Here is a 57,132-nt window from a genome sequence, read left to right as displayed (position 1 = left end):
GGCCGCAGCGCTTGGTTGCGTAGCGCCGCGACGAAGTCGACAATCGCCAGATTGCCTCGCGCCTCGAAAACGGGCACACGGAATTTGCGAACATTCTGGATCCGGCCCTCATTGTTGGTGAACGTTCCGGATTCCTCGCCGTAGCCCGACGCGGGCAAGACGACCTCGGCCATGCCCGCCGTATCCGTGAGGAACGCGTCCTGCACGATCAGGAGATCGGCGGCGCCAAGCGCCCGCGTCACGAAGTCCCGGTCGGGATAGGCGACCAGGGGGTCGGTTCCGACGATGTAGAGCGCGCCCATCCGCCCACCGACGCAGAGCTCCAGCATGGCGTCGAGATCCGCGCCGGGTTCAGACGGGATTTCGGTGCCCCAGTTTCGTGCAAAAGTTGCGCGCGCCGCGTCATCGGCGACCGCCCGCAGCCCCGGCAGACCCGCCGGCAGGACCCCCATGTCCCAGGCGCCCATCTGGTTGGCACGGTCGAAGAGAAACTGCATCGCCGGGCCCTTGCCTAGCAGGCGGAGGACGTGCAGCAGGTTGTTGAGCTGCTGCAGCGTCGCACGCGCTTCGGGTAATCTCAGGAGGTCGACGCTGACAAGCACGGTGACGCTGCGGCCTTCCCTGAGCGCGGCGGCCAGGCGCTCGGGCCCGTCACTGCCGGCGCCCGCCGCTGGTCTGCCGATTGCCGCATCGATGTCCGCAAAAGCGCCGCCCGGCAAGGCCTGACCAGCCGCCGCCACGAGACCGGCCACTACCGCCGCAAGGCTCGCCGCTTCTCCGCCCGGAGGCACACGAACCACCACCCTGGCATCGGCGTCCAGACGCGATGGCCGCGCCGATAGCATGAGCAATCCGGTCTGCCGCCGCCGCGCGCCGTCCCGCAGCAGGTATTCGGTGACCGGGTTCTCCTCGGTTATGTTGCCTCCGACGACGAGCACGCAGTCGCTGCCGATTAGGTCCTCCAGTGGCTTGCGGCTGTAGAAAGTTCCCAATAGCGGGCCGAGCGTATCGAAGGGCGCGGCCCAGCGTGACGAACAATCAATGTTGTTGGTCCGGAATACTGTTCGCATCAGCTTCTGGAACTGATAAAGCACCTCGTTGGGCAGGCGAGGCGAGGCCAGCCCGCCGGCATCCTTGCTCTCGACGGCCAACAGTCGCCGGTGCAGATAGTCCCCCGCTTCGTCCCAGGAAACCGGAACCAGGGCGCCATCGTGACGGATCATTGGCTGCTTGATCCGGTCCCGGCTTGCAACGAAATCGAGGCCGAAGCGTCCTCGCACGCAGAGAGTTTCGTGGTTGACACCTTCGTCCCACTTCGAGCGCACCCGCATGAACTCGCCCTTGCGCGTGCCCACCGTCAGCTGGCAACCGGTGCCACAATGCGGGCAGACCGTGTCGGTCTCTACGAGATCCCAGGGGCGCGCCTTGTAGCGGTAGGGGAAGCTCATCAGCGCGCCGACCGGGCAGACCTCGACGCAATTGCCGCACTGATCGCAACTCGCCAGACTGCCCTCGAAGCCGGTGACGGCGGTATCCATGCCTTTTTCGACGGTGCCCAGTGCCACCGCGCCGACGACCTCCTCACACATCCGGACGCAGCGCTGGCACTGGATGCAGCGGTTGACGTTCATGATGATGACCGGACTTAAACGAATGTCCTCGGAGTGGAACACACGTTTGTCATCGTGGAATTGGCTTTCGCGGGGGCCGTAGGCCATTACCATGTCCTGGAGCTCGCATTCGCCGCCCTTGTCGCAGATCGGGCAGTCGAGGGGGTGGTTGGCGAGCAGCATGTCGAGCATGGAAGAGCGCGTTTCCTCGATCAGAGGCGTGTTCGTCCGCACGACCATGCCATCGGTGGCCACAGTGGCGCAGGACGGCTGCAGCCGGCGCAGGCCCTCGATCTCCACCAGACACATGCGGCAGGAGGCGAGCGGCGGCAGGCGCTTCATATAGCAGAAGGTCGGGATGTCGATGCCCAAACGCAGGGCGGACTGCAACACCGTCGAGCCAGCCTCAACTTCCAGCGTTTGTCCATCGATCGTGACTTTAAGCATGGTTTCCTCACAGCCTGGTCCGGCACACTCCTTTAGTGAAACGGGCACCTCCGCTCCTCGACATGGGCGACGAATTCATCTCGGAAATGCGCGAGTGCTGCCCGCAATCCCATCGCTGCACCGTCACCCAAGGCACAAAACGTATTGCCGAAAATGCCCTTGCAGAGCATCTCCAGTTGCTCCAGATCGCCGGGTGCGCCATCCCCGCCTTCAATCCGGCGCAGGACCTTCACGACCCAGTTCAATCCTTCCCGGCAGGGCGTGCACTTGCCGCAGGACTCATGGTGGAAGAACTCGATGACCCTGGTGGCGACCTTGACCATGCAGGTGCTATCGTCGATCACGATAAGGCCGGCCGAACCGAGCATCGAGCCGGCGGCAGCCAGCGAGTCAAAATCCATCCTCACGTCCAGCCCGTGCTCAGGGATGACCGGCGCTGAGACCCCGCCCGGGATCACCGCCTTGATCTTGCGTCCCGGCAGGGCCCCGCCGGCATGTTCCTCGACCAGCTCGCGCAGGGGTATGCCCATCGGCAACTCGTAGAGGCCGGGTTTGCGCACCTGCCCACTGAGGCAGTAGAGCTTCGGGCCAGGGCTCTTGTCCGGGCCGATGCCGCGGAACCAGTCCGCGCCCCGCGCCACGATATGCGGCACGCAGGCCAGCGTCTCGACATTGTTGATCACAGTCGGGCTGGCGTAGAGCCCGGCCACGGCCGGAAACGGCGGCTTCAATCGCGGCTGCGCCCGCTTGCCCTCGAGCGACTCGAGCATGGCAGTCTCCTCGCCGCAGATATAGGCGCCTGCGCCGCAATGGATGTGGACGGCGAAATCGAAATTCGAGCCCAGAATGCCCGTTCCCAGATAACCCTTTTCCTGTGCCTCGGCGATCGCCTGCTCCAGGCGACGGATGGCCGTCACATATTCTCCGCGGATGTAGACATAGGCGGTTTTGGCCCCAATCGCATAGGCGCTTACCGCCAGCCCCTCGATGAGCTGATGCGGATCGCGCTCCATGATGATCCGGTCCTTGAAGGTACCTGGCTCCCCCTCATCGGCGTTGCAGCAAAGATATTTCGGCTTGTCGACCTGCTTCGGTACGAAACTCCATTTCATGCCCGTCGGGAATCCGGCACCGCCGCGACCGCGCAGGTTGGACTGTTTGACTAGGTTAACGACCTCGTCAGGCGTGTATTCTCTCAGCGCCTTCGCCAGTGCCTGGTAGCCGCCGCCAGCCTCGTAGGTCGACAGCAGGTGACTGTCCGGCACGGCGACATTCTTGAGGAGAACCGGCTCGAACATGGCGCTACTCTCCCTGCGGTCGCGCAGAGGGCTCGATGCTCGCGACCCGTTCCGCCGTAGCCCGCAGGTTCTCCAAAAGTGCATCTATCCGCGCGACATCAAGGGCGCCATGGTAATCGTCGCCGACCTGCATCACCGGAGCCATCTCGCAGGCACCGAGGCACTCGACGGAGGAAAGCGTGAACAGCCCGTCCGGCGTGGTGTCGCCCTTCCTGATCGCCAGCACCGTTTCCAGATGCTTCAGCAGATCCTCGGCTCCGCACAACATGCAGGAAACATTGTCACAGAGTTGCAGGTGGAACATGCCCACCGGCTCGGTATGGAAGAGCGAATAAAAGGTCGCAAGCTCGTAGACCCAGATCCGTTCGACTCCGAGCGTGTCGGCGACTTCTTCCAGCACCTGACCAGGCAGATGGCCATGCTCCCTCTGCGCGATCAGAAGCGCGGGCATGATCGCAGAGCGCTGGTCGGGATACCGCGCCGCTGCCTCTTTTATCTTTTCGCGCATGGTCATTGCATTCAAATCCCTGCTACTTGTCCACCTCCGCCATCACCGGGTCGAGACTGCCGAGCACGGCGATCATGTCCGCCAGATAGCGGGCGTTGGTCACCCCGAACAGTCCCTGAAGGTTGACGAACGAGGGTGCCCGCACCTTCATGCGGAATGGTTTTGGCGACCCGTCGCTGATGATATAGAAGCCAAGCTCGCCCTTTGGCGCCTCGATCGCCGAATAGACCTCGCCCTTCGGCACCTTGAAGCCATAGGCCGACAGGTCGAAATGCTGGATCAGTGCTTCCATCGAGCAATGCACCTTGTCCTTGTCCACCGGGAAGGCGATTGTTGGCATGTCGATCTGGAACGGCCCCTCGGGCATCTGGTCGAGGCATTGCTCGATGATCCGGACACTCTCGCGCATTTCCTCGACCCGACATTGCCAGCGCGCATAGCAGTCGCCCTCGTCGCGCGTGATGACGTTGAAGTCGAGCCGGTCATAGATCTCATAGGGCTCGTCGCGACGGATGTCCCAGTCGACGCCCGAAGCGCGCAAGTTCGGACCGCTCAGGCCAAGATCGATGGCGTCCTCGGCGGAGATCACGCCGATCCCCTGCGTGCGCTTCAGGAATACCCGGCTGTTTTCGAGCAACCGCTCATAGTCGCGGATCCGGTTTGGGAAGATGTCGCAGAACTCCCTGATCTTGGGAAGGAAACCGTCAGGCAGGTCCTCGCGCACTCCGCCGACCCTGCAGAAGGACGTGTGCATGCGCGCACCGCTGATCATTTCCAGGAGGTCCATGATCATTTCGCGCTCCCGCATGGCGTAGAGCAAGGCGGTCATGGCGCCGAGGTCCATCGGCAGCGCGCCGGTGATCAAGACATGGCCGGAGATCCGTGCCAGCTCGGCCATCATCACGCGGATATATTGTGCGCGAATCGGTGCTTCTATGCCGAGGAGTTTCTCCACCGCCAGCGCGAAGGCGAGGTTGTTCGACGGTGGACAGAGGTAGTCGAGCCGATCGGTGAGCGGAAAAATCTGGGTGTAGGTGAAGCTCTCCGCCAGTTTTTCGGTGCCGCGATGGAGGTAGCCGATATGTGGATCCACGCGCTTGACGTACTCGCCGTCCATTTCCAGGACAAGCCGAAGAACCCCATGCGTGCTCGGGTGCTGGGGGCCGAGATTGAGAAGCACCTCCTTGGTGTCGAACGCTTCGCCTTGCGGGCTGATCAGTTCGGTGACTTCGGTCATTTTAGGTTCCCGGCGTGGAGCGGCCTCCCTTATGGAATGTTCTTGGTGGCGAGGTCGGGCTGCGTCGGCGGCGTGCCTTCGGCGCCAAACGGGTTCAGCTTGTCCTTGTAGCCACGGAGCGGAAAATCCTTGCGCTGCGGGAAGCCCTCGAACCCTTCCCACATGTAGATCCGGCGCAAATCGGGGTGGCCCTCGAACCTGATCCCGTACATGTCCCAGGCTTCGCGCTCATGCCAATTGGCGGTTCGCCAGACCCCCGTCACAGACGGGACCCGCGGCGGATCGGCGAGGCGGCATTTGATGCGAACGCGCCATTTGTTCGGTAGCGAATAGAGGTGGTACACCGTCTCGTAGCGTGGCATCTCAGGATAATGATCGACCCCGCAGATGTCCGACAGGAAGTTGAACCGCAACGCCGGGTGTTCCTTCAGAAACCGGCAAAGCTCGACGATCGTGTCAGGCGGAGCGGCGAAGGCATGTACACCATGCGCGAAGCCAAGATCGTCGATTGTCTCGCCGAAACGCTCCGTGATCGTCGTGCGGATGAGGGGCGTCTCCACACTCATGACGCTGCAACTCGATCCAGAGGAGTCCCGGCCAGTGCTCGGGATTTTTTGATCTTCTCCTGAAGTAGCAGGAACCCATGCATCAGCGCCTCGGGCCGCGGCGGGCAGCCGGGCACATGCACGTCCACCGGCACGAAGGTCTCCGCTCCCTGCGCCACCGCATAGGTGTTGTAGACCCCGCCCGAGATAGCGCAGGTGCCCATTGCGATAACCCAGCGCGGCTCCGGCATCTGGTCATAAAGCCTGCGCACGACGGGAGCGAATTTCCGCGTCACGGTGCCGGCGATAATCATCACGTCGGACTGGCGCGGCGAAGGCCGGAACACCACGCCGAACCGGTCGAGATCATAGCGGGCGCACCCCGCCGAGATCATCTCGATGGCGCAGCAGGCAATTCCGAAGGTCTCGGGCCACAGCGCCGATTTTCGGCTCCAGTTGATAACGCTCTCGGCGGTGGTGAACAGCACGCTGTCGCGGATCGAATTGTTTACGCTTCCCATTCCAGCGCTCCCTTCAGCCAGGCGTAGGCGAAGCCCACAAGAAGCAGCACTATGAAGACGAACATCTCGACATAACCGACGAGGCCGATGTCTTTCAGGACAACGGCCCAGGGAAAGAGGAACATCGTCTCGACATCGAAAACGACCAACAGGATCGCGAGAATAAAGAACTGCACCCTAAAGCGGCCCCCGGCGGCCTCGCCTGCTGGGTCCATGCCGCATTCATAGGGCATGTTCTTTTCGGGATAGGGATTGGACGGGCGCAGCAGTGAGGAGACAAAAAGCGTCGCCCCTGTCACCAGAACAACTCCGGCGACCATGAAAAGAACCGGCAAGAATTCCATTGCAGCCATATCGCACTGCACCGGTTACCCACTGAAAGCTTTCCTAAGGCCGCGACCGCCCTGTTCAGGATGGTAATGCGGTCGCCCCGGGAAAGGGCTTGGGTAATCCTTTCTTGAGCTTCGAGTTTATTCCGTCGGGCAGATCATTGCAAATTCAATCGGTCAGCCGCCAAACACCGAGTTTTGAGCAAGCCGCAGAAACCACGCGGGAAACAGGCCGATGCCGATGGTGCCCAAGGCGGTGAAGGCGAGCGTGGTGCGTACCCAGGGAGTCAGCGCAGGCTCGAACGTCCTCTCCGGCTCGCGCATGTAGATCACCATGACTATGCGGATGTAAAAATAGGCGGCGACGGCGCTCAGCAGCACCGCGATCACCGCCAGCATGACGAAACCTCGCTCGACCAGCGCGAGCAGCACGTAGAATTTGGCGAAGAACCCGGCCGTCGGCGGAATGCCGGCCAGCGAGAACAGATAGAGCAGCATCAGAAGCGCCAGACCGGGATGCGACTTGGCGAAACCCGCGTAATCTTCAATGACCTCGCCTGAGAAATCGCCGTTCCGCATCATGATGACGGCGCCGAAAATACCGAGATTCATGAGGGAGTAGATCAGCAGGTAGAGCATCACGCTGGCGATTCCGTCCGCGCCGCCGGCCACCACGCCGAAAAGGGCGAACCCGGCATGGGCAATGCTGGAATAGGCCAGGAGGCGCTTGAAATTATCCTGCACCAGCGCGACGAAACTTCCGAGCGCCATCGTCACCACCGCAATGACCGCGACGATGATCCAGACGTCCGAGGCCGCGACCAGCGGGTTGAGGAACACCCGCAGGATCGCCGCAAATCCTGCCGCCTTAGGGCCTACCGACATGAATGCGGTGATCGTCGTCGGCGCGCCTTCGTAGACGTCCGGCACCCACATATGAAACGGCACCGCGCCGACCTTGAAGACCAGCCCCGCGACGATGAAGACCTCTGCCAGCAGCAATCCCGGATCGAGCGGGTCGTCGGTCACAGCCGCAGCCATCCCGTCCAGTTGCGTCGTGCCGGTGAGCCCGTACATCAACGAAACGCCGTAGAGGAAAATCCCGGTCGAGACCGCGCCAAGGATCACGTATTTCAGCGCCGCTTCGTTCGACCGCCGCTCTCGCCGCAGGAAGCCGGTCAGCACATAGGTGCAGAGCACCATCAGTTCGAGGCCCACATAGATCGAGAGGAGATCGGTCGCCGAAGCCATGATCATCATTCCCGACAGCGAAAAGAGCAGCAGGACATAGTATTCGCTGCTCCCGATCCCTTCGATTTCCGCATATTTTCGCGAAAGGAGGAATGTCAGGATGGTGGCCAGGTAGAACACGAACTTGAAGAAGACCGCGAAGCGATCGGCGATGAACATGCTCGTGTAGGCCGGCCGCACCTCGCTCGAAAGCATGAGTGTCGCCATGGCGGCAATCAGCACGACCGCGACGGAGGCCCAGACAAGGAAATGTTCCTGGCCCTTGCGCACAAGCTGTCCCAGGATCAAAAGGATGCAGGCTCCAGTGATCACCACGATCTCGGGCAGGCTTGCGAGAGCCGACTGGAAAAGTGCTGCGGCAGTCATTGGCCGCTCCCTTTATCATGCGCCTGAGCCAGCAGATGCTTCACCGAGACGTCGATAATGTTGAGAAAGGGTTTCGGATATAGCCCGGCCCAAAGCACGAAGACGGCCAGCGGCAGGATCGCGACCATCTCGCGGGCGTTCACGTCGCGTATCTTGAATCGGACACCGACGCTGGCCGGGCCTAGCGCGACTTTCCTGTACATGCCAAGCAGATAGGCCGCGCCCAATAACGCGCCAAAAACGGCGGGCGCGCCGATGGCGAGGTTGGCCGCAAAACCGCCCGACAGCACCAGCAGTTCGCCCACGAACGAATTCGTCCCCGGCAGCGCCATTGACGACAGAGTGAACAGCGCCAGAAATGCCGTATAGACCGGCGCCGCCTTCATCAGCCCGCCGTAATCTGCAATGCTTCGCGTGTGTGTCCGCTCGTAGATCAGGCCGACGAACAGGAACAACGCGCCGGTCGTTACGCCATGATTGAACATTTGCAGGATGGCGCCCTCGAGCCCGCGGAGGTTCAGCGCAAAAATCCCCAGCGTCACGAAGCCCATGTGGCTGATGCTGGAATAGGCCACCAGCTTCTTCAGGTCGTCCTGCGCCAGCGCAAGCAACCCGCCGTAGACGATCGCAAGCGCCGAAAGCGAAAGCATCAGCGTCGAATAATACACCGACGCCTCCGGCAGCATCGACAGCGAGAACCGCAGGAATCCGTAGGCGCCCATCTTCAGGAGCACCCCTGCAAGGATGATGCTGCCTGCCGTCGGCGCCTGTACATGGGCGTCCGGCAGCCAGGTATGGACCGGCACCATCGGCACTTTGACGGCGAAGGCGATCAGGAAGGCGAAGAACAGCCAGGACTGGACCGGGAACGGCAAATCCTGCGCTGTCAGCGTGACGATGTCGAAGGTCTCGCCGCCGTTGAAATAGAGCACGATGACACCGATGAGGAACAGGAGGCTGCCCGCCAGCGTGTAGAGGAAGAACTTGAACGCCGCATAGACCCGGCCTTCGCCGCCCCAGACGCCGATGATCAGGTACATCGGGATCAGCATCGCCTCCCAGAAGACGTAGAACAGGAACAGGTCGAGCGCGCAGAACACCCCCAGCATCAGCGTCTGCATGGAGAGCAGACTGACCATGAACGCCTTCACCTTGCGGTCGATCGCGACCCACGAGGCGAGCACGCATATCGAGCCCAGCAGAGCGGTCAGGAAAACGAAGAGCGCGCTTATCCCGTCGATGCCAAGCGCATAAGTGATCCCGAGCGCGGGCACCCATAGGCGCTTCTCGGTGAACTGCATCGCGTGGGTCGTGGTGTCAAAGCTCGCCAGCATGGCGATGCAGAGAGCGAGATCGAGGATGGTGACGGCCAGCGCGGTCCACCGCACCGCATCGTCGCTGCGCAGAAACATCAGAACCGCTGCCCCGGCGACGGGCGTGAATACGATGAGACTGAGTAGCGGCAATCCCATCACGCCCCCTACCGCCACACCACGGCGAAGACGACAGTGGCTGCGATCACACCACCGATCATCGCCAGCGCGTAATGGGTCACGACGCCGGTCTGGAGGCGCCGCAGCGTCCCGCCACCATTCAGGATCGCCCGGGCGACGCCATTCACGATGGCATCCACACCGGCGAGATCAATCCACAGTCCCGCCCGCGCCGCCCCATGCAGGAAAGGCAGAACCGCGGTCTCGGACACCTCACTCACCGTCTTCTCGTAGCGCGTCAGCGGTTTTCCGGCGATCCACATGAAGACCCGCGCGCCCTTGCGGTAGAACCAGTCGGTGTCGATGCTGATCGTGTTCTCGGGGTCGAGTGCCCTGAGGAATATGACAAAACCCAAGGCGGTGAACATCAGCACGCCAAGGCTCTCGGTGACATGGACGCCGGTGTAGGGCTCGAAGTCGACCGGATAGGGTAGAAGTGCGTAAAGCGGCTGCGGGACGACGCCGATCGCGATGCAGAGCACCGCCGCCATGCCCATCGCAACCAGCATGTTGCGGGGCGGCTCCCGCGCCTCCAGCTTCCGGTCCGTGCCAAAGAACATGTAATAGGGGAGCTTGAGACCGGTGTGGAGGAATGTCCCCGCCGACGCCATCGTCAGTGCCAACACCACCAGCGCGCGGTGATCCTGCCCGGCGGCGGCCACCACCATCGACTTGGTGACGAAGCCCGAGAAGAATGGAAATGCCGAAATCGCGAAAGCGCCAACCATGTAGAGCGCCACGGTCACCGGCATGGTCTTGTAGAGCCCACCAAGCTCGGTGAGCTTGCGCCGGCCGGTGACGTAAATCACCGCCCCAGTACCCATGAACAAGAGCGCCTTGTAGAGGATATGTGCGAAAGCATGACTGGTGGCCCCGTTCACCGCCATCTCGGTGCCGATGCCGACGCCCGCCACCATGTAGCCCACCTGGCTAACGATGTGATAGGCCAGTAGCCGCCGGCAGTCGTTCTCCAGCACCGCGTAGACGACGCCGTAGAGCGCCATCGCGGTACCGAGCCAAACGAGAAGTTCAGTTCCCGGAAACGCCCGCGCCAGCACATAGACGGCGGTCTTGGTGGTGAAGGCGCTCATGAACACCGCGCCGGTGACCGTCGCCTCCGGGTAAGCGTCGGTCAGCCAGGCGTTGAGCGGCGGCACAGCGGCATTGAGCATGAACCCGGCAAGGATCAGGTAAGCGCCGACGCCCATCTCGCCTGCGATCGGGCCGAAGAGCAGCGAGCCAGTCGAGAGCCCGTAGAGAATGACGCCGCCAAGTAGGACGACGCCGCCAGTGAAATGGACCATGAGATACCGGAACCCGGCGGCGATCGCCTGTCGACCGCCTTCGGCGAAGACCAGGTAGGCAGAGGCAAACGCCATGCCTTCCCAGAACAGGTAGAGCGTCAAGTAGTCGCCGGCGAACACGACGCCGAGGGCGCTGCCGACGTAGACAAATGCAGCGACATGCTGGCCGGGGCGAGGCAGGTGCAGCGCATAGACCGTTCCAATCAGCGCCATGATGGTGAAAACGGTGGCGAAGACGATGCTCAGCTTGTCGACCTTGGCGATGAGGATTTCCTGCCCGACGAACTGCGTCGCGCCGTAGCTTCCCGGTTGTATCGTCAGCACGGCGAGGATCGCCAGCGCCGGGATCAGCAGCAGATAGGCTTTGCGGATCGATCCGTTCAGGAAAGGGATCGGCAGGGCGCCGAGAATGAACAGCAGGGCGGGATGGACGAAGTCAGTCATAATAGTCCTCGCGCCGCATGAGCCCAGCCCGGTGGCCAAGGAACTTGGAAACGAAAATCAGCAGCACGCAGGATAAGAAGCCGTAGGCGGCCGACCAGCCCGGCAGGCGGTCCCAGAGGTATTCTGCGTGTTCGCGGTGGACCAGAAAGTCGGAGATAACGGTCAGAACGAGCACCAGATAGAACAGCCGGCGGCGCTGGTTTGCATGTTCCTCGTCACCAAAGAAGTCGACGACACGCTTGATCATCTGACAACTCCTTCCGCCAGGGCGAGGAAATAGCCGGGAAAGATGCCCATCGACACCGACAAGATGGCAGTCGCAACCAGCGGGATCGTCATCATCGGAATTTCGCGGACCGTCGCCGGGCTCTCCTGCGCTTCCGTCCCGAAAAAGGCGGCATAGCTGACAGGCAGGAAATAAGCTGCGTTCAGGACTGAGCTCGCAAGGAGCACGACCAGGAACGCAATTTCGCCCGCCTCCACCGAGCCCCGCGCCAGATACCACTTGCTGACGAAGCCCCCGGTCGGCGGCACCCCGATCATGCTCAGCGAGGCGACGAAAAAAGCACCCATCGTCCAAGGCAGCCTGCGGCCGATGCCGGCCATGTCGCTGATATTCCGCTTTCCCGATGCGCAAAAGATCGAGCCGGCGCAGAAGAAGAGGGTGATCTTCGAGAACGCATGCGCCGCAATGTGGACGATGCCGCCGACCATCGCGACGGGCGACAACAGAACCGCGCCCAGAACGACGTAGGAGAGCTGGCTGACCGTCGAATAGGCGAGCCTCGCCTTCAGGTCGTCCCGCGTCAGCGCATAGACGGACGCCATCAAGATCGTGAAGGAGACCAGATAGGCCGTGGCGATGCCCAGCCCAAGCCCGCCCACCAGCCCCGTGCCGAAAACGTGAAACACCACCCGCAGCACGCAGAACACGCCCATCTTGACCACGGCCACTGCATGCAGGAGCGCGCTGACCGGTGTCGGCGCCACCATCGCGGCAGGCAGCCAGGCGTGCATCGGCATTACCGCAGCCTTGGCGAAACCGAAAAGGTAGCAGAAATAGACGACCGTCAGCATCGCGGCAGAAGCATCGCTCCTTGCCAGCAGGCCCCCCGACACAAAATCGAACGACCCCGCAATGTGGTAGGTCAGCGCCAGCGCGGCGAGAAGCAGGCTTTTCGACGCGCCCATCAAATAGACGAGGTACTTGCGGCTGCCCGCCCATCCCTGTTCATCCTCGTGGTGGTAAACAAGCGGATAGGTCACGAGGCTAAGCATCTCGTAGAAGATCACCAGCGTGAATAGATTGGCGGAAAAGGCGCCCCCGACGGCCGCCGCGAGGCTGGTGGCGAAGCAAGCGAAGAACCTAGTCTGCGCATGCTCGTTCAAGTGGCGCATGTAGCCGATGGAATAGATCGCCGCCACGATCCACAGGAGCGACGAGACGGTGGCGAATACCATGCCGAGCGCATCCACCCGGAAAGCGAAGTCTATCCCCGGCAAAATCTCGAACAGGCGCAATTCGACCGTCCCGCCCGCCAACACCGTGGGCGCCATCGAGGCGACAATCGCGAACATGACGATTGCAGCGAGCGGCGAGACGATATCGCGGAGCTTCTCGCGGTTGTGCAGAAGGAGAACGGCAAGGGCCGCCAGGCCTGCTATGGCGACGGCAAGCAGCGGCCGGATCGATATCACCGGGTCCAAAGCCGCTATCCTTTCATCATGGTCACTTCGTCGACCTTGAGGGTGGATTTGTTCCTCACGAGGGCGACCAGGATACCGAGGGCGACGGCAACTTCCGCCGCTGTGATTGCGATGACGAAGATCGCGAAGATCTGCCCGCGGAAATCGCCGTGGTAACGCCCGAAAGCGATGAAATTGATGTTGACCGAGTTGAGCAGCAGCTCCAGCGACATCAGCACGACCAGGATATTGCGCCTGACCAGCACGCCAGCTGCTCCGATCACGAACAGGACCACTCCGAGTAGAATGTACCACGAGAGCGGAACCATCATCCCTGCTCCTTCCGCGCCAGCACGATGGCGCCGACCAGGGCGGCCAGAAGGATGACGGACGCAGCTTCAAACGGCAGGAGATAGTCGGCGAAAAGTGTCGTGCTGAGCTGCCTGGTCTGATCGCCGCCGCTCATGGCAGCGGGCTCCGTGATCGAAAAGCGGTCGGTCCAGAGCACCAGCACAAGCATCTCGATCCCAAGCAGGATGAGCAGCACCATGGCTGGCAGGTTGCCGCCCGGCAAGAACCGCTGCAACACCGCTTCGCGTACATCGATCATCATGATCACGAACAGGAACAGGACCATGATCGCGCCGACATAGACGAAGATCTGGATGACCGCGAGCAACGGCGCCTCGAGCATAACGAAGATTGCCGAGATGTTGAGGAAACACGCCATCAGCGACAATGCGCTGTGCACCGGATTTCGGGCCAAGACCACCGTCAGGGCCGTGATCACGGACACCGTAGCGAACAGAAGAAAGAACCCCTGATCCATCGACGCCGACCCTCCGACGCGAACTGCTATCCGGCGCGAGACGGCCGGATTTGAGATTGCGCCGCAAATTCCGATGCGTTCACAAATTGTGCCCTAATATCGGATTTTTCACAAGTTTATTGTCATTGGCGGAGCAAACCAGGCCGGTCCGGATGTGGCGAAGGTCGCTTGCGAAGCGCGCGCTTTCGGACCGGTGAAGCGGCCGGAGCTTTCCTGTTTTGCCAAGTGGCACGACAAGAGAGATTTGACGTTAGAAATCGCTGCAGCGAGCGCATTGGTTTCGCCATGACGGCATTGATCGCACCGATCGATGCAGCGCGATCAACGAGTTATTCCACCGTCCTGCGTGAGACAGTGCGAAACTCCGCTTCCAGACAGCGTATCGCCTCCACATTGCGCTTTACAACTATATAACATAGTTGCTACGTTGCTAGCGATGGGAAGGCGAGCCTGCTGACTGGTTGTTGCGCTGCCCTTAATGAACGAGGCTGCGACGATGCTTGGGACCTATGCTACTTTTTCCAACGATAGTTTTGCGGGCCGAAGCGTGCTTATCACGGGCGCAGCGAGCGGAATGGGTCTAGAAACTGCAAGGGCCTTCGCCAGCAAGGGCGCGGAAGTCGTCATGGCCGATCGTGATGAGGCGGGGCTGGAGCGCTATGGTGCGGAGCTGCGCAATGGCGGCGGGGCCGTTCACACCGTGACGGTGGATGTCAGCGATCAGGAAAGCATCGACAAGGCCTTCGATTATTGTGACGCCAATCTGGCGCGTCTCGATAACGTTGTGACGTGTGCAGCGATCATCACAGCCAAGCGTATATTCGAGCAGGATTGGGCGCATTGGCATCGCGTGCTCAATGTCAATCTGCTCGGCAGCTTCTTCGTCGTGCAGGCGGCGGTCAAACGCATGCTCGACAACACCGATGGCGGCAACATCGTCTGTATCGCCTCGGATGCCGGCGTGCATGGCGGCGGCGGGCTGATCGCCGATACCGCCTATGCGGCATCGAAAGCAGGAACCTTGTCGATGGTCAAGTCGGTAGCGCGGGAACTTGCGGGCAAGAAGATCCGCATCAACGCGCTGAACCCCGGACCGACGGATTCCCCGATGCACTCCCATATTGACCAGTCGCTGAAGGACCGCATCGCCGGCAATCTGCCGATGCGGCGCATGGGGCGGCCGGAGGATATGGCGGCGGCAATCATGTTCCTGTGCTCGGATGCAGCCAGCTTTACCTACGGCGCCGCGCTTGATGTCGACGGCGGATCGATGTTCCGCTAGGCCGGGGAGGGGATAAAACTATGCAGCAGACAGCTCGCCGTTACGCCTATTCGGCCGATATTCCCGAACTCGATGATGTCGATGTGCTCGTCATCGGGGGCGGACCATCGGGATTATCGGCGGCGGTCGCGGCGGCACGTCTTGGCGTGCGGGTACGCCTTGTGGAGCGCTACGGCTTCCTCGGCGGCAACCTCACGGCGGGCCTCGTCGGCCCCTGCATGACCTCCTATTCGCTCGACGGCAGCCAGCAACTGATCCGCGGCATCTACGAAGAATTCGTTCAGCGGATGATGGCGCTCGGCGGCGCGTTGCATCCGAGCACGATCCCGGCAGGTTCGGCCTATTGCGGCTTCATCGTCTACGGCCACGACAAGGTGACCCCTTTCCAGCCTGAGGCGGCAAAGGTCGCGGCGCAGCGCATGTGCGTCGAGGCAGGAGTGGAATTGTTGCTGCACACCATGGTCGTCGATGCGATCGTTGATGACCATGATGCGGACAATCCCCGGGTGCTCGGAGTCGTTTGCGCCGGCAAGGGCGGGCTGAGGAGCGCTCGTGCCAAGGTCGTCGTCGATTGCTCGGCCGACGGCGATGTCGCCCATTATGCCGGTGTCCATACCCGCCAGGGGCGGGAAAGCGACGGCCTTTCCCAGCCGCAGACACTGTTCTTCCGCGTGCAGAACGTCGACGACCAGGTGGTGGAGGATTACATCCGCGCGCATCCGCAGGACTTTCGGCCTTTCGCCTCGATCGTCGCCAAGGCGACGGCAGAGGGCCGCTTTCCCGCGCCTCGCCGCGGCATCGGCCTATACAAAACCATGGAACCGGGCGTCTGGCGCATCAATACCGGCCGCGTGTTGCGCCGCAATGGGGCTGACGCCCTTGAGCTCTCACTTGCCGAGGTCGAAGGTCGGGAGCAGACCGTGGCGCTGCTCGATTTCTTCCGCGACAACCTGCCCGGCTTCGAACAGGTGGAGCTGCGGGACACGGCAACTCAGATCGGTGTGCGGGAAACCCGACGGATCGACGGCGCTTACGAACTGACGCTGCAAGATTTGCATTCCGGCCGCGCCTTCGACGATGTCGTGGCGTTGTGCGGCTATCCGCTCGATATTCACGACCCCACAGGTTCGGGCGGTGGTACCGGTGGCGCGGGGCTCGATGCCGCCAATATCTACCAGATACCTTACCGGGTCATGCTGCCGCGCATTCATGAAGGCCTGTTGGTGTCCGGCCGCGCGGTTTCGGCGACGCATGAGGCGCTCAGCGCCATTCGTGTCATGCCGCCCTGCTTTGCGCTCGGCCAGGCGGCCGGTGTTGCCGCAGCACTTTCGGTCGGCAACAGGGCCAGCCCCCGGCATGTCGACTACGCGGATTTGCGCAGGGAACTTCTGGCCCAGGGCGCCTATCTTGGCTGACGGAAGGAGAAAGCGCGGAAGCGATACCCGCGTTTCTCAAATCAAGCCTTCAGATGAAGGGTCACGAGCACGGTGCATTCAGCGCCATCGGCAAAGCGGGTTGCAACGCGCAGCCAATTGCCGAAGGCGTTGAGCCGGGCCACGGCAATGCCGTCCTGTTCGCCCGGCATGACGAATTCCGTTCCTTCTCGAACCCAGTGCATGCCGTCAGGCGAGATCTCCACCCAGCCCTTGGGTACAGTGCCGACGGGAGGCTTCAATGCCCGAATAAAGAACACGGCTTCATGCGCCCAGCCGGCCTCATAGGGTTCGCTCGCGGCGTCACCGCTCCAGCGCTCATTGCGGGTTATCACCGCCGTGATGTTTTCGGGAAGCATCAAAAATCCCCTGAAATGCAGATGGAATCAACGTAGAGAAAGGCACGTTTTGCGACATCCGTCTCGGCGAACAGGCAGAAGTTCAGCATGCACCAGAGATTTTTCATCGCCGGAATCCGGATCGACTCGAAGCCGGATACGTCGAAATTCCGGTCGTTGCATTGCAAGCCGGAAGCCTTCATGGAGGCGAGGTCGAAATCGAAGCGCATATAGCTCCAGTTCACCTTCGTCGGGATCTCGTTGTAGCAGAGCCGTTGTTCACCATCCGGCAAGTCCAGCCAGCCTTCCGGCGCCAGGTGATAGTGGCTTACGGTCTTGTCTTCCCGGCCGATGGCTGTGAAGGACGTGGTCTCACGCTTGTACTGCCATTTCTGCAAGTGCTTGCCGTCGAGTGCATTGAGAAAGCGCAGATGCGGCATGACCCGCTCGCCATTTCCGTCCCGATCGCCGCATTGCAGGTCGAACAGGAAGCCGATCGATCGCACGTCGGTTTCCGATAGTTTCAGTTCCGTCGCCTCCGGCTTGAACGTGAAGAAAATCTCGAAGCGGATCGGCCCGCGCTTGCGGAAGGTATGGCGCTTGATTGCAACGTTCTGGGCACCGGGCTTTGCCTTTGTGGCGATCTTGAGCGCATAGGACGAATCCATGCCGCCGTGGGATCCCGCATCCCAATGTCCGAGAGTTGAGAGCATGGCGCTCGAGTGCTGGGCAAAGCCCGGCAGCATGACGTCGAGGCTGTCCTCGTAATTGCCGACCAACTGTGACCAGCCGCAATGCCCGCGCGAAAAGTCGTCAAAGGACAGGATGCGCGGCAGAGGATCGAAACGGCTGAGCGCCGGATCTGCACGAAGCATGGCGAGCCTCATGGCTTCCATCATGTCGGCTATGGAAGAGGGGGCTGATGTCGTCATTCTAGCGTTGACCTCACTGTACGTGGAGCCGTTTGATGGCGTCCCAATTGATTTCGATGCCGAGACCCGGCCGTGTTGGCACGTCGAGCTGGCCATTCTTCTGGCGCAGGCAGCCGGGCGCCAGATCGGTCAGGTCGCGCTTGAAGGGGCTAAGATCGCACTCGCATTCCATCACCCGGAAATTCGGAAGGGCGGCCGCCAGATGCGCGCTGGCCGTCTCGCAGATAATGCCGGACATGCCGATATGCGGGGCGTAGCCCACATCGTGGAGGGCGGCATAGTCGGCCATGCGCCGCGTTTCGGATATGCCGCCGGCACGCGCGACATCTGGCTGCAGGACTGAAAGCGTGCGGTTGGCGACGAGACGCTGCGCCTGATCGGCGGTAAAGTTGCTCTCTCCGGCTGCGAGCGGCACGTCGCAGCGTTTGCGAAGTTCTTCGTAGCCTTGCTCATTTTCCGGCGCCAGCGGCTCCTCGAACCAGAAGTAGCCGTTGGCCGAAAGTGCCCTGCCGACTTCGATCGCCTGGTCCAGATCATAGGCCCAGTTGGCGTCGACACAGAGTTCGATATCGTCGCCGGCGCGTTTGCGCAGCCGGTCGATGCGCCGGCAGGCTTCCCTGACGGGATTGGCCATCTTGACTTTGATGCGCGGGAATCCCTCGCCGATATAGCGCTCCAGTTCCCGATCCGCCTTGGCATCGTCGACCCAGTTTACGGCGGCGGCATAGACCTCGATCGTTTCCCGGCCGATGCCGCCAAGCAGCTTGGCGATCGGCATGCCGGCGGCCTTGCCCATGATGTCCCACAGCGCAATGTCGACGCCTGCGATCGCCTCGATCAGCATTCCGCCGGCGCGGCCTGAGAGCGAGCGCCGCATGGATTGCCAGAGCGCGCCGATGTTGCGTGCGTCCTGTCCGATCAGCCGTGGCTTTAACGAGGTTTCGATCAGCTCCGCATAAGCCTTGGGCGAAAACCGGGCCAGAGCCTCACCGACGCCGACGATGCCGGCATCAGTGCGCACCTCGACGAGAACCATCGAGACCTTGTGATAGGTGCCCCAGGACGTGACGGTCGGTTTGGGCAGCGTCTGGCTGAGCGGATGGGCGACGACATCTGAAATGAGGATCGCCGGTCCGGTCGAACGTTGCACAGAATCCATCGGCTCTTTCGTTCCCAATGTTTTGCTCGTTGCTCCGGGTTTTGCTCGCTGCTTTCGGGCGTGTCTGTTATTCCTAGCTAGATGTCGGTGACTTGGCAACTGATAAACCTAGTTGCTAAGTTGGAAACTGCGTGTTAGCTTTGTGAATATGAGGATCGAGATGAGTGAAATTCCCGAAAGGAAACCCGTTTTCACCGCCAAGCCGCCCAACCCTTCGCGGTTGGCGGATGGGGTGTCCGATGCGATTGCCGCCGCACTCTTTGATGGGCGGATCTCGCCTGGCGAGCCGTTGCCGCCCGAAGGGGAGATCGCCAGGGAATTCGGCGTCTCGAAGCCTATCGCCCGTGAGGCGCTTCGCCAACTGACGGCAGCCGGGCTGATCTTCACCCAACAAGGCAAGGTTGCCCGGGCCAAGGCGCTGAGCGGCGACTCGATGGACAAAATCTACGGCTACGCGGTCCGCTCCAGTCTCAAGCGGCTGCGCGAGGCCAATGAAATGCGCCGTGTCGTCGAGACGGGAATTGCCCGGCTCGCCGCCGAACGTCGCGATCCGGAAGGTCTGGATATCATGCGGCAGGGCCTGGCGGGCATGCTGGCTTCTGTGCGGGAGCCCTCCGGCTTTACCGCCGCCGACATCCTGTTTCACCTTGGCCTTGCGGTGACGACGGGCAATTACATGATCCGCGTGCACATGGAGAGCATGCGTTCCGTGCAGCGCGAGGTGTCGGAATTATTTTCACGTCGGGCCAATCGCAGCGACGCTGACTGGCGGGCAACGATTGGCCGGCATCAGGCTATCTACGACGCAATTGCGGTGGGTGATGCCGACCTCGCCGAGCAAAAAATCCGGGAGCATTTCGAAGCTGCCGACATTGCCTCGCTCGAGGTGGCCGACAAGCTGAAAGATGCCGAGCGATGAGCGCCGCGCGCTTCTCACTGAAAGGCCGGCGGGTGCTGGCAACCGGTGCCAGTTCCGGCATCGGTCGGGCTGTTGCGCTTGGCCTTGCGGAGCATGGAGCGGAACTGATCCTGCATCATTTCGGTAATGAGACGGGCGCGCGTGAGGTGGCCCGGGCGACCGGCGGCACAGCGCCGGTACTGGAAGCAGACTTCACCGACGGGCGTGCGACGCAGGCTTTTGCCGATGAAGTGCTCAAAACATACGGCCCGATCGATATCCTCATTGCCAATGCCGCCATCGAACATCGACGGTCCTGGCAGGAGTTGGATGAGGCGCATGTCAGCGCCCATGTGGCATCGAATTTCTCGGCGCTGCTGACGCTGACGGCAAAGCTGGTTCCGCCGATGGCCGAGCGGGGCTGGGGCAGGGTCGTCGCCACAGGCAGTATCATGGCGGTGCGGCCGCGGGCGGAAACGGTTGTTTATGCGTCGCTCAAGGCGGCGCAGTTGACTGCGATCAGGTCGATTGCGCGCGAAACCGGCCATCGCGGCGTCACGCTGAATGTGGTTTCGCCGGGTGCGATCGAGATCGAAGCCAATGCCGAGCGCTACGGCGACCCGGCGTTCCGCAAAGCGGTTGCCGCCAAGATCCCTGTGGGCAGGCCGGGCCAGCCGCAGGACGTGGTGGGGGCGTTTGTTTTTTTGTGCAGCGATGCTGCCAGCTACATTACGGGCGCAAATATTCCGGTCGACGGAGGATGGTCGATCGGAGACGCGCCCGGGAGCCTTCCGCACGCTGACGGGTGAGCGGCCTGCGGCAAGGTTTTCGAGATCATGCGGCGGAGCCATCCGCCGCAGCTTGCAGCCAAATTCCAGGCGAATGCCGTTTGCATTCAGTCGGTGAAGGCTGATTGCCGACGACCAAAAAGGGAGGAAACCATGAAGGCCGCATTAGCAGGTATCGCAGCATCCGCGTTGACATTGTGCATATCGACGTCTGCCGTGTTCGCGACGGATCTCCGCATGACGGTCTGGACCGGGAGTGAGGCTCATCTGAAGATGCTGAATGGCATTGCGGAGAGCTTCAAAGCCACGCATCCCGACGTGAACGTGAAGTTCGAGACCGTGCCAGTCAATGACTACACGCAGAAACTAACCTTCCAGATCGCCGGCGGCAATGCTCCCGACATAGCCTGGATGATGGAAGATGCCGCTCCGGCTTTCGAAAACGCCAATCTTCTGATGGACCTCGGCCCGACGCTCAAGGCGGCGGAAGGCTTTGATTTCGACGATTTCTCGAAGCCGGCCATGGGCCTCTGGCAGAAGGACGAAACAGTCTACGGCATTCCGTTCTCCACCTCGCCTTTCATGATCTACTACAACAAGGACATGTTCGACAAAGCCGGGCTCGAAGATCCGCTGACGCTCGCCGCCAAGGGCGAATGGAACATGGACAAGTTCCAGGAAGTCTCCAAGAAGCTCGCGGCAGCCAATCCAGGCAAATGGGGCTTCGAGTTCAAGGATGGCGAAGGCTATGCCTCTCGCATGACCCATGCCCTTCTGCCGCCAATCCGCGCTTATGGCGGCGATATCTGGTCGAACAAGGAATGCGGCTTCGACAAGCCCGAAGCCGTCAAAGCGGTCAAGCAGCTGCATGACATGGTCTTCAAGGACAAGTCCATCGTTCCGCCGGGCGAACAGGGCGACTACTTCTCCGGCAATTCGGCGATGACGGTCAACCAGATTTCCCGTGCTTCGAAGATGGCGGAAGCCGGCTTCAAGTGGGGAATCGCATCGTTGCCCACCGGCCCAGGTGGCGAGTCACCCGTTATCGGCCAGGCCGGTCTTGTTGTGTTCGCCCAAGGCAAGAATACGGAAATCGCCGCAGAATTCGTGGCGCATATGACCAACAAGAAGAACGTCGCCACCATGGCGCAGTTCTTCCCGCCGGCCCGCAAGAGCGTTCTGCAGGCCGATGCATTCATCAACGGCAACAAGCTCGTGCCGCCCGAGATGATGAAGAATGTGGCTGCCGCGATAGAAAAGGGCCGGGTGGTCTCGGCGAACGAAAAAGCGCCCCAGATCCTTGCCGCCATGGCGCCTCGCGTCGATGCCCTGTGGAAGCCGGATGCCGATGTCGATGCCGCCATCAAGGGCATCTGCGCGGCAATCCAGCCGCTGCTTTGATCAGAACGAAGATGGCCGATACCGTTCATAACTCCATTCGAACCGGCCAAAAGACCTGGCTGACGTTGAAGATGAGAGAGATGATGGAGGCGTGGCTGTTCGTGAGCCCCACCTTCATCGGGTTCCTCATCTTCTTCCTCGGTCCGCTGTGCGCAGTGGTTTATTATTCAATGACCGAATGGAACCTGCTCAGCCAGCAGGCCACCTTCGTAGGCCTTGCCAATTTTCGGAATGCGCTCGTCGAAAACCCTGACTTTTGGCTTGTGGTACGCAATTCGGTTATTTTCGCAATCGGTCTCGTGCCGCTCAACATGGCGCTCGCACTCGCTTTGGCGCTCGCCCTCTCCCGGCCGTTCTTCGGGGTCGTGTTCTTCCGCACGGTGTTTTTCGCTCCCGTCATCACCTCGGCCATCGCCTGGGCGATCGTCTGGAAGTTTCTGCTGCAGGGAGAAGGCGGGTTCATCAACCAGGTGCTGGCGCTAGTCGGGATCACTGGTCCAAACTGGCTGCGCGAACCGAACTGGGCCATGGCGGCGGTCATCGTCACCCGCGTCATCAAGATGGTCGGCCTCAACATGATCCTCTACATTGCGGCGCTGCAGGCGATCCCGCGGGATTACGAAGAGGCAGCGCGCCTGGAGGGCGCCTCACGCCGGCAGATCTTCAGCATGATCACCTGGCCGTTGCTGGCGCCGACCACGCTCGTCATCATGGTCATCACGACGATCGGCTCTTTCAAGGTCTTCGATCACATATACCAGATGACCGGTGGCGGCCCGGAAAACGGCACACTGGTGCTTGCCTTCTACATCTACCAGCAGGGCTTCAAGTTCTTCAATGTCGGCTATGCCTCGGCGCTCGCCATAATCATGTTCGTGATGATCATGGCGCTGACCCTGGTGCAGGTGATGCTGCGGAGAAAGGGATCGGAGTGACCCAGCGCCAAATCCAGATCCTCTACCGCGCCTGCTGGACGATCGCGCTCCTGATCGCCGCCATACCTTTTGTTTTCCCATTCGTTTGGATGGTGTCTGCCGGCTTCAAGAGCGTGACCGAGATATTCGGCGCGCCGACGCTTGTTCCGCGCGTCTGGCGCTGGCAGAATTTCGTCGAAGTGTTCACATACCAGCCGTTCGCGCGGCAGTATTTCAACTCGCTTTACATCGCGATCGTGGTGACGGCGCTCACCCTCGTCATCTCGTCGCTGGCCGGTTATGCGCTGGCGCGCATGCGGTTTGCCGGTGCGGGGCTGCTGATGCTCTTCCTGATCTCGGCGCTCATGGTGCCCGAGGAAGTGACGATCATTCCGAACTTCTTCCTGATGCGTTGGTTTGGTTTGGTGGATACTCACTGGCCGCTGATCCTGCTGCCCACCTTCGGCCCTCATGGCGTAATGGCAACGTTCCTGATGCGCCAATATTTCCTGGCCCTGCCCAAGGAGTTGGAAGAAGCCGGCAAGATGGACGGCCTCTCACGTTTCGGCGTTTGGTGGAAGATAGCGCTGCCGATGGCGCGTCCGGCCCTGGCTGCGGTTTCCATCATCACCTTTCTGTTCTCGTGGAACCTGTTCCTGGAGCCGCTGATCTTTCTGAGTTCGCTCGACATGTTCACGCTGCCTTTGGCCCTGTCGAACTTCAACGACAGCTACGGCTTGCCGCTGTGGAACCTGCAGCTTGCCGCTACCAGCCTTGCCGTGGTGCCGATCCTGATCGTCTATCTGATCGCCCAGCGGCAGATCATCGAAAGTTTTGCGCTATCGGGCGTGAAGGGATGAGGAATTTTCGTTCATGAGCAGTGTATCGCTTAAAGGCATCGAAAAACGTTTCGGCGCGGTGGAGGTCATCCGCGGCGTCGATCTCAGGATCGATCCCGGCGAATTCGTCGTATTCGTCGGTCCGTCGGGCTGCGGTAAGTCAACCTTGCTGCGGCTGATTTCGGGGCTGGAATATCTCAGCGGCGGTGAACTTGCGATTGGCGGCCGGGTCGTCAACGAAGTGCCGGCTTCGAAACGCGGCGTTGCCATGGTCTTCCAATCCTATGCCCTCTATCCGCACCTGACCGTCCGGGAGAATATGGGTTTCGGGCTGAAGGTCCGCAAAGTTCCGGCACAGGAGCGTCAGAAGCGTGTCGATGAAGCTAGCGCCACGCTGAAGCTCGAAGCATTGCTCGATCGCTACCCCCGCGAGCTTTCCGGCGGTCAGCGGCAGCGCGTTGCGATCGGCCGCGCCATCGTCGGAAATCCTGATGTCTTCCTGTTCGACGAACCGTTGTCGAACCTCGATGCTGAGTTGCGCGTGCACATGCGCTCTGAGATCGCCGCACTGCACAAGCGGCTCTCCACGACGATGATCTATGTAACGCACGATCAGATCGAAGCGATGACGCTCGCCGACAAGATCGTGGTTCTGCGCGACGGCCGCGTCGAGCAGGTCGGCTCCCCCCGGGACCTATACGAGCGGCCGGCAAATACTTTCGTGGCGCAATTCATCGGAAGCCCAAAAATGAACCTGCTCCCTGCAGATATCGCGCCTTTGCTGGCAGGCGCAACGGCAATGGATGCCGCAGCCGAGACCATCGGGGTAAGGCCGGAGCATCTGAGCGTCGTGGAGCCTCGAGACGGGACGCTGCGCGGAACCGTCGGGCTTTGTGAATATACCGGGGCGGTAACGCTGCTCCACGTCAAACTGCCGGATGGGCACGATTGCCTCGTCCTGCACGACGGTCGTGACATGAAGGCGGGGATCCAAATAGGGCTCGCCGCCGATGTCTCGAAGGTGCACTTTTTCAACGGCAACGGGCAGACAACAAAGCGGACTGAACAAGGCCGGACTGCTTGAACGTGCGGCCGCTCTTGGCGCGGGCGCGAACCGCAGAAGTCTCTCAAGGATCGGATTCGCCTACTCGCCCTGTCGCAAGTTGCGAAGTCGGTCGAAAAGGACGGCGAGCACGATTGCCCCACCGATAAAGCATCCTTGCCAGAATGCGTTGATGCCGAGCAGGCCAAGACTGTTACGAATGACCTCGATGAGTGCGGCGCCGACCAAGGCTCCAAAAGCAGTGCCGACGCCGCCGGCCAGGTTGGCGCCGCCGATAACCGCGGCGGCAATGACCTGAAGCTCCATCCCGGCGCCGATGTTTGTAGTGACGGCGCCGAGCCAGCCGGTTTGAATGATGCCGGCAACCCCCGCCGAAAGGGCAGAAATCATATAGACGATGACCTTGATCCTCGGCACGGGAACACCTGTCAGTGTCGCGGCATGCTCATTGCCGCCGATGGCAAAGACATAGCGACCGAACTTGGTCCAGCGCAGCACGAAACCGGTAATGAGTGCCAGCACGATCATATAAAGCACTGGATTGGCGATGCCGAAAACCCAGGCGCCGCCACCCAGCGCCAGGAGCTTGTCGTGATCTGGCCCGAACTCAAAAACCACAGTGTTGTTGGATGCAACCATCGCAAGGCTGCGCGCAATCGACAACATGCCGAGCGTGACGACGAAAGGCGGGAAGCCGAGATAGGCAATCAAGACGCCGTTGAAAGCTCCGACCAATAGAGCCGTACCGATTGAGGCGGCGATGCCGACTTCAATGCTGTATCCCGCATGCATGACGACCGCCAGCACCATGCTGCACAGGCAAAGCACCGAGCCAACGGACAAATCGATGCCGCCGGTGATGATGACCAGGGTCATGCCCAGCGCGATAATGGCGACGAAGGTGACGTTGCGGGTGATGTTGTAGATGTTCTTCGCCGTCGCAAAGGAGTCCGTTGCCATCGACAGAAAAATGCAGGCGAGAATGACGGCAATCAGCACCCAGAATGTCTGGCCGCTCATGATCGTCGCAAGCCAGCTCCGTTGCTTCTGTCCGATCGTTTGGTCAAGTGTAATCGCCATCGTCGACCTTCTTCCTTCTCGTTGCAACGGATAGCATCGATCACACCTGTTCGATGGCGCCGGTGATCAGTCCCGTCACTTCCTCCGGCGAACTTGCCGCAATCTGCTTGTCGGCTACTTTTCTGCCTCGCCGCATCACGATCACGCGGTCGGCGACCGAAAAGACGTCGGGCATGCGGTGGCTGATCAGGACAACGACAATGCCCCGGTCCCGCAACTGGCGGATCAGATTCAGAACCTCAGCCACCTGGCGCACGGAAATGGCTGCCGTCGGCTCGTCCATCAATACGATTTTCGCTTCAGACAGCATCGTGCGGCCGATCGCTACCGCTTGCCGCTGGCCACCTGACATTTGCTTGACGAGGTCGCGCGCCCGCGTCTCGGATTTGAGTTCGCGAAATATCTCGCCGGCGCGCTTGTACATGCTCTTGTGGTCGAGGATGCGAAGAGGCCAAAGGCCGCGGCGCAGTTCTCGTCCGAGGAACACGTTCGCTGCCGCCGTCAGATTGTTGCAGAGCGCCAAATCCTGGTGAACGATCTCAATGCCATGCTTGCGTGCCTCCTTCGGCCGATGAAGCACGAGATCGGCGCCGTCGAGCCGCATGGTTCCATGGCTCGGCCGAAAGTTGCCGGCAATCATCTTCACCAGTGTGGACTTGCCAGCGCCGTTATCGCCCATGAGGCCGACCACTTGCCCCGCTTCGAGGGAAAACGAAACGTCGTTGACTGCCTGGATGGCGCCGAAATGTTTGGAAATATTGCTGAGTTCAAGAACCGCCACCAGCCTCCTCGCCTCCCAAAACCTGCGGGCCATCCATCGCTCCGAACCCTGCCTGTCTCCGACGCAAGGCTCGAGCGTGTCCGCTTCTCCAATGTCCTCCCAGGAAAAGCGAATGGGTGCATTTACGCAAAACCCTGCGACAGCGTCAACTCATTGTCCCGGCCGTTGCTCCTATTGTCGCAAAAATCTGTTTTGTCAGACAAATATCATTTGACGAGAGTGGTGCCCGGATATTAGCTACTCATGGGGGAGAATGAGCATGCTGATCCTTGTTACCGGTGCGACGGGCAAGGTCGGGCGGCGCTTCATTGCTGGGCTGCTTGACGATCCGAGATTTTCCAAAGCCCGTATTCGTGCGCTTTGTCATAATCGTTTGTACGAGGCGACAGACCGTGTCGATGTCTTCCAAGGCTCGATCGCCGATCGCGATGTGGTGGCAGCGGCGCTGGATGACGTTACCCATGTCGTGCATCTCGCCACATGCAAGGAAACGCCTGAAGACATCATGGATGTCACGGTCAAAGGTCTCTTTTGGCTGCTCGAGGAGTTCCGTACGAGCGTCACCGCACGCCAGTTCATCCTGATTGGTGGTGATGCGGGTGTGGGACATTTCCACTATCGCCACGACGGCCCGATCACCGAGAACACCCGCCATTGTGCCTATCCGGGAAGCTATGCGCTCTCCAAAGTCCTGGAAGAGGTCATGCTGGAGCAGTTTGGCATTCAGTACGGCCTTAATGGCTGTTGTCTGCGCGCGCCCTGGATCATGGAAAAGGACGACTTCAAGTATTCGCTGTCTTTTGGAGACGACGTCTTTGGCGGTCCGGACTGGAAGACGCTCGTCCCGGAAGACGCGGCACGGCGCTATGCGGCGATGGGTACGGTGCCGCTGCTGCTCGATGCTGACGGTCGTCCGCTGAAACGCAACTTCGTGCATGTCGATGACCTTGTATCGGCAATACTGGCAGCGATCGATAACCCCCGGGCGGAGCGGCAACTCTTCAATATCTGCATGGATCGACCGGTCGACTATGCTGAAGTCGCCGCCTACCTCCTGCGTACCCGCAATCTCGGCTCAATCGACATACCAAGCCGCTTCCATTCCAATTGGATGGACAACAGCAAGGCGAAATACCGGCTGGAGTGGCGGCCAGACTACGATCTCGAAATGCTTATCGACTCGGCATGGCAATACGAGCGCTCAAAGGAGGAGCCTCGCATCGTCTGGTATCCGGGTTGATTTCGTGTGGCGGGCACGCGGTGTCCGTCTGTTTCAAGGGAGGAAACTATGAGGAAGGCATTACTACTTACAGCCGCAGTTTTAGCACTGACCGCCGGGCAAGCCTTGGCCAAGAAGCAACTCGTCATTGTCGTCAAAGGCCTCGACAATCCGTTCTTCGAAGCAATCAATCAAGGTTGCCAGAAATGGAACAAGGAGAACCCCACGGCCGAATACGAATGCTTCTACACCGGTCCGGCATCGACATCCGATGAAGCCGGGGAAGCGCAGATCGTTCAGGATATGTTGGGCAAGGCAGACACGGCTGCAATCGCAATCTCGCCGTCAAATGCAAAGCTCATCGCCCAGACCCTGAAGACCGCCAATCCAACGGTTCCGGTGATGACGCTCGATGCCGATCTTGCCGCCGAGGATGCAGCCTTGCGCAAGACCTATCTTGGCACCGACAACTATCTGATGGGCGCCCGCATCGGCGAGTACATCAAGAAGGCCAAGCCGAAGGGCGGCAAGATCTGCACGATCGAAGGCAATCCGGGCGCAGACAATATTCTACGCCGCGCACAAGGGATGCGCGACACGCTCACTGGTCAGAAAGGCTTGCCCGCGCTGAAAGGTGAGGGTGGCTGGACTGAGGTCGCCGGCTGCCCGGTGTTCACCAATGACGACGGTGCCAAGGGTGTTCAGGCAATGACCGATATTCTCGCGGCCAATCCCGGCATGGACGCATTCGGCATTATGGGTGGCTGGCCGTTGTTCGGCGCACCGCAACCGTATCGCGACCTGTTCAAGCCAATGGCCGAGAAGATCGCCAGCAACGATTTCGTCATTGGTGCGGCCGACACGATCGGCGACGAGGTTGCCATTGCGAAGGAAGGCCTAGTGACTGCGCTCGTCGGCCAGCGGCCATTCGAGATGGGCTACAAAGCACCTTCGGTGATGATGGATCTGATTGCCGGCAAGCCGGTTAAAGATCCGGTCTTCACCGGGCTCGATGAGTGCACAAAGGATACAGTCGACACCTGCATTCAAAAGTAGGTTCACGGTTTGGCGCACCCGGTTCAAGGGTGCGCCGACTGTCCTCACGAGACGGATCGAGAGATCCGCAGGGTTGACGCGCCTTGAATTCCGCGCTTTGTGCCGGCGTCAATCGCAGGCGACTTCCTCGTTATTACGATTGTTTTGATCATACGTGCAGACAGTCGAAAGAATGCTGAGGCAGTAGAAATAAATGCCTGACAAAAAATCAGGAAAGCCAACGGCTACGGTCGAGGTGGTGACGGTTGACCGCTCGATAACCACAAGGCGCCCAAATTCTCCCCGCATGACTGGGGCGAGCGTTCATGTGTCATTGGCTGGCGAGATCGGTCTGCGAATCGTGCGCGGGGACTATCCTCCGGGCACGATCCTGCCAAATGAGGCAAAATGGTCGGAAGTCTTTGACGTCAGCCGCTCGGCGGTGCGCGAAGCGATCAAGATGTTGATGGCCAAGGGCCTGCTTTCTTCCCGCCCGAAAATCGGCAGCTGGGTCGAACCTAGGGAACGTTGGAACCTGCTGGATCGAGATGTCTTAGGCTGGTATGCCGCATCTCCCGATCGCGAATCCTTTCTGAGAGCCGTGCAAGAACTCAGGCATATGATCGAGCCGGAAGCGACTGCGCTTGCTGCGGAGCGACGAACTGAGGAGCAGATGAACGCGATCAGTCAGGCCTTGCATGACATGGATCAGGCGACATCGCTCCAGCAGCGAACAGAATCCGATGCGCGATTTCACATCGCGATCTTGCGCGCCTCCGGAAATGATCTGTTGGTGCCGCTCGGCGTATTGATCGAATCGGCGCTGAGCCACCTCTTCGCCCATGTCACGCGGGAGGAAGACAACTTGCGATATGCGCTGAAACTTCACGAAAATATTGAGAAAAGCATTCGACTGCAGCGGCCGAACTTGGCGCGCAACGCAGTCCGCAAGGCGCTGGCAAATACCGACGACATCATAGCCCGGTGGTCACGATAGACGTTTGCATCCTGTCCGGTTGAGGAAGCGGTTGCCAGTCCCGCGGGCGTGTGCCGTCATAGCATGGGGTAGTCCGTGATATCGGTTCGACGGCTGTTGCCCCTAATCGATCCTGGTCGCCAGGCGTGAGGTTCAGCCTGAGCGCGGCCGGTTCGCTGGACTCGAGGGTTAATCTCCGTTCTTTAGAGAAAACGCCAGCACATAGTCGCCAACATCTTTCGAGTATGGCGCGCCGCCAACCGATATCAGGACATATTGCTTGCCTGTTTTCGGCGAGACATAGGTCATAGGCGTCGCGCTCGAACCGACCGGCAGAGGATATTTCCAGAGTTCGGTACCGTTCTCGGCATCATAGCCGCGGATATAATAGTCCTGGAAGCCAGCGAAGAAGACGATTCCACCGGCGGTGGCCGACGTGCCGGCGTAGCTCGGAAGGCCCATCTGCATAGGCAGCTTGGTTTTGATCTTGAACGGCCCGAGTTCTTCGGCTGTGCCGGCAGGAACCTGCCATGCGATCTTGCGCGTCTTCAGATCCACTGCGGTGACGGTGCCGAAGGGCGGTTGCGTGCAAGGAACGCGAAGCCTCGATGTCCACATCTCGGTGGCCATGGCGTAAGGCGTACCACGCTGGGGGGCGGAGGGGCCGTGCGCGGTTGTGGTCAGGGCAAAGTCGACGTATTCGGCGCGCGGAATGAGTGAGAAGAGACTGGGGACGCGAATATCGTTCATGAAGACCCTGTTGTTCGGCAGGTCGACCGATACGCTTCCCCAGTTGAGACCACCCAGATTGCCCGGCTGCTGGATCGCATACTGTGTGCCGATCGGGGTGAAATCGCCGTCGTAGCGCATCTTGCGGAATGCGATGCGGCATGCCAGCTGATCGAACATGGTGAGGCCCCAGGCCGTCTGCTCGGTTACGCGCTCCGCACCGATTGTCGGCATGCCGACGGAGTAGGGCTGCGTCGGGGACAGTTTCTCTTCCGGCGCGCCGCCTTGCTGCGGCACCGGTTTCTCCTGAACTTCGGCAAGCGGTGTGCCGGTTTGACGGTCGAGGAGAAAAAGCTGCCCGCGTTTGGTGGTCTGCAGCAGAGCGGGCACGGTGGCGCCATTGCCGTCGGGCAGATCGATCAGGAGGGGTTGGGCCGGCAGATCATAGTCCCAGATATCGTGATGCACGGTCTGGAATTTCCATTTCTCCCGACCCGTCGTTACATCGAGCGCCACCAATGTCGCGTTGTATTGATCGGCGAAACCAGGGCGATTGACGCCGTAATAATCCGGCGTGGTATTGCCGAGCGGTGCATAGATGAGGCCAAGCTTGTCGTCGAAAGCGGCCATCGTCCACATGTTGGGCGTGGCCCGCGTATAGGTCTGGCCGTCCGGCGGGAGCTTGGTGATCTCGGGGTTGCCGAGATCCCATGCCCATTCGAGCTCGCCGGTGACCACGTTGAACGCGCGGATAACGCCGGAGGGTTCGCCGACCTCCTGGTTGTCCGTGACCCAACCCCCGACGACGATCAGATTGCGGGCAATCAGCGGCGCCGATGTCTGGAAATAATAGCCTGACTTGACTTCGCCCATGCCCTGGGAAAGCTGGACGGTGCCATTGTCTCCGAAGTCCTTGCAGAGGGTGCCGGTCTTGCTATCGATTTCCAGGAGACGGGCATCGATCGTCGTCTGCACCAAACGCTCGTTACAGAGACCATCGGCTGACTGGGTCGCCTTTGGCATCTTGTAGTAACCGAGGCCGCGGCAGCGTTGCCAGTAAGGCGCCGTCGCCTTTGGGTCAAAGGTCCAGCGGGGTTTGCCGGTATCTGCATCGAGCGCTGCGATCACGTCTGTCGGCGTGCAGGTGTAGACCGTATCGCCGATCTGCAGCGGGGTGTTCTGATCGGCGCCATCGCTTTTTCCGGTGCGATATGTCCAGGCAAGATCGAGCTTGGACACATTGCCGCGGTTGATCTGATCGAATGGCGAATAACGATCTCCTGCGGTGGTGCGGCCATAGGATGTCCAATCGGAGGGAGCGTTGTCGCCCTTGGCGGTCTTGTAGGCGGTGATGTCGGCGGAGGGGCGGATAATGCCGTGCGGCACAAAGCTCAGGCCGAAACCCGCGACGAACAGGATCGCCGTAACCGAGGCACCGCCATATAAGAGCTTCCGGTTGGCGGTCAGGGAAAGCGACGGAGCAAAGAGAAGCGCAAAGCTTGCCAGCGCGATGGGGGACATCAAGCGGGCAAAAAGCGCCCAAAAATTAAGACCCGACTCCCATAACGCCCAGGGAAGGGTGAGAACGGCGACAAGCAGGACGATGAGGCTGCCTGATATCTTCCGGCGCCACAGCAGAAATGCGCCAACCAGATAGGCAAGTCCGGTGATCGCGTAATAGGGCGAACCGCCGAGGAGCAGCAGCCAGGCGCCGCCTGCGATCAGCCCCAATCCGATAGAGGCGAGAACAAGACAAAACAGGGTGGCCAGAAATTTCATAGTCTCCTCATCCAATCCGCTGCCCGATCACCTGGATACCAACTCCGACCATCGCAGGGCACCTCGGGAGCACAGGGCCATGGGTTGATGGTCAGAGACGCGTCTTCGGGAGAGGGCTGCTCTCTCGTTCAATTTTTAACTGATGTACCTGTGGTCACTGACACGCGGCCCCGACCCGGCAATGATGCCGGCGCCGCTCTGCGGCAACGGCTTGCCATTCCAAATCGAGTCAATACTTCTGAAAGGGGCACAGATGTTTCTCGGCGAAAAGCTTGATCAAGCGAACGGGCGACCGACAGGATTCGATTATATGCGATTACTGTTAGCCTTTTCAGTGCTTTGGATACATACGGCCCGCGTCACGTACGGCGATGACCTCTTTCTCTGGGAGTCATCCTTCCGCCCTGTTATCAAGTCTGTGCTGCCCATGTTCTTTGTCCTGAGCGGGTTCCTGGTGGCTGGCAGTCTTGAACGATCGAAGACATTGATCTCCTTTCTCGGTAACCGATTCATCCGGATCTATCCTGCTCTTGCGGTAGAGGTATTGTTAGCGGCCTTTATACTCGGTGCGATCTATACAGAGTATGACCTGCGTGACTATTTCACCGATCCTCAGTTCTTTACATATCTGATGAATGTCACAGGGCACATTCACTTCAATCTTCCCGGGGTATTCCTGGATAATCCTGATGCCGCGATGGTGAACGGGCAGCTCTGGACGGTGCCCTTCGAGCTTGAGTGCTATGGGGTGATTGCCGCCCTCTTCTTGCTCGGCGTCGTCAGGCGGCGGGTGATTGCCCTTATCGCAACGCCGGCCTTGATCATAAGCTTCGGTATCGCAAGATATTGGAAACATGAAAGTGATTGGGCGAATATGCCGACGACTGCGTCGGGCAATCTGCTCATTTGTGCTTTTCTTGTGGGGGTGACCTTCTATCTCTACAAAGACAAGGTTCTTTGGGATATCCGAATTTTCCTCGCCTCGGTGGCATTCATCCTATCGGCCTATTGGTTCACCTCCTTTGGGGACTTTGTTGCCATTCCGGCCATGGGATATGTCACGGTCTTCCTTGGCCTCACCTCGCCCCGCAAGCTTGGCGTCCTGCGTGGAGCCGACTACTCCTACGGTGTTTTCCTCTATGGCTATCCGATCCAACAGGCGTTCGTTGCGCTCGGGCCTTGGGCGCATAACTGGTGGCTGAATGGCATTGTCTGCAGCATCATTGCCACTTGCTTTGCCGCCTTCTCGTGGAGATTCATCGAAAAGCCGGCGTTGAAATTGAGGAAACAAGTCACCTGGCTGGAAAACCTCAGTCTCCAACGCGTCGCAAAGCGGCAATTGGCCGGCGCGGTCTCGAAATAGTCTTGTCGATACGGGCCTCGATGCCGGCAATTCCATCGCAGGCGTTCAACCGGCAAGGACATCAGCAGGGCTCGTCATAGCGGCGGGCCCTGTTTCGTTGTTGCGCCCGATCACCTCAGATGAACAATCCGGGTCCATTGTAGGAGCCGAGTTTTGCGTAGGCTATTGCGCAACGCTGATGACGTCGCGCTTGCCGGACGAGCGTAAGCCCGATCCTTGCCAGCGCACATGCGCTCGAGCGTAAGCCTTTGGTCAAATTCATCTTTTCAGGAACAACAAGTGAACGTTCAGTTCGGCGAGGGAACGCCGGAACTGCATTACTGGCTCCTGTATAAGCCTCCGATGCCTAAATCTTTCTGACTGCAATATCCAAGGATTTCTTGGGTTTAATCGGTAGAGCGGGCCTACTGGATGAATAGTCGAATATTATCCGATGGCGTTCAATCGAATTGCTGGGCGGATGTTAGCAATATTTTAACCGTAATAGATAAAATACTTTGATCGAACTTCGTTTCGACTTTGGGTTTTGTCATGTCGTCGTGGGCTGGCGGTGGCTTGAAGGAGGTGTGAAGAGAGGATCAGAATAATGCTGAAGAGCACGCTCGTCGTGGTTGCCGTCTCCATCGCTGCCGGAGCCACCATCCGCGCCTCGGCCTTTGCAATATTTGCATTTCTAGTAGTCATGGCCTTGGGCGGCGTGATCCTGCTGAAAGGTACCTCCTTGACGGAGGCGGTCGTTTCTTGTTTCGAAGTGCTTGTATTGATGGAGATATGCTATCTGGTGGGCCTATTTGCCTTCTCCTTGTGGCATATTCAAAAGCGCCGGAAAAAGAACGCCATCACTGAGCGCTCCCATGTCACAGGCAAACGCCCTCATGGGTAATGACATGACCGAGGCCGGCCGGATGGTCGGCTAAGCTGGGCGCGAAGCTGAAAGATTGCGACGCGCTTCAGGGATCCACCCTGGGCAGTAAGGCGTGCCGGGAAAGCAGGGCGGAGAGCGTCTTTGCCACGATCACGAAATCCAACGCCAGCGTCCATTTGGACAAATACTCGACGTCGAGGGAAATCCTATTCCGGTAGCTGACGTCGTTGCGCCCGCTGGTCTGCCAATGGCCAGTCAGGCCGGGACGGACGGCCATGTAGGCGTAAGCATGTTCACCGTAATGCGACAGCTCTTCTTTGGTAATGGGGCGGGGCCCGACGAGGCTCATTTGACCCAGCAACACGTTGATCAATTGCGGAAGCTTGTCGAGGCTCGATCGTTTCAAAATATCGCCGACGACTGTGACAGGCGCGTTGGCCGTTGCATCGACTGTTATCGTACGAAACTTGAGGCAACCAAACTCTTTTCCCTTATAACCGATCCGGCGATGGGAATTGAAAATTGGCCCCCAATCACTTAGCGTTGTGATGGCTGCTACCGATACAAGGAGCGGCGACAGAAGGACTAAGAGCCCTGCTGCAATGATGAGGTCCAACGCGCGCTTCAGAATTCTGCTGATCGTATGGGATTGTAACGAATTGAATGGACGCCTTTCCCGTCGCGCCCTGGCGAAATCCCGCCAAGGTTTGATCGGGTTTATGCCCTGATTTTTTCCCGCCATCCGCGTCTCCGTTAGACAAACCCCAGAAATCACAGCCAAAGCTTGTTTTATTGGAAGTTCTATGTCTGTGACCGAGGTCATAATCGTGAATAAATTCTTTATTCTCTGAAGAAATTCCCGTGAATATATTAAATATTACCTTCGCTTTTGGCGATGTAGCAAAAATATTATTTATCTTTATTTTAATAAATGACATTATTATTATAATTATTAACATATTCTGAGGATTGGCAATTGTCATAAATCGTATAAAAATCGTCGTAGAGCTTCAAAGCGTTGCTTAAGACAGAATTCAATATGAATTTTATGATATATAAATGTGAGGATCCGTCATTATTATGTATAGTTTCAACACGATATTTTTATTTTATTACTGTTTGACTTTCTAATTCAACTTATTACGAATGTCTCTCGAGCTAGTAAGCCAATTAGTCTGCGTGGAGTTGCACTTATGGATGGGGTGATTAGCATCAGAGACGACAGAACTAGAGGAAACGCGGCGCGAGTAGGCGAAGCGATTACTTTCGGAACTGTAGATATTGTTTACGGTGATCGGGGGGATTTGGATCACGAGTTCCCGTTTTGCCGCTCGAGTGTTCGCAAGTTTCGTCGCGGCGAGCTTATTGCCAGCGCCGGTGTCCTCATCGACATGTTCGCCCGCGTGCAGCGCGGAATGGTGAGTGCAAGCACCCCGCTTGCCGATGGACGAGAGTTCATCGTCGAAATCATTCCTAAAGGTGGCTTGATCGGCGAATTGGAAGTGCTGCGCAAGCAGTCTCTCAGCTTGGAATATCGGGCCTCCTCGGACTGCGAACTCCATTACTTCGACGGTCGATTACTGCGGGACTTGTGTGCGAACGATCCGCAATTTCAGGTGAAGATCCTGTCAAGGGCGCTGGCGCGTGTTTCCGAACTCGAACTGCGGATCATTGCCAATGCCGGATCGAGTCTAAGGCAGAGAGTGGCCCGGACGCTGCTGCGTCTTTCTGCCTTGTACAGAATGGATGCGGAGAATAGTGGCGATGAGCTGATCATCTCCCAACATGACCTAGCCGCAACGCTGCCGGCGTCGCGTGAGAAGGTCAACCAATGCCTGCGGCGTTTGCGCGAGAGCAAAGTGGTCGACGGGACACAGGGCAAAATCCGCATTCTCAACCGGAAGGCGCTAGAAGCTTACGCCGAGGGTATGACGTCTCTCGTTTGAGGCGGCGCCTCGATAAAATAAAACGGAACGGCAGAAGCCTCAACAGAACCCGCCGCCGGCGGGCTTTGTGTTTGATGGGGAGTTGATAGTCAGATGATGCAGGCTGAAAGCTCGGGTTGACGTGTTGGCTCTTGTCTTCATGCGCGTCGTCCCAAAACCGCTGCGCATTTTTGGACGACTTGCATTAGACTTCGGTCTCGGAGGCATTCCTCCAGTATTTCCAGCCTTCACCCTGTATGAGCCCGTGATCGGACAGGTCCTTCCAACTTCTGTAGCTCGCCGTATCGTCATGGACGAAGTCATCCATGTCCTTGCCTGAGGAGTATACGGTGTATTCTTCCGTATGTTGGGACCGGTGTGCAGCATCGGCAACTTTGTGCACGAAGGTCGACAGAAACTTGAAATGCAGAAGGGCGCCGGATACGCCGAGCGCTCCGCGCATGTCGCCCAAATTCAGCGAGAGCGGCCAGACCTGGTGCGATGATTTGAGAAACAGACGTTCACCGGCCACATAGACGAGAGGTATCTTGTTGAGCGCGGGGCCGTCCCACAGCCGGTCGTGGAAGTAGACCCGCCCGCGAACGCCACCCTTGATCCATATTGTCCGGTTGCGTTTGTCGAAATGCGCGATATAGCCGGATCGGTCGAAGAGATTGCAGACCTCGAGCGGGTTGCGACCGGGTTCGCAGATGTTCTCGAGAACGGGATGCGGGCTATACATGTCGATCATGACCGAGCGGAGCGAGTGGCCGCCCATGGATTCGATATAGGCGGTCAATTGATCGATCGGCCGAGTGTCGCAATGGGGATAGACCAGAAATTCATCTGCATCAACGTACAGGACCCACTTCTCCCGGCAGTGCCGGTTGATAACTTCGTTGATCCAGTCGTTTCCGAATCTCGCCGCCTTGTAGGACCCATGAGCGGAAAGAAGGGAGACGTCGTCGAAGCTGGACAGCAACTCGGCTGTGCCGTCGGTCGAGCCGTTGTCGATGCAGATGAAGTGCTCGAAGCCGAGATCACGATAATACTGCAGGAAGAAGGCCAGCCGGTGCCCTTCGTCGCGGATGACGCAGATGACGACGTGGCGCGCCTGCTCGAGCCCGCTGCGCAGCAGGTCATAGCGAACCTGCCGAGCCTTGAGCGACCGGCGCAGGCGGGCTTTCAGATAATGCGAGATACTGGCGGCGGAAGCGCTATAACTCATATTCTGTCCTGAACATTATCCATTCCTGGAATGGATGGATGAATACTTGCGCTTCCGTCTGCAAGTCCACGGCTCGACCGGCGACGCTGAGTTCAGTTTCGCGAACATTCAGGACGGACCAGCAATACATCATCATACAGCGTAATCGCCAACCAGCAGGCTCTGAACCCGAGGATTGAATTCGTTTTTCTCAATCGCGTGTTCGATGCGCGCCCGTATCGATCGATATTTATACAGCATCTTACGGTCGAAGCTTATTCCGCGATACAGAGAGTTGTAAATCGGATGTGCTTTGCGCAAGTCGACGTACACTTGGCTTTCTTTATCGGTCCATGGAAAGAAGGTTCCGTGCCATGGCTTCGGATGCGCCATATAATGGACGATCGACAAGGAGGACATGGTCACCAGATGAAGGAACTGTTTGGGAAAGTTCCACCGGTTCGATACGAGGATGAGCGATGAACCGCAGACATAATTCAATGCGCCCTGATCATGTTTGCCCTCGCAGGCCTCGGGATTTTTAGCAAAAAGCTCAAGCGCCTCCTGTCCGATCCAGCCGTTGCGATGGAATTTCAGGACCCCTGCATTGAAATAGTGGCTGTCCTTTCCCGTGTCGAGGAAGTCATGGATCGCCGTGTAATCGCGTGCCGCGAAAAACCTGCCTTCGGGCACTGTTGCACTTTCGAAAGCACCCAGATCGCTGACGATCTGGGTATCCCCATCGAGGTAGATGATCTGGGTATAATGGGCAGGCAGGATCTCGCAAAGGACCAGCTTGGCCATCGTGCTGACGCTGATGCGCCCCTGGAAATGCGAACTGTCGAGCTTGCCGAGCGAGTCCTGCAGCGCCTCAGTCGCATCGATCAATATGACCCTGCTCGTTGCGAGCAGGGCTTTCAACTCTTCGAAATTGTCGAGATGTTCCGACATGAGGACGCAGACATCGGTCACGGGGCTTGCGAATTTGCGAGCCTGAAGCGCCGAGAGAATGGTCGGAAATGAATATTCGACATCCGTGACGTAGACGACGCACTGATTATTCATGTCATCACCCTTCCGATTGTGCGCAATACGATTGAATCGGCATTGTCTTTGCGAGGCGAGGGAACAGTTGTGAATTGAGCCGACAGGTCTGTCATATGAAGGCCCTGTTCAGTATATATTGCCGACATCCAGTCCAATGGTGCTGAATCGGTATCTGGCTGACGGCGGCTTTTGCGTGTTTCATTGTTGAGGTATTCATTATGAGGAATGCCTTGTCTGTCATAAGGCTGTGTTTCGACATATCGTTTCGCGGTACGACGATTGGTGCCGGGACGTTTGGTGGAATGCGGAGGGGAGGGGGATTGTCATGTTGATCACCATACTTGTGGCAGCCGTCATTTCGATCGCTGCCGGGGCTTCCATCCGCGCCTGGGCTTTCGCAATTTTTGCATTTCTCGTCGCAATCGGCTTCGGCAGTGTGGCTTTCGTCGACGGGTCTTCGGTGATTGCGGCAATCCTCTTCGGTGTCGCCATTCTCTCGCTCATGGAAATCGGCTATCTGGCGGGCGTGTTCCTCTCGGGGTTTTTGCGACGCAGTGCCAGGCTGCGGGAAAACAATTCCGCTGCAGATAGCGTCGCGACCACCCGTGAGCGCCCGCAAGGCTAATATCGACATGGAATCCGCCGCATAGCCTTCTGCGGATGGCCTTGCAGGACGGCGTTCGTTCGCCAGTTTGTTTCTACAGGAGATTCTTGAAAGATGCGGCGTGGCCGGCTGGCTTCGGCCCCGTGCCGGCACGCCAACGGCTTGATGAGATTGCCATGCTACGCCATGGCGGAGCTCCACAGCGGGCGTCATCGTGTTGAAAACATCGGCGCTCTCATCAGAGATGTCGATGTCCCCAGTGGAGTCCGGTTGGCAAGCGATCGGGTCGCGCGGCGTGGCGAGGTATTGGTTGCCGCCAGGCAGCCGGCCGCCAGGCCGGCCGTGGTGCTGAACAGCAAACCGAGATCGGTGCCGCTTCCCGATATCGCCGCCGAGGCGACCTGGGCGATGGATGCCATCACCGCCGCGTTTCCGATCGCGTGCATCTCCCGATCGCCTGACCTATGCCGGCCGGAGGCTCTCACGAGGCTGTACAGGAAGGCGGCGAAGAGAAGAGTGCCGGTCAATCCGACATTGGAGAGCAATGCAGCGATGAAGCTCGAGGCTCGAACCGTGCCGAGCCCGGCGCCGAAGGTGGCAGTATCGACGAATGCGATCAATGCCAGCGTGTTCCAGGCAGTGCGCTCTTCGCCGGATTGCGATTGAAGCTTGTCCGACAAGGTGGTGTTCACCAGGCCGGCAATGGAATCCCACGCATCGGGGACAAGGCTGAGCGCGACGATGGCGCAGGGAATCAAGAACAGCGTGATCACCAGGAGTGCCACGTGCGGGGTCGTGGCCGGGCCGCCGATCAGTCGTTTCAAGCAATAGAGCACGAACATGCAGACAACGAAGATGCCGGCGATATAGGCGGTTGTTGAGGTGCAAAGGACGATCGTCGGGCCGATAAAAAGCGTTGCAAGTCCCGCCATGCGGCTTTGGACGCGCTCCAGCCAAAGCATGAGCGTGAAGGAAAAATAGGTCAATGCGACCGCGCCATAAGTGCTTGCTTCGGGAAACGGACCGACGATGCGTTTGAAGCCGCTGATGGTCTCGGCCGTATGCATCGTATAATTCGCATTTCTGATGACATCGAGCAGGTAGGACTGGTCGGTCAGGAACGTTCCGATATCGACCAACGCCAGGGCAAAACATGCGATCGAGGCCACGATCAACTGCAGTGCGATGAAACGGGCATATCCGAGCCTGGCAAGCCCCGAGATGGCAGCAAAGCAGGCCAGATCGCCGAGCAGATAGAAGGACTGGCTGAGATTGGACGAACCCGGCGACAAGGGAGCGGCCACCGTCGACATCATGCCCGTGGCGTCTCGTGCAGAGGAGTAGACCAAGGTCGCGCCCGCAAAGATGCGGGGCAAGAAGAAAGAGGATGCTACGGAAAACAGGATGTAGCAGGCAAACCAGAAACCAGGACCCGGATAGGCGAGACTGGTCAGCATGGCCTGTGTTTGAGCCGGGCGTAACAGGGCGGCGGCCACGAGAAAAAGTACCAGTAGATGGCTTGGCTGGATGCTGCTGCCGCCGAGCGCGGGCAATTGGAGAGCCGCTGCGGCCCCCAGCAGCGTCGACAGGCAAAGGGTCGCCACCGCAAAACGCGCGCCGTTGACCATGCCGAGCAGGCCAAGCAGCAGAACGATGAAACCGATCGGTTCTATCGACATGCTTCAGACCCCGATCCGGACGGCAAGCGGCGGAGGTGCCGAAGACGGGCATCCGCCTTTCGGCGCGATGCTTGGGGGCGGAAGCCGCCAGCTGTCGTCGATGCTCACAACCGCCCCCTAATTCGATCCCGTCTGGGATATCCAGCCGGCAGCCGATTGATTATCGCCTGCCACATTCGACAGCGGGACGGTCGAGCTTTGCTGCGGTGCGGACTGCAGCTGCAGCTGCAGCGGAGGCGACGGCGTCTGAAGGTCGGTGTCGATACCGATTTCGACGACATCATGCGGCTGCAAGGTGGTCGTCTCGTCCGCCTCGATATTGCGATAAGTCCCGTCTTCGTTGCGACGCACGATCCTGTAGTTCTTCTGCGCTCTGCCAAGACCCGGCGTTTCCGTATTCATCTGGGCGAGTTGCGCGCTGTAGCCAGCCTGCTCGCCCAGAAGCTGGGCCACCTGGATATCGATCGCCGCTCTGCCGATCGCCAGATTGACCTGGTTCAGCAGTTCCTGGTTTTCGCTGTTCTGCCGGTTGACGATATTGATCTTCGAGCGGTCGGCTTCGCTGAGCCCCTGGCGAGCCGTGGTCAGGGCGACTTCGAGATCGATCAGGGTGCCTTGCGCATCCGCGACTCCGCGGTCGACCGAGACCTGACGGGAATTGCTGACCAGGCCCTTGCTCACCAGGCTGTTGACATTGTCCAGTTCCTTCTGCGCCAGGTCGATCTGCCGTTTTTGCGAATTGATCTTGGCCTCGAGAGACTGGACCTGCTGGCCGTAGAGACGGCTGAGGTCGCTTGCCGCTTCGATCTGGCTTTCGATATCGACGCGTCGCAGCCGCATCAGGTTCAATTCCTGCGCCTTCAGCTTGTCCACATCGGGCGTTCCGGCGAGCTCGGCAGGGATCTCGAAACTCTGTTCGCCGGCAATCTCGGCGCGCAACCGCGCCTGGCGCATCAGAAGATCGCGCCGGTTGAGAATGGCGGTTCGATAGGCGCCGGCGGCCTGGATCCGGTCGCGCTCGAAGACGGTATTTTCCTCGCGCTCCCGAAGGAAGCCGCCGGCGATGCTGACGGCCTTCATAACCGTCATATCGGCCTCAAAAGCATAGCGCCCAGGGGTCTGCACGGTTCCGGTTACGAAGATCGGTGCATGTTGAGCGATCTCCACCGCGATGAACGGTTTTCCCGGCAGTTCGGCCTTTTCGGAGAGCGCAGTGGCGATCGCATCGGAAACCTGTTCCGTCGTCTTGCCGATCGCCTGCACCTGGCCAGCGATTGGGATCGCCAGATTGCCGGTATCATCGACCGTATATGTCCCGCCGAGTGCCTCCCAGCTCGCATACCGGGCATCCGAAGATCGCCATTCGACGACACGCAGTCGCACCTGATCTTCCGGCACGAGCGTATAGTTTTCCGCATGAGCGACGCTCCAGCCGGTTACGCAGGAAGATACCAGCAAGGCAAAGGCGGCGGAGATGAGGCGATCGGACAAGGATGTGCGCTGCATGTCTGCTATCTCCTTTTCGTTGCGATCGGCGGCGAAGGCAGCTCGCGCGGCGAGGGATTGCCGAATTCGAGAATGCGGGACGGAGAGGCGCGGCCGATAAGAAGATCGGACAGGGCCAGCAAATTGCCGTTCAAACGTCCCCAACGGTCGACCAAGCGATCATTGAACAATAGGCCCCGCGTATTCGCCAGGATGTTACGGCTGATCTGTGCAACGGCACGGCCCTTCGACATCGTGCCCTTCCGGGTCAGGTAGACAGGATTGGCAACCTGCGAATAGCCGAGTCTTCGGCCGGGCTGGCGCCCGGATCTGACGCCGAGGTGCACCCCGCGGGCACCTTCGACACGGACGGACCTGCCATAGCGGGCGATGGACCGACTGAAATCGACATCCTCAAGCCAGCCGTAGAGCGGCAATTGTTCATCGAAGGCCAGCGCGTGCTCGAGAATGGGTGAAAGGCGAACCGCCATATTGCATCCGTAGGCGTTATAGACATCCGTCACCTGCACGGCTTCTTCGGCCGCAGTTTCAAGAACCTGCAGAGCATTTGACATGCTGAGGCCGCCGTCGAGGATGCCATCGGCCAGAACTTCGCCGGTGGCGATCGCCACGTCGGGGTTTGCCGCAAAGACGGCCGCCATCCGCGACAGGAAGGTCGCGGCGGGAATGAAGTCGTCATCCAGGAAGATCAGAACATCCGTATCGGCAGCGGCCGCCTGGATGATCCTGTTGCGCTGAGAGGTCAGGCCGCGGCTGCCGACGATGACTTCCACGTCGCGGCGGTCGGCGAGCCCGGCTGCGTCGTCGATCACGGGCACGCAGACGATCAGCCGCTTGGCCTGATCCTGCAGGGCCGTGAGATAATCCACCGTCTCCCGCAGTATCGAGGGGCGGCCGGCCGAAGCGATCCCGACGGCCATTCGCAATGGGCGGTTCGCGTGCCCCGCCATGGCTTCAGCGCCGCAAGGAACGGGCGCCGGTCCGATCGGGCTGTGCTGCCTGGTTGCTTCTGCCGAAGGTGAGGTCATGAATCTATTCTTTTCGGTGCATGATTGATGATCGCGCCGAGGATCTCCGCGCCGACATTCCGCAGGGTGTCGATGACGCGCATGGTGTCGTCGATCGAGGTGCGCCCGTGCGACGTGACCACGAGGACACCGTCCAGTTCCGGCGCGATCGCATTGGCATCCGGCGACGCGGAGAATGCAGAAATGTCGACGAATATGGCGTCGAACTCCTTTTTCAGTTCGGCGAAACTCAACTGCGTGCGGCGGGAACTGAGGCGTATGGCTGGCGTCACCGCTTCGACTTTGCCGAGGGGAAGAAATCTCAGCGTCGGGGTGAGGGCCAATGCCGCCGTCTGGATCAGTTCGCCATTTTCGAGAACGTCGACGAGACCTGTGGAACTATGCGGGGCGATCGATTTGCTGAGCGACGATTTCTGTGCGGCTGCATCGATCAGCAGCGTGTGAGCGCCTGATATCGAGGACAGCACCGCAAGTTCGCATGCTATGGTCGACGCCCCGCTGCCGGGATTGACGGCGACGATTCCAATGACGACCCGGCGTTTGCGCCGAAGACCGACGACTGTCGCGCTCAGTTCCGCCATGCCCGGTATGACAGGATAGGCGGCTGTGCTGCTGCCGGTACCGGCAGCAAGGAAACGTGCCGGATGACTATTGCGGATCCGCCTCGATGTTGCCAGCAAAGTGACAAAGGGCAGTCCGCCGGATTCCGCAATCTGATGGGGACGGATGATCCGGCGATCGCCGGCGTGCCTGATCATGGCGAGTGCCAGCCCGACGCCAAGACCAACCGCCGACGCAAAGGCGATAATGAGCGCGCTGCGTGGTCTGGCCTTCGAAAGCGGCAGTGTGGCCTGCGAGACGATCGTGGCATCGGATACCGGGTAGGTGATGCGCTGCCGGGCTTCCGTCAACTGGTTCAAGGTATTTTCGTAGAGGGTGCGGCGGGCGTCCGTTGCACTCTGCAGCTCCGCAAGCTTGAACTGATCGCGCGGATTGCTCGTGAAGCTGGCCAGGGCGCTGGCAGCTTCGGCCAGTCCACGCTGCTGCTCGCTTACAAATCTTGCCAGCCATTCGCTGTATTGGCGGGAAGCATTGGCCTTCATCGCGATATTCTTCTGGATATATTGCCTGGCGAGCATATCGGCGATGTCGACGGCCCTTTGAGGGGTCGACGCAGCAGCCGAGATCTCGATGATCGTCGAACTCCCGACCCGGCGTATTCCTATCATGTTCAGCAGAGTAGCGATGGCCCGATCCTGGATCCGATCGTCCTCCGCTTGCGGCTGTGCCTGGCGCGGCCCTGTGCCTACTGCTTCCTGCGATTCCGAATCCGATTCAGAAGAAATCCCCATCAACCAGTTCTTTGCCCTATCCTGCAGCGAAGGCGCCTGATCGACAAAGCCAGGATCGGTATCGAGACCAAGTGCCCTTACCGTTTCGCCGATGACATCGCTGGATCTGGCGATCTCCAGCTGTCCCTCTATGAATGCGTCTTCGGCGAAAGACCTTTGTGCTTCGGTGCCGCTCACCTGCGGGAAGATCACAAGTTGCGTGCTGGCAACGAAAGTCGGCTCGGCGCTCAGCACATAGATCCCCGCCATTGCGAGGAAAACGAGCGTCGTCGCCACAATCCATCGCCAGCGCATCCTGAGAAAGAAGAGCATATCTCGCAAGGTCAGCGGCGAATTCCCGCCAGTGACTGCGGCAGGCAGAGATATCGGAGAAACACCGCTGAAGATCGTGCTTGAGGTCATGTCGTCCTAATCCAAAATGGCGAGATCACGGAGTAACCAGGGAGTGGCAGCTTGGAGGGACGGGGGCAGCGTGTCTTCCGATTTCACGCATGGTCGGCAGCTTCCCCTGAATGCTCAGTAAGAGCCGCGCTGCGAAAACAGAGCGGGAATGGTCTTGGCAATGATGACGAAGTCCCGACCGAGCGACCAGTTGGCGAGATAGTGAACGTCGAGGGAAACCCGGTACTCATAACTGACATCGTTGCGCCCGCTGGTCTGCCAGTGACCGGTCAGGCCCGGGCGGACGGCCATGTAGGCCCAAATATGCTCGCCGTAGCGCGGCAATTCCTCGGCGGTGATCGGCCGGGGGCCGACAAGGCTCATGTCGCCACGCACGATATTGATCAGCTGGGGGAGTTCGTCGATGCTCGACCGCCTCAGGATCTCGCCGACGGCTGTAACCCTCGGATCGTCCTTCAGCTTGCGTGTCTCTTCCCATTCGCTTCGCGCAGCCGGGTTGTTTTGCAGCAATTCGGCAAGCTGAGCACTCGCATCGGTCTTCATCGTGCGAAACTTGAGGCACCCGAACGGCGCTCCGCCGACGCCGATACGCGTATGGGAATAGAAGACCGGGCCGCGGTCGCTCATCTTCACGATTATTGCGACGATCAACAGAAGCGGGGAAAGGAGGATCAGCGCCGTGATTGCGATGAAAAGGTCTATCGCGCGCTTCGACGATCTGCCTGCGGCACGAGGCCGGGACGAATGGAGATCGCCGTCTTTCGCGGACCGTCCGACACGCGACCAGGCCTCGAAACTATGTGCTTCCCATGTCATCGATGGTCTCCAAAACATTCCGATTAAGAACCGTTCAAAGTTTGCTGCGCCGCACTCTGGTTGTCTGTTACCAAGGTCATAATCCTTAATAAATTGTTTATGCTACTAACGGGCAATGGAGAGTTTGGATTACATCATGACGGCGTTCTTTTCATTTCAAACGACAATCTAAGCTAATTCGGGACGATTATCTTCTGATGCTTATTTATCAGTTCTGATATCACCATTTCGATTATTGCTGTTTTTAATTCAGTAAGCCATTTTAATAGGCAGTCATATTCGATCAAACGGCGGTTTTTTGGCTCCACTGAGGTTTTGAATTCAGTTCGTGATGTATATTTTGTTTTGAATCTAAGTAGATGCTTTATCTTTACGTCAAATTTCGCTGATGTTATTTGACTCTCATATTAAGGCAATATAAATGATGCAGCGCAGCATTTTCTATGGTTATTCGAGTATTCGGAGTTATGCGCATGGATGGGGCGACACACACATCAGATCGCAGGGCCGGCATCGGCAAGCCGGCGATATCGGCTAACGGCAGCATTCATCTCAACAGCCGCATCGTCATCGACGACGAATTTCTTTCCTGCCGGTCGAGCGTCCGGCGGTTCCGGCGCGGCGAAGTCATCGCCGGAGCCGGCGTCCTTGTCGATACCTTCGCGCGCGTCCATTCGGGGGTGGTCAGCGCCAGTACGATGCTGCCCGACGGCAGGGAATTCATCGTCGAGATTATTCCGAAATCGGGCCTCATCGGCGAACTCGAGGTCCTGCGTAGGCAGACGTTGAGTCTCGAATACCGCGCCGGTTCCAACTGCGAACTGCATTTCTTCGAAGGCCGGCTGCTGCGCGATATGTACGCCAGCGATCCAAGCTTTCGCGAAAAGGTTTTCTCCAGGGCACTGGCGCGTATTTCAGAGCTTGAACTCCGGATCATTGCCAATGCGGCGTCGAGCCTGCAGTCGAGGCTGGCCAGCACGCTGCTGCGGCTCTCCGCTGTTTATGGAAAAGATGCGGCAAATAGCGGCGACGAACTAATCATCTCGCAAAATGACCTGGCCGCGACGCTGCCGGCGTCCCGCGAGAAGGTCAATCAATGCTTGCGGCGCCTGCGGGAAAACAAGATCATCGACGGCGGGCAGGGCAAGATCCGCATTCTCAACCGCAAGGCGCTGGAGGCCTGTGCCAACGGCGCGGTTTCGGTGAAGTGATGCGCCCATCGCTTCCCGAGGCTCTCCGATCCGCAGCAAGCGTCGGCCGTTTTCCCGGCCCAGGCACGACAAAGATCGATCGCGTGGTCATCATCGACGACTATTCGGTGGCCAGAGGCGGCGCGACGGCGCTGGCGGTGCTGTCCGCTAAGCTTTTTCGGGGGCTCGACATCCCCGTGACCTATATTTGCGGGGATGACGCCGCCAATGTGGAGCTTGTCGCGCTCGGGGTTTCGATGGTCGGTCTGAACAGCCGCGACCTGCTCAGCGCCGAGCGTGCGAAGGCTTTCGTGACCGGCATTCACAACGGCGCCGCCGTCCGTATGGTGGCGAACTGGATTGCCGCAAACGACACCGCCAATACCGTCTACCATGTCCATGGCTGGCACCAGATCCTGTCTCCGGCAATTTTCAGAGCACTGGCGCCGGTCGCCGGACGATGCGTGGTTCACGCGCATGATTTCTTTACCGCCTGCCCCAACGGCGCCTTCTTCGACTATCAGGCACAGGAAATCTGCCTTCGACGCCCGCTCGGCGGAAGCTGCATTGCGACGGCTTGCGACAAGAGAAGTTATTCCCACAAATTGTGGCGGGTCGCCCGCGGCTCCAATATCCTACGGCTGCTGAAGGATCAGGCCGATTTCGGCCGAATCATCCTGCTGCACGAGAAGATGGCTGGTTTTCTCGTCGGCGCCGGATATCGGCCCGAACGCCTGACGACGATCCGCAATCCCGTTGCTCCGCTATCCATCAATCGCATCGAGGCGGAGGCCAACGACGAATTCGTGTTCATCGGGAGGCTGGATGAGGAGAAGGGCATAGAGGACGCCGTGGCCGCCACGCGCAAAGCCGGCGTCCGGCTCTGCGTGATCGGGGACGGGCCGCTGATGCCGCTGGTCGCAGCTTCAGGAAATCACGTCAGGGCCGTCGGCTGGCAGTCGCATGCGGAGATCGGCCCGATCATCCGCAAGGCGCGCGCACTGTTGATGCCGTCGCGCTATCCCGAGCCGTTCGGTCTCGTCGCTATCGAAGCGGCCAGGAGCGGTCTGCCGGTCATCATGTCGCGCAGCGCCTTTCTCGCCGAGGAAATGCAAAGAGCCGGCATGGCGCTTGCCTGCGATACGGCTGACGAAAGCGCCTTTGCCGATACTTTGACGAGATTCAGCCAGATGCCGAGACATGAGGTCCGCGCCATGAGCGAGCGGGCTTTCCGGCTGTCGCCGGATCTCGCCTCGACACACGAGGAATGGCGCGCCGCGCTTCTTGCCGAATACCAGAGCCTGATTTCGGCGAATGCGGTTCCCGAGCTGACAGACGGTGTGGTGATACAAGGAGTATTGAGTTGACTCTCAAAGCAACAACCTCTCTTCCCGACGCGAGGGCATTTCTCGGCGATGCGCCTGTCATGGCGAAAAGACGTGTCACTGATGCCGGAGGTGCGAGCGACGCAAAGCAGCTTCGTGTCGCCATCGTGCATTATTGGCTCGTTTCGATGCGCGGCGGCGAGAAAGTCGTCGAAGAGCTGTGCCGCATGTTTCCGCAGGCCGACATCTTCACCCTCGTCTGCAACCGGGATCGCATCAGCGATTTTTTGAAGACGCGGAACATCCGCACCTCCTTCCTGCAGAGGATCCCCGGCGCGCAGCGGCACTATACCAAGATGCTGCCGCTGATGCCCTTCGCGCTCGAGCAGTTCGATCTGCAGGACTACGATCTCGTGCTGTCGAGCGAATCCGGACCCGCCAAGGGCATCATCACGCGCGCCGACGCGCTGCATGTCTGCTACTGCCACTCGCCGATGCGCTACATCTGGGATCAGTTCCATGTCTACCGTCATGGCCTGCCCTGGGTTGGGCGCGCTTTGATGTCGATCACCGCGCCCATGCTGCGCGCCTGGGACGTGACGACGTCCTCGCGAGTCGATGTGTTCGTCGCCAATTCCGACTATGTCGCAAGCCGCATCCGCCGCTTCTACGACCGGGAATCCGTCGTCATCCATCCGCCCGTTGCGACGGACGATTTTGCGGTGGGGAAGGGAAAAGGCGAATTCTATCTCTATGCGGGTCAACTGACCACATATAAGCGGCCGGATATCGCCGTTCGCGCCTGCACCGAGGCCGGGCGGAAGCTGGTCGTGATCGGCGAGGGAGAACAATTGGCTTATCTGAAGTCGATCGCCGGACCGACCGTTGAGTTTCTCGGCCACCAGCCCTTCAACATTCTGCGCGACCACCTGTCGCGATGCCGCGCGCTGTTGTTTCCGGGCACGGAGGATTTCGGTATCCTTCCGGTGGAAGCCATGGCATCCGGGCGGCCGGTCCTGGCTTTCGACGCTGGCGGCGCCAGAGAAACCGTTTCCTCGCCGCAGGTCGGTTTTCGCTTTGCGCAACAGACCACCGAAGCTCTGTTGGAAACGATGGCGGCGTTCGAAGAGGTGGAGGGCGATATCGATCCGCATGCCATCCGCGCGCACTCGCTGAAATTCTCTTCCACCGTGTTCCGCGACCGTCTGTCCAGCCTGATCGAACAACAACTGTCCACCCATGGCGACCGATCCGCCGAGGTCTTCAGAAGACGGCCGGGCTGACGGAAAAGGACGGAGCTGCCTGTTTGCCGCTGCCACCGAAACCGTCTCAATCCGTCGACGAGGAATAGAAGATAGATCATGTCAAGCGTATCTCAGAAGACGGCGACGGCGAGTATCTGGACAATCGGCGGAAAATTCCTGGCGCGACTGCTCGATTTCGTCAGCCTCCTGGTCCTCGCAAGGCTTTTGAGCCCGGCGGATTTCGGCCTTGTCGCTATCGCGACCTCGGTTCTGGTCATCGTCGAGACAATCCTGGACCTGCCGCTGACGCAGGCCCTGATGCGCCAGCCGTCGCCTTCTGACGATATGTTTGCCACGGCCCTTACCCTCAGCCTGCTTCGAGGCGTGGCCATCAGCATACTGATGATGATCATTTCCTGGCCAATGGCTCTGATCTACGACGATTCCCGGCTTTTCTCGCTTGTCGCCGTGCTCTCCATCGCGCCTGCGATGCGCAGTGTGATCAGCCCACGCATGGTTCTGTTCATGCAACGGTTCGATTTCAAACGCGAGTTCGCACTCGATCTCATCACCAAGGGTTCGACACTGCTGTTCGGTGTCGGGGTGGCGGTCGCGACCGGCAGCTATTGGGGACTGGCGATCGGCGCGGTTGCAGGCCCGACCGCCGCGGCGATCACCTCCTATGTCTTTGCGCCGATGCGACCGAGGTTCAGCCTTTCCGAGTGGAAGCACTTTCAGGACATGATCAGCTGGAACACCGTGTCGCAGGTGCTGAGTTCGATCAACTGGCAACTGGACCGGCTGCTTTTGCCACGCTTTACCGGCTTGTCGACGTTCGGCGCCTTCAGCGTCGCCGACAATATTGCCGGTATTCCATACCAGACCTTTGTTGGGCCATTGTTGCGCCCGCTGATGGCGGCATTCTCGACCGTCGATGACCGTCGTAATCTGATCACTGCCTATCTGAAGGCGACGAACGCGATCACCTTCGTGGCCGCGCCCATCCTCATCATGCTGGCGCTTCTTGCCGAGCCGGCCGTACGGATCATCGTTGGCGAGAAATGGGCATCCGCCGCGCCGATTCTGCAATGGCTGTGCATCGTCAGTCTGCTCGGTCTGCCGACGAATATGATGCCGCCATTGGCCATGGTCCTGAATAAGACCCGTTATCTCGCTCTCCGGATGTTTGCCGAGTTCGCCGTCAGGGTTCCGGTCACCGTCCTGGGCATCGTCTATTTTCAGGTGGCAGGAGCATTGGGCGCGCGGATCGTGGCGGTGCTTGTCGCCTATGCCGCATCGCTTATCATCACGCGGCGGCTGATCGGCGCGACGTTTGCCGCTCAGTTGAACGCTTTTTTGCGGCCTCTGTCCGCGAGCTTGCCGATGATCGCTTTCCTGCTGTGGATGGCGCCGATGCTCGCCGCCATGCCTGTCGGCCTAAACCTTGTCGTCGGCCTGGCGCTTTGCGGCGGGGCAGCAGTCGCGATCTTCTGGGCCTTCGCGCTGTTGCTGTGGCAGGTTGTCGGAAGGCCAGACGGCATCGAGACCATCGTCGTCCAAAGGCTCATGCCGCGACGAAACGGGGTTCTCACCTTTTGATCGAGATAAGTGTAGTCCAACGATTGGTTTGGCGTTTTCGGAGGAGCAGGATGCGTTACGGGATATCTTCTAAGGCTCTGGGTTTGCTCATTGTTCTCGGCCTGGGGGCGTTGCCCGGGCAGCCCAGCGTGGCTCAGCAACCACTCAATATCAATGCGTACCAGCTAACGTTCGAGGAAAGTTTCGACAGTCTGGACGTCTCGGCTTGGGGGGAGAGAAGCTCCCGCTGGATCGCCCATACGCCCTGGAACGGCGATTTCGGTGACGCCAGGTTCACAGACCCAGCGCCGGGCTTTCCGTTTACCACCGATCAGGGAATTCTGAAGATCGAAGCGCGCAAGGAGGCCGATGGAACTTGGCGCTCGGGCCTGTTGTCGTCGGTGAACCCGAAAGGCGAAGGCTTCTCGCAGCAATTTGGCTATTTCGAAGCACGGATGAAGCTGCCGCCGGGCAAGGGTGTCTGGCCGGCCTTCTGGCTCATCGGGCTTGACCGGTCGAAATACACCGCCGAGATCGACGTCCTGGAATATTATGGACGCGCGCCCTACGAATTCAGCATGGGCTTTCATATCTGGCGTCAGAGCCAGGGCGGCCAGAACACGACCGGCGGCCATTGGCAAACCGTTCAGGACGGAATTTTGAACAGCGAATACCACACTTACGGCGTCGATATCCAAGCTGACAAGACGAGCTTCTATCTCGACCGTCAGTTCATCTGGAGTTTCGATACGCCGAAGGAGTTCCACATGCCGTTCTATCCGCTGGTGAACCTGGCGCTCGGCTCGGGTTGGCCGATCGATGAAACGCCGAACCCTTCCATCCTGCTCGTCGACTATATTCACGTCTACCAGCTGAAGCCGACTGACGCAGCGAATTGAACAACTGACTGGAAAACCGTTCGGTCGCTAAAGCGCGTTGCGATCTTTCAGAGTCGCTCCTCGCGCTTTAGGTCCTAGTTTTTACGCATGTCGTTATCGTAAAACCGCTCACACTTTTCGGACCACATCATGCTCTAACTATACAATGTATAACAGGATTCAGATTTTAGGCCGATCCGGCCTAAAATCATCCTGTACTAACGGCCGCAGCTGAGACCGGTTTCCGGGTCGAAGAGGTGCATTGCCTCCTCGTCGAAAAAGAGAGTGAGCTTTTCGTTGTCGCGGATTGGCGTTCGCGGCGGCAGGCAGGCCATCAGGCGCTGATTTCCGGCAAGGGCAGTGACGACGAGTTCCGGGCCGGTCAGCTCTGCGACCTCAAGGGTTGCCTCGATCGATGGGCCGGTGCCGTCCGTGCGAAGCGCCTCGGGACGGATGCCGAGGATAAGCTCGCGGCCATTGCCGACCGCTTCTCGGAAACGGGCGTGCAGGGGCAGGATCGCATCGGAGCCTGAAAGCGCCAGGCGACCGTCACGCGCCGTCGCCTTCAGCAGGTTCATCGGCGGCGCGCCGACGAAGGTGGCGACATAGAGCGTCGCCGGATGGTTGTAGATCTCCTCCGGCGTGCCCAGCTGCTCGATGCGGCCGTCGCGCATGACGGCGATGCGGCTTGCAAGGGTCATTGCCTCGATCTGGTCATGGGTGACATAGACGACCGTGGTTTTCAGCATCTGATGCAGCCGCTTGATTTCGGTGCGCATCTCCATGCGCAGCTTGGCGTCGAGGTTGGAGAGAGGTTCGTCGAAAAGGAATACCTCCGGCTTGCGCACCAGCGCGCGGCCGATCGCGACGCGCTGGCGCTGGCCGCCGGAAAGCTGGCTCGGCTTGCGGTCGAGGAGGTTTTCGATTTGCAGGAGCTTTGCGGCATCGTGCACGGCCATGTCGCGCTCCGGCGTCGGCACCTTGCGCATTTCCAGGCCGAAGCCGATGTTCCGGTGCACCGTCAGATTGGGATAGAGCGCGTAGGATTGAAAGACCATGGCGATATCGCGGTCCTTCGGATGTACGCTAAGCACGGAGCGGCCGCCGATCCTGACATCGCCGCTCGTCGCCTCGGCAAGGCCGGCGATGATGTTCAGCAGCGTGGACTTGCCGCAGCCGGAGGAGCCGAGCAGCACCAAGAACTCGCCGCTTTCCAATGAGATGTCGATGCCTTTCAACGTCTCGACGTCGCCGTAGGTCTTGCGGATGTTCTGAATTTCGAGCGCGCTCATCGCACAGGCTCCTCAGGAGATGACGGGCCGCCATAATTGCGGGGAAGGGTGGAGATGGCGCGCGAGGCGACTGCGGTTCCCGCCTCCAGGCAGGACATCAGCGACTCATCGCTCGCAAGCGCGGCGAGGAAGGCGGCGTTGAAGACATCGCCGGCGCCGATCGTATCGACGACCTCGACAGCGGGTGCCGCCACCGAAACCAACAGGCCGTCCGGCCCGATCGCGAGAGCGCCGTCCGGGCCGCGCTTGACGACGATGATTGCGGCCTCCGGCATATGTGACCTGATGTGGCAGGCCGCCTCGATCGGATCGGCGATGCCGGCAAGCGTCGTCGATTCGACCTCGTTCAGCAGCGCAATACCGCTGCGGGAGAGCCATGCGCGTGTCGCCGCGCAATTCTCGTCTGTCCAGCCGTCGAGCGGCCAGCCGGTATCGAGCGCGACGGTGATGCCGTGGCTGTCGGCCCAGTCGAAGAAGGCGTCATAATCCGCTGTCAGGTCGTCGGTCAGGAACGAGCCGCAGAGTAGGGCGTAACCGCCGCTGAGGCGAGTGCCGTCGAGGGCCGCAAAGACGTCTGCCAGACTGAAGCGCGGCAGATGGCCCCTCGTCGTGAAGAAGGTGCGCTCGCCGTCCGGATGGGTAATGCCGACGGAGAGCGTCGTTTTCTCAGGACGGACCTGCCACTTGTCGGAACGGTGGCCGAAGGCTTCGCTCAGCCAGCGGCCGAACTGGTCGCTGCCGACATTGGCGGCGATCCCGAATTCGACGCCAAGCGCTTGCCAGGCGAGCGCGCTGTTGCCGGCGGCTCCGCCGACCCGCAACTCGTCATGATCGACGATGATTTCCGTCCCGGCCTTCGGCCAGGGGGCGGCCGGTCCAAGGATCAGGTCGATGTTGACGTTGCCGATGACTGCAAGCGGCCGCATTCATTCGCTCCGGGTGATCTTCGTGGAGCGGACTGGCGTTCCGGCATTCTCCACGCGAGCATCGGCAAAGGCGATCATCAGCCGCTGGGCGACCGGCAGCATGGCGAAGATCGCGGCAAGACCGGTTGCAGGCGCAAAGCGGATGGTCACCGCGCCGGCGACCGGCGCTTCGCCCGAGGCGTCGAACAGGATGACCGGGGCGCCGGTCTCGACGGCGGATGCCGCCATTGCGGTGACCAGGCCGGCCGTTTCGTCCATGCCGCGGAAGAGCACGACACCGATCTCCGATCCCAGCATCTCCATCGGTCCGTGGCGCAACTGGCCACCTTCAAGCGAGAAGCAGGGACGGCGCGACAGCTCGGTCAATCCGAGCGCGAGCGCCTCGGCAACTCCCTGCAGCCGGCGGCCTGAGGTGACGACGGTCGCGACGTTTTCGAGTGCCGAGAGGGCGGCGGTGATGTCACGGTCTTCCGGCGTCTTGAGGGCGGCAAGTGCGGCGTCGGGATTTTCGCCGAGGGCGGCGAGGATGGCCAGATGCAGAGCGAAGGTCACCGTCAAGCTGCGGGTGGCGGCGAAGGCTAGCTCGGTGCCGCCGGTGCCGGCCAGCGACGGGGCGGTTCTTGCGAGGAAGGAACCGCCTTCGAGCGTCAGGCCGAAGGTCTCTTCCGTGCCGCCGGTCTCGTCGAACCAGCGCAGGACTTCGGCGCTTTCGCCGGATTGCGAGGTGACGAAGATCGTCCTGCCGGCGATCGGCAGCGGCTGGCCAAGCTGCTCGGACAGTGGCAGGGCGATGGCATCGATGCCGTAGGCCCGGTAGAGCGGCTCGACGGCGCGATTGACGGCATGCGAGCCGCCCATGCCGATGAGCAGCAGCCTGCCGGTCTTTTTCAGCGAGACGGCGGCCCTTGCCGCCATCGGCTGGGCGGCTTCATAGGAGGCGATCGCATCGGCATGCTGGCGCGCCATTTCGCGATCGATCGCGGCAAGTCCGGCCGGCCGGGTTCTTTCTGCTGTCATGTTCATCCCTTGACGCCGCCGCTGGTGAGCCCCGAAATCAGGGCGCGTTGCATGACAAGACCGATCAGCACCGGGGGCAGGGCGGCGAGCACGCCTGCCGTCGCAATCAGTCCGTAATCGGAAACGCGGCCGCCGGCGAGATCGGCAATGGCGACAGTCAGCGTCTTGGCGCGCTGGTCCGAGGTGAAGAGCAGCGCATAGAAGAATTCATCCCAGGCAAGCAGGAAAGCAAAGAGGCTTGACGTCGCGACCACAGGGGCTGCCAGCGGCAGCGTGATGATGCGCAGCGTCTGGAACAGGCCGGCACCATCGATCATCGCGGCGGATTCGATCTCGCGCGGGATGGAATCGAAACCCGATTTCATCAGCCAAGTGGTGAAAGGCGCCAGAATGGTGAGATAGACGAGAGCGAGGCCGAAGACGTTGTTCAGCAATCCGAGATGGGACAGGCCCATATAGAGCGGCACGGCGAGCGCCACCGGCGGCAACATATAGGTGGCGATCACCATCGACAGCGACCATCCCACCGAAGGCGTGCGCGACACAGCCCAGCCGGCCGGAATGGCGAGTGCGATGGCGGCGATCGTCGCCATGCCCGCCACTTCGATGCTGTTTCGCAGCGACGAGGTGAAGGCGGCGCCGGCGCTGTTTTCGAGCGTCGAGAGCAGCACGCCGTAGCGAGAGAAATCCGCCGTCTGCGGCCACCAGCGCAGCGGCTTTGCCGCAAGGTCGGCGGCCGGCGAGATGCTCATAATGAACAACCATAGGATCGGCGCCAGGATAACGGCGGCGAGCAGCAATGCGCAGAGGTGAATGAAGGTGGAAAAGAGCGGGCTCTGGCGTTCCATCAGGCCACACTCCCCGCCGCCCTGCGCACCAGAGCGGCGTAGCCGGCAGCAAGCAGCGTCACCAGCAGCGTGACGATCAATGCCAGCGAGGCGCCGGAGCCTGCCCGCTGGAAGGAGAAGGCTTCCTGATAGACGAGGATCGACAGCGTGCGCGTGCTGTTGGCCGGGCCGCCGCGGGTCATGACCCAGATGATGTCGAACACTTTGAAGGCCTCGATCGTGCGCAGCACCAGCGCCACCATCAAGGGGCCGGCAAGATAGGGCAGAACGACGAAGCGGAAGCGGGCGAAAGCGCCGGCGCCGTCGACGAGCGAGGCGGCAGTGATGTCGCGCGGCACGGCCTGGAGTGCGGCCAGCGCGATCAGCGCCACCAGGGGGAAATTCTTCCAACAGTCGGCGACGATGAGGGCTGCCAGCGCCGTGCCCGGTTCGCCGAGCCAGGAGCGGTAGGCCTCCAGCAGGCCAAGTTGGGTCAGCGCGGCGTTCAGAGCGCCGTATTCCGGATTGTAGATCAGCCGCCAGAGCG

General features: G+C 59.9%; 53 protein-coding genes (2 of these 53 running past the window's edge). 20 read left to right on the top strand and 33 right to left on the bottom strand.

The features are described 5' to 3' along the window. From nuoG to N2A41_RS17365, 14 genes are all read right to left on the bottom strand, one after another. Positions 1–2,057: the 5' portion of an NADH-quinone oxidoreductase subunit NuoG gene (nuoG, locus tag N2A41_RS17430; RefSeq protein WP_260109348.1), read on the bottom strand. Its footprint begins 523 nt before the window's first position; only the first 2,057 of its 2,580 coding nucleotides appear in the window; it begins with the start codon at positions 2,055–2,057; its stop codon lies off the left edge, out of view. A 32-nt stretch (positions 2,058–2,089) separates the two neighbouring features. After that, positions 2,090–3,355, bottom strand: a complete 1,266-nt coding sequence (gene nuoF, locus N2A41_RS17425) for an NADH-quinone oxidoreductase subunit NuoF (protein WP_260109347.1) — start codon at positions 3,353–3,355, stop codon at positions 2,090–2,092. Positions 3,356–3,359: 4 nt separating this feature from the next. Then, on the bottom strand, positions 3,360–3,869 hold the full coding sequence (gene nuoE / locus N2A41_RS17420) for an NADH-quinone oxidoreductase subunit NuoE (protein WP_162117877.1): 510 nt from the start codon (positions 3,867–3,869) through the stop codon (positions 3,360–3,362). 16 nt (positions 3,870–3,885) lie between these two features. Continuing rightward, complete coding sequence (gene nuoD, locus N2A41_RS17415) at positions 3,886–5,100, bottom strand: NADH dehydrogenase (quinone) subunit D (RefSeq protein ID WP_260109346.1); 1,215 nt, start codon at positions 5,098–5,100, stop codon at positions 3,886–3,888. A 29-nt stretch (positions 5,101–5,129) separates the two neighbouring features. Then, on the bottom strand, positions 5,130–5,666 hold the full coding sequence (locus N2A41_RS17410; RefSeq protein ID WP_162117878.1) for an NADH-quinone oxidoreductase subunit C: 537 nt from the start codon (positions 5,664–5,666) through the stop codon (positions 5,130–5,132). Then, complete coding sequence (locus N2A41_RS17405; protein ID WP_260109345.1) at positions 5,663–6,166, bottom strand: NuoB/complex I 20 kDa subunit family protein; 504 nt, start codon at positions 6,164–6,166, stop codon at positions 5,663–5,665. The genes N2A41_RS17410 and N2A41_RS17405 overlap by 4 nt, the downstream gene beginning before the upstream one ends. After that, entirely contained in the window at positions 6,154–6,519 is a 366-nt protein-coding gene (locus N2A41_RS17400) for an NADH-quinone oxidoreductase subunit A (RefSeq protein WP_017965944.1), read from the bottom strand. The genes N2A41_RS17405 and N2A41_RS17400 overlap by 13 nt, the downstream gene beginning before the upstream one ends. Positions 6,520–6,672: 153 nt before the next feature. Further along, entirely contained in the window at positions 6,673–8,112 is a 1,440-nt protein-coding gene (locus N2A41_RS17395) for an NADH-quinone oxidoreductase subunit N (RefSeq protein WP_260109344.1), read from the bottom strand. Beyond that, positions 8,109–9,584, bottom strand: a complete 1,476-nt coding sequence (locus N2A41_RS17390; RefSeq protein ID WP_260109343.1) for an NADH-quinone oxidoreductase subunit M — start codon at positions 9,582–9,584, stop codon at positions 8,109–8,111. Before N2A41_RS17390 ends, N2A41_RS17395 begins: the two co-directional genes overlap by 4 nt. Before the next feature lie 8 nt (positions 9,585–9,592). Continuing rightward, entirely contained in the window at positions 9,593–11,353 is a 1,761-nt protein-coding gene (locus tag N2A41_RS17385; RefSeq protein WP_260109342.1) for a Na(+)/H(+) antiporter subunit D, read from the bottom strand. After that, positions 11,346–11,600, bottom strand: a complete 255-nt coding sequence (locus tag N2A41_RS17380; protein ID WP_017965940.1) for a hypothetical protein — start codon at positions 11,598–11,600, stop codon at positions 11,346–11,348. Before N2A41_RS17380 ends, N2A41_RS17385 begins: the two co-directional genes overlap by 8 nt. Beyond that, complete coding sequence (locus N2A41_RS17375) at positions 11,597–13,060, bottom strand: monovalent cation/H+ antiporter subunit D family protein (protein WP_260109341.1); 1,464 nt, start codon at positions 13,058–13,060, stop codon at positions 11,597–11,599. Before N2A41_RS17375 ends, N2A41_RS17380 begins: the two co-directional genes overlap by 4 nt. 5 nt (positions 13,061–13,065) lie before the next feature. Continuing rightward, positions 13,066–13,368 (bottom strand): NADH-quinone oxidoreductase subunit NuoK, encoded by a 303-nt coding sequence (nuoK, locus tag N2A41_RS17370; RefSeq protein ID WP_170261616.1) that lies wholly within the window; start codon positions 13,366–13,368, stop codon positions 13,066–13,068. After that, positions 13,368–13,868 carry an NADH-quinone oxidoreductase subunit J gene (locus N2A41_RS17365; RefSeq protein WP_260109340.1) on the bottom strand — a complete coding sequence of 167 codons (501 nt, stop codon included), beginning with the start codon at positions 13,866–13,868 and terminating at the stop codon, positions 13,368–13,370. Before N2A41_RS17365 ends, nuoK begins: the two co-directional genes overlap by 1 nt. Positions 13,869–14,346: 478 nt before the next feature. Between N2A41_RS17365 and N2A41_RS17360 the strand changes: the two genes are divergently transcribed. Both N2A41_RS17360 and N2A41_RS17355 read left to right on the top strand, forming a co-directional pair. Then, positions 14,347–15,150: an SDR family NAD(P)-dependent oxidoreductase gene (locus N2A41_RS17360; protein WP_260109339.1), complete on the top strand. Its 804-nt coding sequence runs from the start codon at positions 14,347–14,349 to the stop codon at positions 15,148–15,150. A 20-nt stretch (positions 15,151–15,170) separates the two neighbouring features. Further along, positions 15,171–16,565, top strand: coding sequence for an FAD-dependent oxidoreductase (locus N2A41_RS17355; RefSeq protein WP_260109338.1), 1,395 nt, complete (start codon positions 15,171–15,173; stop codon positions 16,563–16,565). Positions 16,566–16,606: 41 nt separating this feature from the next. Here the strand turns inward: N2A41_RS17355 and N2A41_RS17350 are convergent, their stop codons facing one another. Genes N2A41_RS17350 through N2A41_RS17340 form a run of 3 tightly spaced genes read right to left on the bottom strand, consistent with a single transcriptional unit; the run spans position 16,607 to position 19,012 of the window. Continuing rightward, positions 16,607–16,942: a hypothetical protein gene (locus tag N2A41_RS17350; RefSeq protein WP_029872515.1), complete on the bottom strand. Its 336-nt coding sequence runs from the start codon at positions 16,940–16,942 to the stop codon at positions 16,607–16,609. Continuing rightward, positions 16,942–17,808: a DUF6772 family protein gene (locus N2A41_RS17345; protein WP_260111066.1), complete on the bottom strand. Its 867-nt coding sequence runs from the start codon at positions 17,806–17,808 to the stop codon at positions 16,942–16,944. The genes N2A41_RS17350 and N2A41_RS17345 overlap by 1 nt, the downstream gene beginning before the upstream one ends. Positions 17,809–17,866: 58 nt before the next feature. Next, positions 17,867–19,012: a mandelate racemase/muconate lactonizing enzyme family protein gene (locus N2A41_RS17340; protein ID WP_260109337.1), complete on the bottom strand. Its 1,146-nt coding sequence runs from the start codon at positions 19,010–19,012 to the stop codon at positions 17,867–17,869. Positions 19,013–19,172: 160 nt separating this feature from the next. Between N2A41_RS17340 and N2A41_RS17335 the strand changes: the two genes are divergently transcribed. The 6 genes from N2A41_RS17335 (at position 19,173) to N2A41_RS17310 (ending at position 24,936) form a co-directional block, all read left to right on the top strand. After that, positions 19,173–19,931: a FadR/GntR family transcriptional regulator gene (locus tag N2A41_RS17335; RefSeq protein WP_260109336.1), complete on the top strand. Its 759-nt coding sequence runs from the start codon at positions 19,173–19,175 to the stop codon at positions 19,929–19,931. Beyond that, positions 19,928–20,719, top strand: a complete 792-nt coding sequence (locus N2A41_RS17330) for an SDR family NAD(P)-dependent oxidoreductase (RefSeq protein WP_260109335.1) — start codon at positions 19,928–19,930, stop codon at positions 20,717–20,719. The genes N2A41_RS17335 and N2A41_RS17330 overlap by 4 nt, the downstream gene beginning before the upstream one ends. 132 nt (positions 20,720–20,851) lie before the next feature. Continuing rightward, positions 20,852–22,099 carry an ABC transporter substrate-binding protein gene (locus N2A41_RS17325; RefSeq protein ID WP_170281575.1) on the top strand — a complete coding sequence of 416 codons (1,248 nt, stop codon included), beginning with the start codon at positions 20,852–20,854 and terminating at the stop codon, positions 22,097–22,099. An 11-nt stretch (positions 22,100–22,110) separates the two neighbouring features. Beyond that, on the top strand, positions 22,111–23,034 hold the full coding sequence (locus tag N2A41_RS17320; RefSeq protein ID WP_170281574.1) for a carbohydrate ABC transporter permease: 924 nt from the start codon (positions 22,111–22,113) through the stop codon (positions 23,032–23,034). After that, entirely contained in the window at positions 23,031–23,873 is an 843-nt protein-coding gene (locus N2A41_RS17315) for a carbohydrate ABC transporter permease (RefSeq protein ID WP_017965927.1), read from the top strand. The genes N2A41_RS17320 and N2A41_RS17315 overlap by 4 nt, the downstream gene beginning before the upstream one ends. 13 nt (positions 23,874–23,886) lie before the next feature. Then, entirely contained in the window at positions 23,887–24,936 is a 1,050-nt protein-coding gene (locus tag N2A41_RS17310) for an ABC transporter ATP-binding protein (RefSeq protein WP_260109334.1), read from the top strand. 60 nt (positions 24,937–24,996) lie between these two features. On the opposite strand, the gene N2A41_RS17305 is transcribed toward N2A41_RS17310, so the two are convergent. Continuing rightward, the gene (locus tag N2A41_RS17305) at positions 24,997–25,995 is read right to left on the bottom strand and encodes an ABC transporter permease (protein WP_017965925.1); all 999 of its coding nucleotides are present in this window, start codon (positions 25,993–25,995) and stop codon (positions 24,997–24,999) included. A 40-nt stretch (positions 25,996–26,035) separates the two neighbouring features. Then, on the bottom strand, positions 26,036–26,776 hold the full coding sequence (locus N2A41_RS17300; RefSeq protein ID WP_260111065.1) for an ATP-binding cassette domain-containing protein: 741 nt from the start codon (positions 26,774–26,776) through the stop codon (positions 26,036–26,038). A 259-nt stretch (positions 26,777–27,035) separates the two neighbouring features. Between N2A41_RS17300 and N2A41_RS17295 the strand changes: the two genes are divergently transcribed. From N2A41_RS17295 to N2A41_RS17285, 3 genes are all read left to right on the top strand, one after another. Beyond that, positions 27,036–28,016 carry an NAD-dependent epimerase/dehydratase family protein gene (locus tag N2A41_RS17295; protein ID WP_260109333.1) on the top strand — a complete coding sequence of 327 codons (981 nt, stop codon included), beginning with the start codon at positions 27,036–27,038 and terminating at the stop codon, positions 28,014–28,016. Positions 28,017–28,064: 48 nt separating this feature from the next. Then, positions 28,065–29,051, top strand: a complete 987-nt coding sequence (locus tag N2A41_RS17290) for a substrate-binding domain-containing protein (RefSeq protein ID WP_162117895.1) — start codon at positions 28,065–28,067, stop codon at positions 29,049–29,051. Positions 29,052–29,244: 193 nt separating this feature from the next. Then, positions 29,245–30,027, top strand: coding sequence for a FadR/GntR family transcriptional regulator (locus tag N2A41_RS17285; protein ID WP_260109332.1), 783 nt, complete (start codon positions 29,245–29,247; stop codon positions 30,025–30,027). 168 nt (positions 30,028–30,195) lie between these two features. On the opposite strand, the gene N2A41_RS17280 is transcribed toward N2A41_RS17285, so the two are convergent. After that, positions 30,196–32,514, bottom strand: a complete 2,319-nt coding sequence (locus N2A41_RS17280; RefSeq protein WP_260109331.1) for a membrane-bound PQQ-dependent dehydrogenase, glucose/quinate/shikimate family — start codon at positions 32,512–32,514, stop codon at positions 30,196–30,198. 253 nt (positions 32,515–32,767) lie between these two features. On the opposite strand from N2A41_RS17280, the gene N2A41_RS17275 reads away from it, so the two are divergent. After that, on the top strand, positions 32,768–33,877 hold the full coding sequence (locus N2A41_RS17275) for an acyltransferase family protein (protein ID WP_260109330.1): 1,110 nt from the start codon (positions 32,768–32,770) through the stop codon (positions 33,875–33,877). A 586-nt stretch (positions 33,878–34,463) separates the two neighbouring features. Further along, positions 34,464–34,760, top strand: coding sequence for a hypothetical protein (locus N2A41_RS17270; RefSeq protein WP_162117898.1), 297 nt, complete (start codon positions 34,464–34,466; stop codon positions 34,758–34,760). 67 nt (positions 34,761–34,827) lie between these two features. On the opposite strand, the gene N2A41_RS17265 is transcribed toward N2A41_RS17270, so the two are convergent. Further along, positions 34,828–35,484, bottom strand: a complete 657-nt coding sequence (locus N2A41_RS17265) for a sugar transferase (protein WP_260109329.1) — start codon at positions 35,482–35,484, stop codon at positions 34,828–34,830. Between the two features lie 451 nt (positions 35,485–35,935). Between N2A41_RS17265 and N2A41_RS17260 the strand changes: the two genes are divergently transcribed. Continuing rightward, positions 35,936–36,688 carry a Crp/Fnr family transcriptional regulator gene (locus N2A41_RS17260; protein WP_260109328.1) on the top strand — a complete coding sequence of 251 codons (753 nt, stop codon included), beginning with the start codon at positions 35,936–35,938 and terminating at the stop codon, positions 36,686–36,688. 184 nt (positions 36,689–36,872) lie between these two features. On the opposite strand, the gene N2A41_RS17255 is transcribed toward N2A41_RS17260, so the two are convergent. After that, complete coding sequence (locus tag N2A41_RS17255) at positions 36,873–37,895, bottom strand: glycosyltransferase family 2 protein (protein WP_260109327.1); 1,023 nt, start codon at positions 37,893–37,895, stop codon at positions 36,873–36,875. Positions 37,896–38,027: 132 nt separating this feature from the next. Next, a complete protein-coding gene (locus N2A41_RS17250) occupies positions 38,028–38,939 on the bottom strand; it encodes a glycosyltransferase family 8 protein (protein WP_170257918.1) in 912 nt (303 codons plus the stop codon). A 307-nt stretch (positions 38,940–39,246) separates the two neighbouring features. Between N2A41_RS17250 and N2A41_RS17245 the strand changes: the two genes are divergently transcribed. Continuing rightward, positions 39,247–39,546 carry a hypothetical protein gene (locus tag N2A41_RS17245; RefSeq protein WP_026154331.1) on the top strand — a complete coding sequence of 100 codons (300 nt, stop codon included), beginning with the start codon at positions 39,247–39,249 and terminating at the stop codon, positions 39,544–39,546. A 188-nt stretch (positions 39,547–39,734) separates the two neighbouring features. On the opposite strand, the gene N2A41_RS17240 is transcribed toward N2A41_RS17245, so the two are convergent. The 5 genes from N2A41_RS17240 to N2A41_RS17220 all read right to left on the bottom strand — a co-directional run bounded on the left by N2A41_RS17240 (position 39,735) and on the right by N2A41_RS17220 (position 46,308). Next, positions 39,735–41,204: a hypothetical protein gene (locus N2A41_RS17240; protein WP_260109326.1), complete on the bottom strand. Its 1,470-nt coding sequence runs from the start codon at positions 41,202–41,204 to the stop codon at positions 39,735–39,737. A 117-nt stretch (positions 41,205–41,321) separates the two neighbouring features. Next, a complete protein-coding gene (locus tag N2A41_RS17235; RefSeq protein ID WP_260109325.1) occupies positions 41,322–42,710 on the bottom strand; it encodes a polysaccharide biosynthesis/export family protein in 1,389 nt (462 codons plus the stop codon). A gap of 5 nt (positions 42,711–42,715) precedes the next feature. Then, entirely contained in the window at positions 42,716–43,738 is a 1,023-nt protein-coding gene (locus N2A41_RS17230; protein ID WP_260109324.1) for a glycosyltransferase family 2 protein, read from the bottom strand. Further along, positions 43,735–45,492, bottom strand: coding sequence for a GumC family protein (locus tag N2A41_RS17225; RefSeq protein WP_260109323.1), 1,758 nt, complete (start codon positions 45,490–45,492; stop codon positions 43,735–43,737). The genes N2A41_RS17230 and N2A41_RS17225 overlap by 4 nt, the downstream gene beginning before the upstream one ends. Before the next feature lie 114 nt (positions 45,493–45,606). Next, positions 45,607–46,308, bottom strand: coding sequence for a sugar transferase (locus N2A41_RS17220; protein WP_017965906.1), 702 nt, complete (start codon positions 46,306–46,308; stop codon positions 45,607–45,609). 473 nt (positions 46,309–46,781) lie between these two features. Here N2A41_RS17220 and N2A41_RS17215 point away from each other — a divergent pair, with 473 nt between their 5' ends. The 5 genes from N2A41_RS17215 (at position 46,782) to N2A41_RS17195 (ending at position 52,544) form a co-directional block, all read left to right on the top strand. Continuing rightward, positions 46,782–47,519, top strand: coding sequence for a Crp/Fnr family transcriptional regulator (locus N2A41_RS17215; RefSeq protein ID WP_026154330.1), 738 nt, complete (start codon positions 46,782–46,784; stop codon positions 47,517–47,519). After that, entirely contained in the window at positions 47,519–48,865 is a 1,347-nt protein-coding gene (locus tag N2A41_RS17210) for a glycosyltransferase family 4 protein (protein ID WP_260109322.1), read from the top strand. The genes N2A41_RS17215 and N2A41_RS17210 overlap by 1 nt, the downstream gene beginning before the upstream one ends. Beyond that, positions 48,862–50,106 (top strand): glycosyltransferase family 4 protein, encoded by a 1,245-nt coding sequence (locus N2A41_RS17205; RefSeq protein ID WP_260109321.1) that lies wholly within the window; start codon positions 48,862–48,864, stop codon positions 50,104–50,106. Before N2A41_RS17210 ends, N2A41_RS17205 begins: the two co-directional genes overlap by 4 nt. Before the next feature lie 78 nt (positions 50,107–50,184). Continuing rightward, positions 50,185–51,666: a lipopolysaccharide biosynthesis protein gene (locus N2A41_RS17200; RefSeq protein ID WP_170278803.1), complete on the top strand. Its 1,482-nt coding sequence runs from the start codon at positions 50,185–50,187 to the stop codon at positions 51,664–51,666. Between the two features lie 50 nt (positions 51,667–51,716). Further along, entirely contained in the window at positions 51,717–52,544 is an 828-nt protein-coding gene (locus tag N2A41_RS17195) for a glycoside hydrolase family 16 protein (RefSeq protein WP_260109320.1), read from the top strand. 197 nt (positions 52,545–52,741) lie between these two features. Here N2A41_RS17195 and N2A41_RS17190 read toward each other — a convergent pair whose 3' ends face one another. The 5 genes in view from N2A41_RS17190 to N2A41_RS17170 are tightly spaced (each overlapping or abutting the next) and all read right to left on the bottom strand, a layout consistent with a single transcriptional unit that may run on beyond the window. Continuing rightward, positions 52,742–53,815, bottom strand: a complete 1,074-nt coding sequence (locus tag N2A41_RS17190) for an ABC transporter ATP-binding protein (RefSeq protein ID WP_260109319.1) — start codon at positions 53,813–53,815, stop codon at positions 52,742–52,744. Then, positions 53,812–54,741 (bottom strand): PfkB family carbohydrate kinase, encoded by a 930-nt coding sequence (locus N2A41_RS17185; protein WP_260109318.1) that lies wholly within the window; start codon positions 54,739–54,741, stop codon positions 53,812–53,814. The genes N2A41_RS17190 and N2A41_RS17185 overlap by 4 nt, the downstream gene beginning before the upstream one ends. Next, entirely contained in the window at positions 54,742–55,764 is a 1,023-nt protein-coding gene (locus tag N2A41_RS17180; RefSeq protein WP_222386819.1) for an SIS domain-containing protein, read from the bottom strand. Further along, positions 55,761–56,606, bottom strand: coding sequence for a carbohydrate ABC transporter permease (locus N2A41_RS17175; protein ID WP_222386818.1), 846 nt, complete (start codon positions 56,604–56,606; stop codon positions 55,761–55,763). The genes N2A41_RS17180 and N2A41_RS17175 overlap by 4 nt, the downstream gene beginning before the upstream one ends. Beyond that, positions 56,606–57,132, bottom strand: partial view of a carbohydrate ABC transporter permease gene (locus N2A41_RS17170; protein WP_260109317.1) — the 3' portion only. Its footprint extends 358 nt past the window's final position; 527 of the gene's 885 nt are visible here — the last part of the coding sequence; the start codon falls outside the window, past its right edge — the gene reads right to left on this strand; it ends in the stop codon at positions 56,606–56,608. Before N2A41_RS17170 ends, N2A41_RS17175 begins: the two co-directional genes overlap by 1 nt.

It is taken from the genome of Rhizobium sp. SRDI969 (genome assembly GCF_025152725.1).
Taxonomy (GTDB): Bacteria; Pseudomonadota; Alphaproteobacteria; order Rhizobiales; family Rhizobiaceae; genus Rhizobium; species Rhizobium leguminosarum_I.
This window is presented reverse-complemented; position numbering and strand designations above follow the sequence as displayed.

Coding starts and splice junctions, on each gene's coding strand:
- nuoF (WP_260109347.1), bottom strand. CDS start 3,355: ATGTTCGAGCCGGTTCTCCTCAAGAATGTCGCCGTGCCGGACAGTCAC.
- nuoE (WP_162117877.1), bottom strand. CDS start 3,869: ATGACCATGCGCGAAAAGATAAAAGAGGCAGCGGCGCGGTATCCCGAC.
- nuoD (WP_260109346.1), bottom strand. CDS start 5,100: ATGACCGAAGTCACCGAACTGATCAGCCCGCAAGGCGAAGCGTTCGAC.
- N2A41_RS17410 (WP_162117878.1), bottom strand. CDS start 5,666: ATGAGTGTGGAGACGCCCCTCATCCGCACGACGATCACGGAGCGTTTC.
- N2A41_RS17405 (WP_260109345.1), bottom strand. CDS start 6,166: ATGGGAAGCGTAAACAATTCGATCCGCGACAGCGTGCTGTTCACCACC.
- N2A41_RS17400 (WP_017965944.1), bottom strand. CDS start 6,519: ATGGCTGCAATGGAATTCTTGCCGGTTCTTTTCATGGTCGCCGGAGTT.
- N2A41_RS17395 (WP_260109344.1), bottom strand. CDS start 8,112: ATGACTGCCGCAGCACTTTTCCAGTCGGCTCTCGCAAGCCTGCCCGAG.
- N2A41_RS17390 (WP_260109343.1), bottom strand. CDS start 9,584: ATGGGATTGCCGCTACTCAGTCTCATCGTATTCACGCCCGTCGCCGGG.
- N2A41_RS17385 (WP_260109342.1), bottom strand. CDS start 11,353: ATGACTGACTTCGTCCATCCCGCCCTGCTGTTCATTCTCGGCGCCCTG.
- N2A41_RS17380 (WP_017965940.1), bottom strand. CDS start 11,600: ATGATCAAGCGTGTCGTCGACTTCTTTGGTGACGAGGAACATGCAAAC.
- nuoK (WP_170261616.1), bottom strand. CDS start 13,368: ATGGTTCCGCTCTCGTGGTACATTCTACTCGGAGTGGTCCTGTTCGTG.
- N2A41_RS17365 (WP_260109340.1), bottom strand. CDS start 13,868: ATGGATCAGGGGTTCTTTCTTCTGTTCGCTACGGTGTCCGTGATCACG.
- N2A41_RS17360 (WP_260109339.1), top strand. CDS start 14,347: ATGAACGAGGCTGCGACGATGCTTGGGACCTATGCTACTTTTTCCAAC.
- N2A41_RS17355 (WP_260109338.1), top strand. CDS start 15,171: ATGCAGCAGACAGCTCGCCGTTACGCCTATTCGGCCGATATTCCCGAA.
- N2A41_RS17350 (WP_029872515.1), bottom strand. CDS start 16,942: ATGCTTCCCGAAAACATCACGGCGGTGATAACCCGCAATGAGCGCTGG.
- N2A41_RS17345 (WP_260111066.1), bottom strand. CDS start 17,808: ATGAGGCTCGCCATGCTTCGTGCAGATCCGGCGCTCAGCCGTTTCGAT.
- N2A41_RS17340 (WP_260109337.1), bottom strand. CDS start 19,012: ATGGATTCTGTGCAACGTTCGACCGGACCGGCGATCCTCATTTCAGAT.
- N2A41_RS17335 (WP_260109336.1), top strand. CDS start 19,173: ATGAGTGAAATTCCCGAAAGGAAACCCGTTTTCACCGCCAAGCCGCCC.
- N2A41_RS17330 (WP_260109335.1), top strand. CDS start 19,928: ATGAGCGCCGCGCGCTTCTCACTGAAAGGCCGGCGGGTGCTGGCAACC.
- N2A41_RS17325 (WP_170281575.1), top strand. CDS start 20,852: ATGAAGGCCGCATTAGCAGGTATCGCAGCATCCGCGTTGACATTGTGC.
- N2A41_RS17320 (WP_170281574.1), top strand. CDS start 22,111: ATGGCCGATACCGTTCATAACTCCATTCGAACCGGCCAAAAGACCTGG.
- N2A41_RS17310 (WP_260109334.1), top strand. CDS start 23,887: ATGAGCAGTGTATCGCTTAAAGGCATCGAAAAACGTTTCGGCGCGGTG.
- N2A41_RS17305 (WP_017965925.1), bottom strand. CDS start 25,995: ATGGCGATTACACTTGACCAAACGATCGGACAGAAGCAACGGAGCTGG.
- N2A41_RS17295 (WP_260109333.1), top strand. CDS start 27,036: ATGCTGATCCTTGTTACCGGTGCGACGGGCAAGGTCGGGCGGCGCTTC.
- N2A41_RS17290 (WP_162117895.1), top strand. CDS start 28,065: ATGAGGAAGGCATTACTACTTACAGCCGCAGTTTTAGCACTGACCGCC.
- N2A41_RS17285 (WP_260109332.1), top strand. CDS start 29,245: ATGCCTGACAAAAAATCAGGAAAGCCAACGGCTACGGTCGAGGTGGTG.
- N2A41_RS17280 (WP_260109331.1), bottom strand. CDS start 32,514: ATGAAATTTCTGGCCACCCTGTTTTGTCTTGTTCTCGCCTCTATCGGA.
- N2A41_RS17275 (WP_260109330.1), top strand. CDS start 32,768: ATGTTTCTCGGCGAAAAGCTTGATCAAGCGAACGGGCGACCGACAGGA.
- N2A41_RS17270 (WP_162117898.1), top strand. CDS start 34,464: ATGCTGAAGAGCACGCTCGTCGTGGTTGCCGTCTCCATCGCTGCCGGA.
- N2A41_RS17265 (WP_260109329.1), bottom strand. CDS start 35,484: ATGGCGGGAAAAAATCAGGGCATAAACCCGATCAAACCTTGGCGGGAT.
- N2A41_RS17260 (WP_260109328.1), top strand. CDS start 35,936: ATGGATGGGGTGATTAGCATCAGAGACGACAGAACTAGAGGAAACGCG.
- N2A41_RS17255 (WP_260109327.1), bottom strand. CDS start 37,895: ATGAGTTATAGCGCTTCCGCCGCCAGTATCTCGCATTATCTGAAAGCC.
- N2A41_RS17250 (WP_170257918.1), bottom strand. CDS start 38,939: ATGAATAATCAGTGCGTCGTCTACGTCACGGATGTCGAATATTCATTT.
- N2A41_RS17245 (WP_026154331.1), top strand. CDS start 39,247: ATGTTGATCACCATACTTGTGGCAGCCGTCATTTCGATCGCTGCCGGG.
- N2A41_RS17240 (WP_260109326.1), bottom strand. CDS start 41,204: ATGTCGATAGAACCGATCGGTTTCATCGTTCTGCTGCTTGGCCTGCTC.
- N2A41_RS17235 (WP_260109325.1), bottom strand. CDS start 42,710: ATGCAGCGCACATCCTTGTCCGATCGCCTCATCTCCGCCGCCTTTGCC.
- N2A41_RS17230 (WP_260109324.1), bottom strand. CDS start 43,738: ATGACCTCACCTTCGGCAGAAGCAACCAGGCAGCACAGCCCGATCGGA.
- N2A41_RS17225 (WP_260109323.1), bottom strand. CDS start 45,492: ATGACCTCAAGCACGATCTTCAGCGGTGTTTCTCCGATATCTCTGCCT.
- N2A41_RS17220 (WP_017965906.1), bottom strand. CDS start 46,308: ATGACATGGGAAGCACATAGTTTCGAGGCCTGGTCGCGTGTCGGACGG.
- N2A41_RS17215 (WP_026154330.1), top strand. CDS start 46,782: ATGGATGGGGCGACACACACATCAGATCGCAGGGCCGGCATCGGCAAG.
- N2A41_RS17210 (WP_260109322.1), top strand. CDS start 47,519: ATGCGCCCATCGCTTCCCGAGGCTCTCCGATCCGCAGCAAGCGTCGGC.
- N2A41_RS17200 (WP_170278803.1), top strand. CDS start 50,185: ATGTCAAGCGTATCTCAGAAGACGGCGACGGCGAGTATCTGGACAATC.
- N2A41_RS17195 (WP_260109320.1), top strand. CDS start 51,717: ATGCGTTACGGGATATCTTCTAAGGCTCTGGGTTTGCTCATTGTTCTC.
- N2A41_RS17190 (WP_260109319.1), bottom strand. CDS start 53,815: ATGAGCGCGCTCGAAATTCAGAACATCCGCAAGACCTACGGCGACGTC.
- N2A41_RS17185 (WP_260109318.1), bottom strand. CDS start 54,741: ATGCGGCCGCTTGCAGTCATCGGCAACGTCAACATCGACCTGATCCTT.
- N2A41_RS17180 (WP_222386819.1), bottom strand. CDS start 55,764: ATGAACATGACAGCAGAAAGAACCCGGCCGGCCGGACTTGCCGCGATC.
- N2A41_RS17175 (WP_222386818.1), bottom strand. CDS start 56,606: ATGGAACGCCAGAGCCCGCTCTTTTCCACCTTCATTCACCTCTGCGCA.